Consider the following 56,344-nt stretch of genomic DNA (forward strand, 5'->3'; position numbering starts at 1 on the left):
CCTGCGCCGAGAGCCCGCTGGCCGGGCTGGACCCGACACCCACCGGAAAGGGCGCGACACATGCCTAGAAACCCCTGGTTCGAAACAGTCGCCGAGGCCAGGCGGCGGGCGAAACGGCGGCTGCCCGGCTCCGTCTACGGCGCGCTCGTCGCGGGCTCGGAGCGTGGCCGCACGATCGACGCCAACACGGAGGCCTTCGCCGAACTGGGCTTCGCGCCGCGCGTGGTGGGCCACCACGCGGAGCGCGACCTGTCCACGACGGTCCTCGGCGTGCCGACCGCACTGCCCGTGCTCATCTCGCCGACCGGGGTGCAGGCCGTCGACCCGGACGGGGAGGTGGCCGTGGCCCGGGCCGCCGCGAACCGGGGCGTGATCATGGGGCTCAGCTCGTTCGCGAGCAAGCCCGTGGAGGAAGTGGCCGCCGCCCAGCCCGACTTCTTCTTCCAGCTGTACTGGAGCGGCACCCGCGACACCATGGTCCAGCGCATGGACCGCGCCCGCGCGGCCGGCGCCAAGGCGCTCATCGTCACCCTCGACTGGTCCTTCTCCCACGGCCGGGACTGGGGCAGCCCCGCCATCCCGGACAGGCTCGACCTCAGGACCATGCTGCGGTTCGCCCCCGACGTCCTGCCCCGGCCCGGCTGGCTGTGGCGGTACGCCAGGTCGGGCCGCGTCCCCGACCTCACCGTCCCCAACCTGACCGCTCCCGGCGGCGAGGCCCCCACCTTCTTCGGAGCCTACGGGGAGTGGATGGGCACCCCGCCGCCCACCTGGGAGGACGTGGCGTGGCTGCGTCAGGAGTGGGGCGGCCCCTTCCTCCTCAAGGGCGTCTCCCGGGTGGACGACGCCAGGCGGGCGGTCGACGCCGGCGTCTCGGCGCTGTCCGTGTCCAACCACGGCGGCAACAACCTCGACACCACCCCGGCCACCATCCGGCTGCTCCCCGCCGTCGCGGACGCCGTCGGCGACCAGATCGAGGTCCTGCTCGACGGCGGCGTCCGCCGCGGCGGCGACGTGGCCAAGGCACTCGCCCTCGGCGCCCGCGCCGTCCTGATCGGCCGCGCCTACCTGTGGGGCCTCGCCGCCAACGGGCAGGCCGGCGTCGAGAACGTCCTGGACATCATGCGCGGCGGCCTGGACTCGGCCGTCCTCGGCCTCGGTCACGCTTCCGTGCACGAACTGACCCCCGACGACCTGGCGATACCGCCCGGCTTCCGGCTGGCGCTGGGCGACACCGCGCACCCGACGTCGGCCCGCGCGACAGCCGACGCCGGGTCCACGGCCGCCTGACCATGTCCGAGGACCCGGTGCCGCCCGCGCTGGCCGACGCCGTCTGGCCGGCCGTGCCCTCCGGGGCGCTCGTCCTGGTCCCGGTCGGGTCCACCGAGCAGCACGGTCCGCACCTGCCGCTGGACACCGACACCGTCGTCGCGCGTGCCGTCGCCCGGCGGACGGCCGATGCCCTCGCGACCGGACCCTACGGCCCGCCGCTGGTGGCACCGGCCGTGGCCTACGGCGCGAGCGGCGAGCACGCAGGCTTCCCCGGGACCGTCTCGATCGGGCACGAGGCGCTGCGCGCGGTCCTCGTGGAACTGACCCGCTCGCTCGCCCTGTGGGCGGGCCGCATCGTGTTCGTCAACGGTCACGGCGGCAACACGGCCACCCTCGACGGAGCCCTCGCCCAGCTGCGTTCCGAGGGCCACGACGCGGCCTGGACCGCCTGCGAGGTGCCCGGCGGCGACGCGCACGCCGGCCGCACGGAGACCTCCCTGCTGCTGCACCTGGAACCCGGACGCGTCCGCCTCGACGCCGCCGTCGCGGGCGACACCCGCCCGCTGCCCGTCCTCCTCCCGGAACTGGTGGCGCGAGGCGTCCGCGCGGTCTCCGCCTCCGGCGTCCTCGGCGATCCGGCCGGCGCCACGGCGGAGGAGGGCGGCCGGGCCATGGCCGCGCTGGTCTCCAGGACGGTCCGCCGCATCACCGCCTGGACCCCCGACGACCGGGGCCGTCTCACCGACCGTTGAGGTCGCCCACCGCTGCGAAAGGTGCCCGCCGATGACCCTTCCCCTCGGCTTCGTCGTCGAGTTCGACCGGCACACAAGGGTGGTCGACGGCGGCCGGGCGCTGCTCGGCGGATTCCCGACCCGGCTGCTCAAGCTGACCCCGAAGGCGCGGCGGCTGTTCACCGGGCGCGTGCTGGTCGTGCGGGACGCGGCGGGGGCGCTGCTCGCGGACCGGTTGCTGGAGACCGGCATGGCGCATCCCGTCGTCCGCTCGCTGCCCGCGCCGGCGGACCCCCGGTACACGGTGGTCGTGCCGGTCCGCGACCGCCCGCGCCAGCTGGACCGCCTGCTGCGGAGCATCGGCCCGGGCCGCCCGGTGATCATGGTCGACGACGCCTCCCGGCAGCCCTCCGACGTGGCCGCCGTGGCGGCCCGGCACGGCGCCCGGCTGGTCGCCCTGCCCGTCAACGCCGGCCCCGCCGGGGCACGCAACGCCGGACTGCGCCTGGTCACCACCCCGTACGTGGTCTTCGCCGACTCCGACATCGTGCTCGACCCCGGCACGGTCCCGACCCTGCTCCGGCACTTCACCGACCCCCGGGTCGCGATGGCCGTACCCCGCATCACCGGACTGACCGCCCCGGCCACGAGCTGGATCGAACGGTACGAGAACTCGCGGTCCTCGCTCGACCTCGGCGCGCACCCGGCCCCGGTACGGCCCGGCACGCCCGTCTCCTGGGCCTCCTCCGCCTGCGTGCTGGCCCGCGTCGACGCGCTGGGCGAGGGCTTCGACGCCGGCATGCGGGTCGGTGAGGACGTCGACCTGTGCTGGCGGCTGGTGGCCGAGGGCCGCCGGGTGCGGTACGAACCCGCCGTCCGGGCCGCCCACGAACACCGGGCGCGGCTGGGGGACTGGCTGCGGCGCAAGGCCTTCTACGGCACCGGGGCGCAGCCCCTCGCCGAACGGCACCCCGAGTCCGTCGCCCCCGTCGTGTTCGCCCCGTGGAGCACGGCGTTCGCCGCCGCGCTGCTCGCCGGGCGGCGCTGGTCGGCACCGGCCGCCGCGGCCGTCCTCGGGATCGTCACCGTGCGCATCGCCCGCAAGCTCGACGGCACCGAGCACCCCTACCGGCTGGCCGTACGGCTCACCGGCAACGGGACCCTCGCCACCCTCGCGCAGACCGGTGCGCTGCTGACCCGCCACTGGTGGCCGGTGACGGCCGTCGGCTGCGTGCTCTCCGGCCGGGTGCGCCGGGCCACCGCCGTCGCCGCGTTGGCCGACATCGCCCTCGAATACCGTCCGGATCAAGCCACTCTCGACCCGCTCCGCTACGGCGTCGCCCGCCGCCTCGACGACCTCGCCTACGGAGCCGGCGTCTGGTTCGCCGCCCTCCGGGCCCGCTCCACCGCCGCGCTGCGGCCCCGCGTGACCCGCTGAGACGGCCCAGTCCCGGTCAGCGGAAAGCGCCCGGCCGCCGCCCGCCCCCTGCCCCGACACTGAGACATCCCGCCGCCGGCGCCACGCCGCGCGGGCGATGGACCAGTCACCAGGAGGTGGGCGGAGTGACGCACGAAGTGGTCGGCCGTGTCGAGGAGTCGGGTCCGGAACTGGCCGCACTCGCCGACGAGAACGAGTCACTCGGCAAGCTGAGCGACCGTACCGTCGAACTGCTGCGTTCCGCCGGGGTCATACGGCTGTTGCAGCCCAAGGAGTACGGCGGTTTCGGCGCGCATCCGCGGGACTTCGCGGAGGCGGTGATGGCGGTCGCGCGGCACGACGGAGCCGCCGGCTGGGTGTGCGGTGTCGTCGGGGTCCACCCGTGGGAGCTGGCCCAGATGGACCCGCGCCTCGCCCACGAGGTGTGGGACGCCGACCCGGACACCTGGATCGCCTCCCCGTACATGCCCAACGGCATCGCCGAACCGGTCGAGGGCGGCTATGTCCTCAGTGGCCGTTGGCCGTTCTCCTCCGGCAGCGACCACTGCCGCTGGGACTTCCTCGGGGCGCTCCTCGGGGACGGCAAGGGCAGGCCCGCGGGGCCGATCACCGTGATGCACGTGGTGCTGCCCCGCTCGGACTACGAGATCATCGACGGCACCTGGGACGTCGTCGGCCTCTCCGGCACCGGCAGCAAGGACGTCGTCGTCGACAAGGCGTTCATCCCCGAATACCGCACCGTGCGGCAGGAAGCCGTGCAGGACGGGGCGGCAGCGGAGGCGATCGGGCTCACCGACACGCTCTACCGGCTGCCGTTCGCCTCGATGTTCCCGCTCGGGATCACCGCGGCCGTCATCGGCATCTGCGAGGGCGCGCTCGCCCTCCACCTCGGCCAGCAGAAGGACCGGGTCGCGGTGACCGGCGTCCAGGTCCGCGACGACCCGTACGTGCTCTACGCGGCCGGGGAGGCCGCCGCCGAGATCGCCGCTTCCCGGGTCCAACTCATCGACGGCATCAGCCGGTTGTACGACAAGGCCGAGGCGGGCCGGCCGATCACCATCGAGGACCGGGCGAACGTGCGGCGCAACCAGGTGCGTTGCGCCTGGCGGGCCGTCTCCGCCCTGGACGAGATCTTCGCGCGGTCCGGCGGCAATGCCATCCGCAAGAGCAACCCGATCCAGCGGTACTGGCGGGACGCGCACGTCGGACTCCAGCACATGATCCACGTGCCCGGCACGGCGTACCACGCCAACGCCCTGGCCCAGATGGGGCTCGAACTGCCCGAGGCGATGCGGGTCCTGATATGAGGGACGGCGCGGTCCGTGCCCGGGAGGTGGACGTGATCGAGGGCCGCCGGTTCCGTGACGTGCTCGGCAACTTCCCGACCAGCGTGGTCGCGATCACCACCACGGACGCCGCGGAACGCCCGCACGGGATGATCGTCGGCACCTTCACCTCGGTCTCCCTGGACCCGCCCCTGGTGTCCTTCCTGGCCGACCGCTCCTCCACCACCCTGGGGACGATCAGGGCCGCGGGCCGCTTCTGCGCCAACGCGCTCGCGGGCGACCAGGAGCGGCTCTCCCGGCGGATGGCGGCCGGCCCGGCGGGCGAGCGGTTCACCGACATGGCCTGGGGGCCCTCGCCGCTGGGCAGTCCCGTCCTGGACGGGGTCGTCGCCTGGGTGGACTGCGCGGTGGAACAGGTCGTCGAGATCGGCGACCACCTGCTGGTCGTGGGCCGGGTCCACGACCTGTGCGTCGAGTCGTTGAAGACCCCGCTGCTGTTCTTCCGCGGCGGATACGGCGACTACCTCTCCAGCGCGGCGCTGCTGCTGGACAGGCTCGTCGGCTGGGACGAGATCGGTCGGTAGGCACCGGTCGGAGCAGCCGGCCGGCGGACGCCGGCCGGCCCACAAGGGAGCCGCAGTTGAGAAGAGACCTCTATCTGAGACTGGAACGCATCTCGGCCTGGTGCGGAGTCGTCCTGCTGGTCGGCTTCATCGCCGCCTTCGGCGCGGGCCACCTCCTCACCCCGGTGGACCCGCAGATGAGCCCCGCGGACCTCGTCACGTTCCTGCACGACCACCGCACCGGGATCCTGTGGTGCACCGTGATCATGGTGCTGGCCGTGCCCTTCGAGTACCCGTACGTCGTCGTGACGAGCCTTCAGATGAAGCGCGTCGAAGGCGGCTGGGGCCTGCTGTCCATGATCCAGCTGACCACCGGTGTGGTCGCCCCGCTGGGCTTCTTCTTCCCCCTCGCCATCCTCTCCGCCGCCGCGTACCGGCCGGAGATCCACTCGCCCGACGTGCTGGCCGCGCTGACCGACACCTTCAACCTCATGCTGGTGGGCAACGCGTGCATCTTCGTCCTCCAGGTCTGGTCGATCGGCTACACGGCGTTCATCGACCACCGGGACAAGCAGGTCTTCCCCAAGTGGTACGGCTGGCTGAGCGTCGCGCTGGGCGTGCTCCTCATCCCCGGAGCCTTCGTCTTCGTGGTCCACAGCGGGCCGTTCGCGTGGAACGGCGTCCTCGCGAACACGATCCCCTCGCTGACGTACTTCGTCTGGAAGATCGCCACTCCTTATGTCCTGCTCAAGGCGATCAAGTCGGAGGAGCAGGAACTGGCCGGCCAGGCGGAGGCCCAGCCGGTGGCCGTCTGAGCGCATGGCTGTGGCCGTGGCCCTCACCGGGGTCACGGCCACAGCCATGCGCTCAGACGGAGAGCGCGAACCCGCCGGTCACCCGCAGGGTCTCACCGGTCACGAAGGACGCCTTCGAGGAGACCAGGTGGAGCAGCGCCTCCACGATGTCCTCCTCCCGGCCCTCCTGCGGCAGGATCTGCTCCCCGAGGACGCGTTCCGCCTCGGCGGGGGAGAGCTGGGCCCGCACCGCGTCGGTGAAGATCAGGCCCGGCGCGATGGCGTTGACCCGGATGCCGTCGGCGGCGAACTCCCGCGCGAAGGCCACCGTCAGGCCGCGCACGGCGAGCTTGGACACGCCGTAGATGCTGCGGTTCGCATAGGCCGCCGACGAGGAGATGTTGACGACGCAGGCGCCGGTACGGCCCTTCATGGCGTCGTGGGCGGCCATGGTGCAGATGACGGTGCCCATGATGTTGACGTCGACCACCCGCCGGACCTTGGCCAGGCCCAGTTCGGTGAAGGGTTTGTTGTAGGCGGCGTGGAGACCGGCGTTGTTGACGAGGATGTCGAGTCCGCCGTGGCGTGCGGCGATGGCGTCCACCACGGCGCCGACGCCGTCCTCGTCGGCGACGTCACAGGCGACCCCGGTCGCGCCCCGGCCGCGGGCGGTCAGCTCCCGGGCCGCCTCGGCCGCGGCGTCGCCGTCGATGTCGGCGAGCACGACGTGCGCCCCGAGCGCCGACAGCGCCTCGCCGAACGCCTTGCCGAAGCCCCGGCCGCCGCCGGTGATCAGGGCGACCCTGCCCTGGTGCGGTGTGTCGTCCGGCATCAGAACCTCACTTCGATCACTTCGGCCGTGCCGAACACGTCGGTCACGTCGGTTACTTCGATCACGTCGATCACGTCGATCACGTCGATCACGTCGATCACTTTGGTCACTTCGGTCCGAACCGCTGGCCGGCGTCGAGACGCAGGCACTGGCCGTTCAGCATCGGGTTGTCCACGACCGCCAGCGCGAGCTTCGCGTACTCCTCGGGCCGGCCGAGGCGCCGGGGAAACGCGGCGTCCTTCACCAGGGCGGCCCGTGTCTCGGCGGGGATCTTCTCGGTGGCACCGGTCTCGAACAGGCTCGGCGCGATGGCGACGACACGGATGCCGAGGGAGCCGAGATCCCGGGCCATGGTCAGGCTCATGCCGGCGATGGCCGCCTTGGCCGCGGAGTACGCCACCTGCCCGACCTGCCCCTCGAAGGCGGCGATCGAGGAGGTGTTGACGATGACTCCGCGTTCGCCGTCGGGTTCCTCGGGCTCGTTGCGGCTCATGTGCGCGGCGGCCAGCCGGCTGATGTTGAAGGTCGCGACGGCGTTCAGGTCGAGCACCCGGCGGAAGGTCTCCAGGTCGTGCGGACCGTCCTTGCCGAGGGTGCGCCGCACACTGCCGCCGCCCGCCGTCGTGACCGACACGTGCAGCCCGCCCAGCGCCTGTACGGCCGCCTCCAGCGCGCTCTCGGCCGCCGCGAAGTCGGTCACGTCGACGGGGTGGAAGCTGCCGCCGAGCGCGGCGGCGACCTCACCGCCGGCCGACGCCGGACGGTCCAGTACGGCGACGTCGGCGCCGCGGGCCGCGAGGAGTTCGGCGGTGGCCCGGCCCATGCCGGAGGCGCCGCCGAACACCACGGCCTTCTTTCCCTTGATCTCCATGGGGAACCTTTCGGATCGTCCGCTCACACGGATGCGGGAGAGGCACGCAGCAGGGTGCACAGCCGGTCGCGGTGGACGGCCGCGTCGCCGTGCAGCAGGCTGTCGGCCCTCGCCCGGCGCAGGTGGAGGTGGAGCTCGTGCTCCCAGGTGAAGCCGATGCCGCCGTGCAGCTGGAGGGCCCGGCCCGCGACCTCGCCCGCCGCGGTCGCGACGTACGCGGCGGCGGCGCAGGCGGCCCGGCCGGCGTCCGCGGCGCCCGCGTCGGCGGCCATCGCCGCGTAGGCGGTGGCGGCCCGGGCGCCGTGCACCCGCAACGCCATGTCGGCGCAGGCGTGCTTGACGGCCTGGAAGGTGCCGATGGGCCGGCCGAACTGGACGCGGGACGTGGTGTGTCCGACGGTGAGCTCCAGCATGCGCTCCATCACCCCGAGCGCGTCGGCGCAGCGCAGCACCGACGCCTCGTCCAGCAGCCGCTGGATCTCGCCGGGCCCGGCACCGAGCCGGCGGTCCGGCGGCACGCGCACGCCCTCGAACCGGACCTCGTGGAACGAGCGGGTCAGGTCCAGGACCCGCTGCCGCCGGACGGTCACACCGGGGGCCGTACGGTCGACGAGGAAGGACGCCGGGACTCCGTCCTGGCGTGCGGTGACGAGCAACCAGCGGGCGCCGCCCGCGTCCTGCACCGCCGTCTTCACCCCGTCCAGGACGACCGCGTCCCCGGCGGAGCGGGCCGTCGCCTGTATGCCGTCCAGGGACCACGGGGCATGCGGTTCGGCGAAGGCCCAGGTGGCCCAGTCCGAGCCCGCGGCGAGCTCGGGCAGCACCTCGGCGCGCAGCGCGGCCGACCCCGTGGCGGCCAGCGCCCGGCCGACGACCGCGGTGGGCGTGACCGGGCCCCGGCCGAGCGCACGCCCCATCTCCTCGGCGACGAGGGCGAGTTCGACCAGACCCTGGCCGGCGCCGCCGTACTCCTCGGGCAGGCCGAGACCGGGCCAGCCGAGGCCGGCCGTCAGTCGCCACACCTCGGGATCGACGTCCTCCGCGCGGTCTGCCCAGGCCCGCACGTGCTCGATCGGGGCCCGCTCCGACAGCAGCTCACGCGACGCCGCACGGAGGAGATCCTGCTCTTCGCTGAGCTCGAAGTTCACCCGAACAAGGTATCCTCTTTCTGTTGCGTGGTCGAGATTCTCGGCCGGAATCGGCCGCGACCTGTCGATCGATCATCGAGTTGAGTACTCTTTATTCCATGGTTGATGCCGTTCTTCTCTCCGCGTGCCGCACCGCCATCGGAACCGCCCGCCGGGGGAGCCTGCGGGACACCGACGCCTTCGAACTCGCCGCCCTCGTCGTCCGCGAGGCCGCTCTGCGCGGCGGACTGCCACCCGAGGCGATCGACGACGTCGTCCTCGGCGAGTCCCTGGCCGGCGGTGGCGACATCGCCCGGCACGCGGCTCTCCGGGCAGGCCTGCCCCATGTCCCCGGCCTGGCCCACAACCGGCACTGCGCCTCCGGACTGGCCAGCGTGGCCACCGCCGCGGCCGGTGTACGGGCCGGCATGGACCGGGCCGTGATCGCGGGCGGCACGCACTCCTCGTCGACGGCCCCGCTGGCCCGGCGGCGGATCCCGGGCACCGACGACTGGCAGGACCCCTGGATGGCACCGACCCATGTGCCGACGCCCGAGGCACCCAACGACGACATGGGGGTCCTCGTCGGTTGGAACACCGCCCGGCTGGCCGGGCTCACCCGTGAGGAGATGGACGCCTGGGCGCTGCGCTCCCACGCGCGAGCGGTACGCGCCATCGACGAGGGCCGGTTCACCGACGAGATCGTGCCCGTGCCGGTCACCGGCCGGGACGGGACCGCCTCGGTCTTCGACACCGACGAGCACCCGCGCCGCGACACCAGCGCCGAGAAGCTCGCCGCGCTGAAGGTGCTGCACCCCGAGATCGAGGGGTTCTCCATCACGGCCGGCAACTCCAGCGGGGTCAACGACGGCGCCGCCGCGGTCCTCGTCGCCGGCTCGGACCTGGCCGCCGCACACGGACTCACCCCGATCGCGACCGTACGGTCCTGGGCCAGCGTGGGAGTGGACCCCGTGGAGACGGGGCTCGCGCCGGTCGCCGCCATCCGCAAGGCCCTGGACCGGGCCGGGCTCGGCATCGGCGACGTCGACCTGTTCGAGGTCAACGAGGCCTTCGCGGCCGTGGCCGTGGCGACCACCCGCGAGCTGGGCCTCGACCCGGAGCGGGTCAACCCGTTCGGCAGCGGCTGCAGCCTCGGCCACCCGATCGCCACCACCGGCACCCGCATGGTCGTGACCCTCGCGCACGAACTGCGCCGCCGGGGCGGCGGGACCGCGGTCGCCGCCATGTGCGCGGGCGGCGGCATGGGCGCGGCGCTGGTCCTGACGGTCTGACCGCCGGCGATCCAGGCCGGGGCCGAGGTGTTCTGCCGCAACTGGACGGACGATGCGCGGTGGCTGACGCTCGACCGGCCGCAGCCGACACGGAGACGCGGCTGCCCCGCCGAGGTGGTCCGGGTGTCCCGCCCCCGGTGCTCGGAGCGACGTCGCCGAGGCGGCACGCCGGTTCGGCAGCGCCCCGAGGGGGCGCTGGGGGTACCCCCGGCCGAAGGCTGGGGGAGGAACCGCGCGACCGGCCACGACGATGCCCGCGGACGACCGGCCGCGCAGCCGCATCGGCGCAGCCGGCGGCACGTTCAGGCCGCCGTGGCCTCTCCCAGGTACCGCCGCAACAGCTCCGGCCCCGCCAGCCCCGCGTCGCCCGCCCACGCGACCCGCCCCCGCCGCAGGACGACGCACCGGTCGGCGAAGTCCAGCGCCCGGCTCGCGAACTGCTCGATCATGACGACGGCCACCCCGGCGGCCCTGGCCCGCCGCAGGCTCTCGAAGACCACGTCGACCATCTTCGGCGCGAGCCCCAGCGACAGCTCGTCGGCGATCACCAGCCGCGGGTCGGCCGTCAGGGCCCGGGCCAGGGACAGCATCTGCTGCTCGCCGCCCGACAGCGTGCCCGCCGCCTGCCGCCGCCGCTCCCGCAGCACCGGAAAGATCTCGAAGGCCCGTTCCAGGGCCGCCGGCCTGCCGCGCCGGTCGCGGACGGTGGCCATCCGGAGGTTCTCCAGCACCGTCAGGGCGGGGAACACCCCGCGTCCCTCGGGGAGATGGACGAGTCCGGCGCGGCGGATCGCGTCGGGCGGCTGCCCGGTGAGGTCCCTGCCGTCGAGCGCGAAGCTTCCCGCGGCGGCCGGGACGAGCCCCGACAGGGCCCTGGCCAGCGTGCTCTTGCCGGACCCGTTCGGCCCCAGCACCGCGAGCGCGGTGTTCGGCCGCACCTGGAACGACACGTCCCGCAGCGCCTGGGAGGCCCCGTAACGGACGGTCAGGTCCCGGACGGCGAGCAGTGGGGAGCCGGTGACATTCATGCGGAAGTCCTTTCCTCACCTTGGCCGGCGCCCTGGCCCGCGCCCTCACCCTGACCTGCACCCGCGCCCTTACCCGTACCCTCACCCTTGCCCGCGCCCAGGTACGCGGCGCGCACCGCGGGGTCCCGGCGCACCTCGGCCGGGGAGCCCGCGGAGATCTCGACGCCGAAGTCGAGGACGTGGACCACGTCGCTCATCCCGAGCACGAGCTCGACGTCGTGCTCGACCAGCAGCAGCGACACCCCGTGGTCGGCCACGACCCGGGTGAGCGTCGCCGCCAGCTCGTCGGTCTCGCGCGCGTCGAGCCCGGACGACGGCTCGTCGAGGAGCAGCACGCCGGGGTCGACGGCGAGCGCCCGGGCGATCTCCAGCAGCCGGCCGGTGCCCAGCGGCAGCCCGCCGACCGGCCGGTGCGCCAGCCCGGTCAGTCCCAGCGCCGAGAGCAGCACATCGGTCCTGCGGTCCTCGTCGGCCGGGGCCCGCCGGAAGCCGCCCCCGGTGACCAGGTCGGTCCAGATCCGGTGCCGGGTGTGCCGCAGCCGGTACGCCAGCACCACGTGTTCCCGGACGGTCAGCCCCGGGAACAGCTCCGGATGCTGGAAGGTACGCGCCAGCCCCCGCCGGGCCCGCGCCTGCGCACTGACCCGGGTGACGTCCCGGCCGTCCATCAGGACCGCGCCCTCGCTCGGCGCGAGCAGCCCGGACAGCACGGCGAACAGCGTGCTCTTGCCCGCGCCGTTGGGGCCCACCAGACCGACCACCGAGGCGGGCGGCACCGCCAGGTCGACCTTGCTCAGGGCGAGGAGCCCGCCGAAACGGACGGTGACCCCGCGCGCCTCGATGCGCGGTGGTGCCGTACCCGGTGCCTGGCTCATACGAGTTCTCCCTCGGGTTCCGCCTCGGGCGCCGAAGGCTCCCCGGTGCGGGCTCGCCGTGCCTGCCGCCACCGGCCCAGCTCGCGCAGCTGCCGGGCGTGCATCGCGATGATCCCCTCGGGGTTGCGGGCGAGCATGACCGCGCCGAACCCGAACAGGATGACCGGGACCTCGGCCCAGCGCGTCGGCAGATACGTCTGGAACACGCTGGGCAGCACGGCGAACGCCACGCCGGCGACGAGCGCCCCCACGACGGGCCGCGCCCCCACGGTGACCAGGACGGCCAGCCAGACCAGGCCGGTGAACGGGTTGAACGAGTCGGGCAGCGCCGACTGGTAGGCGAGCGCCAGGAGACCGCCGCCGATCGCCGCGACGAAAGTGGCCACCGCGGAGACGAGCACCTTGACCGGCACCACGCCGAGTCCGAGCGTGCGGGAGCCGGCCTCGCTCCAGCGGACCGCCGTCACGGCGAGCCCCGCGGTCGAGCGCCGCAGGTTGACGACGAACAGGCCCAGTACGGCGAACACCGCCAGGGCGACCAGCGCGAAGGTCCGGTTGTCCAGTGCCCAGGCGGGGCGGGGCATGAAGATGCCCTGGCCGGACCGGTAGAAGCGGTCGCGCAGGAAGACCAGGTTCTGGGCGAGCAGCCCGAAGGTCAGGGTCACCAGCGCGACGTACAGGTTGCCCAGCCGGATCGTCAGCAGGCCCAGCACCACACCCACCGGGACCACGCACACCGCGCTCACCAGCACCGCCGCCGCAGGCGGCCACCCGGAGTTCGTGGTCAGGTCGGCGGCGAACAGGGCGCCGAACCCCGCGAAGGTGATCTGGCACAGCCAGATCATGCCGCCCTGACCGGTGACGAGCGTGCCGGACAGCAGCGCCGTGGCCAGCGCGATGCCGGTGGCCGTCAGCCCGGTCCAGAAGCCGTCGAGGACCAGCGGCAGACACCCGACGACGGCGAGCGTCGCCAGCGGGGCCAGGAATCCCGAGGGTGTCGTGACCGCGGGCGCGCCCGTCCCCTCGGCGCGGACGGCGCGGTCCAGCACACCGCCCGCGGGCGCGTCGCCCGCCCGGCCGCGCACCGCGTGGGCGAGCAGGAAGACAAGCATGAAGAGGAAGGGGACGCTCGGCACGATCTGCGCCGACAGCGCGCTCTGCGGATCGAGGTAGCGCTGGATCACGCTGGTGACCACGCCCATGGCCAGGGCGACCGCGACCGCCGTCGGCAGACTGCGCAGCCGGGCCGCCACCACGGCCGCGAAGGCAGCCGCCATCAGGAACGTCATCCCGTCCACCGACAGTCCGGCGGTCGGCGCGACGAGGACCCCGGCCAGCCCCGCCAGCAGCGAACTGACCGCCCACACCCCGAGCGGCACCCGCGTCGGACTGACCCCCGACAGGGCGGTGAGCGCCTCGGAGTCGACCAGGGCGCGGACCTTCAGACCGAGGTCGGTGCAGCGCAGCAGCACGGTACCGGCGATCAGGACCACGGCGAGACCCGCGTAGGTGATCAGCTGGTTCATGTCGACCACCGCGCCGAACGGCCGGTAGACCGCGACGGGTTGGGGCGCCAGACCCGGCGCGGTGGCATTCACCAGCCGCCCGAGCACGAGGTCGACCAGCGGCGGCAGCGCCACCGACAGACCGATCGTGGCGACGATCTTCACCAGCGGCGAGCGCAGCCGCAGGTGACGGAAGAGGACCAGGTACAGGAGCACTCCCAGCAGGGGGCCGAACACGCCGATCGCGACGGCGGCGGCGAGCGGCAGCGGCCAGCCCTGCCCGACGTACAGGAAGTAGTAGAAGCGCGCCACGGCGAACGCCATGGCCCCGAAGGCGAAGTTGAACACGCCCGACGAGACATGGGTGACGACCAGTGAGGCCGCGGCGATGGCGTAGACGGCCCCCAGGGCGAGGCCGGCGACAACGTAGGAGAGCAACGACGGCCTCCTGGAGTTCGTGCTCGGATGAGCAACGGGACCCGATTAAAGTGCTCTCATAAGGAGTTCGCGTCAACCCTACGGGGGCATATCGCCGCACAAGCCGGTGACAAAGGATACTTAATATGCTCCACTGTGCCTCGCGTACCACCTGTCGGAACCGTCGTTCGACGGGCCGGGGACGGAGGAGAGCACATGAGGAGAACCGGTGCCATCGCAACCTGGACCAGCGCCGCGCTACTGCTGCTCACGGCCTGCGGCGGCGGCGCCCCGGGCGACGCGGACAGCACCAGCGGGCCGGTGAAGGTCGGCGTACTGACCTCGCTGAGCGGCACGGCCGCCGCGCACTACGCCGACACGGAGAGCGGGGTGAAGGCCCGCTTCGCGGCCTACAAGGCGGCCGGCGGCACGTGCGCCGCGCGCGGCTTCGACGTGGTCATGGCCGACGACCAGTCCACCCCGCAGGGAGCGCTCACCGGGGCCCAGCGCCTGGTGCAGCAGGAGAACGTGTACGCCGTACTGCCGGTGAGCACCTACTTCTACGGCGCCGGACAGTACGCCGGCACCCAGGCCGGCTCCACCCCCTTCCTCGGCGGCGCCTTCGACGGCGGCGAGCAGTGGTTCGACCCGAAGTACGGCAACCTCTTCCCCGCGATGTCCGGCACCGACTACGACCGTGCCGCGACCACCCTCGGCGCCTACTGGAAGAAGCTCGGCGGGACCAAGGTCGCCGTGGTCGCCTACAACACGCCGAGCTCCGCCAAGGCCGCCGAGGGGGCGGCGCTCTCGGCCGAACACGCCGGACTGGGCCGCGGTTACGTCAACGAGCGGGTCCCGTTCGGCAGCGCCGACGTCGGGCCGATCGTCCTCGGCATCAAGAAGTCCGGCGCCGACGCGCTCTACGCCCCGGTGATCCCCGAGACCGGGTTCGCGCTCGCCACCGGCCTGCGCCGGGCCGGGGTGAAGATGAAGTCGATCCTGCTGGCCACCGGGTACGGGGCGGACCTGCTGAAGTCGCCGCCCACGCTGAAGGTGGCGCAGGGCGTGGGCTTCATGACCTCCTACGCGCCGGTGGAGACGGACACGAAGGCGACCACCGCCTGGTCGGCGGCGCTCAAGGAGTACGCCAAGTCGGCCTCCGGCATTCCGTCCTTCTCCCAGGCGGTCGGCTGGATCAGCGCGGACCTGCTGCTGCACGGACTGGAGAAGGCCGGCTGCACCGCGAACCGCAAGCAGCTGATGGCCGCACTGCGCACCGACCGGAGCTGGACCGCCGGCGGACTGTTCCCGGAGCCCGCCGACTTCGCGCACAAGGGCACCTACTCGGTCGGCGGCCCGGGCGACTGCACCTTCGTCTCCGTGCTCAGGGGCGCGAAGTTCGTACCGGATCCGGCGGCGTCACCGGCCTGCGGCGAGCAGATTCCCGGTGTGAAGGTCAACGTCGGGTAGGCGGCGTCGGGTAGGCGGCGTCGGGCGGCCCGTGACCCGGTCTGCCGCCCGGCCGACCGCTCTCAGCGTGCCGTCCAGCTGACCGTCTTGGTCTGCAGGTACTCGTCGAGGCCGAACTCGCCCCATTCGCGGCCGAGTCCGCTCTGCTTGTACCCGCCGAACGCGGCCCGGGGGATCACTCCGGCGCTGCTCGCGTTGATGGCGACCGCGCCGGTCCGGACACGGGACGCCATCTCGTACGCGGCCACGGTGTCGGCGCTCCACACGGCGCCGGCCAGACCGTAGGGACTGTCGTTGGCGATCCGCACCGCCTCCTCGTCGTCGGCGAAGGGGATGACGACGCCGACCGGACCGAAGAACTCGGTGCGTGCGATGGTCATGGAGTTGTCGACGTCGGCGAAGAGCGTGGGCTCGACGAAGTAGCCGCGGTGGAGACCGGGGGGCCGGCCGCCGCCGCAGACCAGACGGGCTCCCTCCTCCTCGCCGACGCGGATCAGCTTCTCGACCTTGCCCCGCTGGGCCTCGCTGATCAGCGGGCCCATGGTGGTGGCCGGGTCGGCCGGATCACCGACCTTCACCTGCCCGAGGGCCGCGGTCAGCCGGGCCACCAGTTCGTCGTGGACGGACTCGTGGACCAGCGTGCGGGTCAGCAGCGAACAGCCCTGTCCGGCATGGGCGGTGATGCCCGTGAGCGCGGCACGGACCGCCCCGTCGAGATCGCCGTCGGCGCGGACGATGTTGGCCGACTTGCCGCCGAGTTCGAGGACGACCTTCTTCAGCGAGGCCGCGGCCTGGGCGTAGACCGTGCGGCCGACCGTGTCGGACCCCGTGAAGCTCACCAGGTCCACCATGGGGTGGGTGGTCAGCGCCCGGCCCTCCGCCACGTCACCGGTCACGATGTTCAGCACGCCCGGCGGCAGCCCGGCCGCGTCCGCGAAGTCGCCGATCAGCAGGGACTCCAGGGGTGTGGCGGGCGCCGGTTTCAGCACGGCGGTGCAGCCGGCCGCGAGGGCCGGGATCACCTTCATCATGCTGAGGAAGAACGGGAAGTTGTAGGCGGAGACCAGCGCGCACACCCCGAACGCCTCGCGGCGCAGCACCCCCTGGGAGATGCCGGCGCCCGGCGTGATCGTGGGGTCCGTCGGGCGCTCCCAGGCGAACCGGGGCATCACCCGCTCGGCCATGTCGCGCAGATGCGCCACCGGGACACTGGTCTGGAGGGTCTCGGCCAGGGCCCGGACCGAACCCGCCTCCGCCATGTTGACGGCGACCAGCTCGGGCAGCCGGCGCTCCATCGCGTCCGCCATCCGCAGCAGGACACGGGCGCGTTCCGCCGGCCGCATCCGCGGCCACGGTCCCTCGTCGAAGGCGCGCCGGGCCGCCCGCACGGCCTCGTCGACGTCGTCCGGCGAGGAGCCGGGGACCTCGGCGATCGTCTCCTCCGTCGCGGGATTGCGGACGGTCGTCGGCGTGTCCGACCGTCCGTCGGTGCGCCGTCCGTCGATGTAGAGCTGCGTGGAGAACGCGTACGCGGTCGTCATGTCGGTCTCCTGGTCGCCTGCGGTGATACCCAGACCTGCGCAGTTGAGTGTACTTAATTCCCGCATCACGGGAAGGGGGTCGCCGCGCTCCCTTTGTCAGCAAGGCGTCAGGATTCCGAGCGGAAATCACCTGCTCAATCCGTATGCTGAATCATTGACTGGACCGATCGGTACAGCTAACTTCGGCAGCACCAGCGGGTTGGATTTCTGCGACGAACGACGAGGTTCGAAAGAGGTACCGCCTGTGTTCAAGGAATTTGTCGTCTCCGGCGACTCGCACATCATCGAGCCGGTCGATCTCTTCAAGACCCGGCTGCCCAAGCAGCTGCGCGACCGCGCCCTGTGGGAAGAGGAGTTCACCCTCGACGAGCCGATCGTCGACGGCGGACACACCGAGTTCAAGAAGCTGCACACCATCGGCTTCGACGGCTGGACCATCTCCAAGTACCGGCAGACCGGCGGGGAGACCCCCGACGGCGACCCGGAGCACATCATCCGGGACATGAACTTCGACGGCGTCGACGCCTCGGTGATGTTCCCGAACCTCTCGCTGTTCGTCCTTTTCACGGACGACCACGAACTCTCCATGGCCCACGCCCGGGTGTGGAACGACTACCTGGTCGAGCGGTACCTGCCGTACAAGGACCGGCTGCGGCCGACCGCCGCGATCCCGCTGACGAACGTCCCCGAGGCGGTCGCGGAGATCGAGCGGGTGGCGCGGCTGGGGATCGGCGCGCTCCTCCTCCCGGAGATCCCGCCGCTGCCGTACTACTCGCGCGAGTTCGACCCGGTCTGGGCGGCGGCGCAGGCGCACGGGCTGCCGGTCTTCATCCACGTCGCCACCGGCGGGGTGAAGGTCAAGGAGCAGGTGTCCGAGACCGCGCTCACCGTCCGCGGCCTGATGACGGCCATGAACATGGGCAAGGGCAACCTGACCGACGACATGGTGGCCGGCCGCACCATGGGCAGCGCGGTCGGCTCGGCCGTGGCGGGTCCGCAGGGCATCATCGCCAGCCTGGTGGGCGGCGGGGTCTGCGAGCGCTTCCCCGACCTGCACTTCAACCTGATCGAGTACACGGCCGGCTGGCTGGTCTCCTTCATGGGCTACATGGACAAGGCGTGGAAGACCGGCACCGGTCAGGACCCCGACTGGTGGCTCGGCTTCTGGGACGACAGCCGCGGGCCGAAGGAGCAGCCCTCGATGGGCCGCCTGTTCGCCGTCAACGACAAGTGGCCCTACCCGCTCAAGCCCACCGAGTACGTCCGGCGCCAGATCCACGTCCAGTTCGCCGACGACCCGACGGCCGTCAAGGCCCGCCACATCACCGGCCTGTCCACGGTGATGTGGGGCAACGACTACCCGCACGCGGAGGGCACCTTCCGCAGCAGCGAGGAGTGCATAGCCGAGAACTTCGAGGGCGTGGGTGCCGAGGACCGCGCCGCGATCCTCGGCGGCACCCTCGCGAAGGTCGTCGGCTTCGACACCAGCCGCAAGCTGGCGCCGGTGCCCGAGGGCGCCTGACGGCTCGGACCGGACGACCCGCCGGACCGGCTCCGCGTCCGCCCCGGAGCGCACGCCGCCTCGGGGCGGTCGTGCCGCCGACCGGCATGCGGGCCGGACCCGGCGGGCCGCGACCGTCCGGCCGTCCCGTCCTCCCTGCTCAGACCGAATCCGGCAGGGCCCCGATCAGTGCCAGGGCGGCCCGTGCGTACGCGGCGCGCCGGCCGCGGCTCACCATGAAGCTCGGCGGGGCGAAGTAGCCGACGTCGCGGGGGAGCGAGCCGGCGCGGCGGGCCAGGGCGTCCTTCGCGTCGGCGGTCGTACCGCAGACCGCGATCGCGGTGACCATCTCGTCGGTGACCGCCCGGGCCATGGCGTCGGTGTCACCGGCCCGGAAGGCGTGCCGCAGCCGGGCGACCGGTTCCTCCCAGCCGTGGTGGGCGACGAAGGGGTCGTACGTCCGGACCGTGAGGTAGAAGGCGATCATGCGGCGGGCGTCGGCGATCGCGCGTTCGGGCGCCTGGTCGTCGACCGCCGTGATGATCCAGCCGTGTTCGAGCGGGCGCGGCTCCGCCGGGCCGCGGTCGCCCGCCCCCCGGGCCACCGCGGGCCGGACGACGTCGTTCCACCAGGAAGCGGTGAACAGCCCGTGCCCGATCACGCCGTCGGCGGCCCGGCCCGCGGTGACCGCCATACGGGCGTTGAACGCGGCGAGCAGGACGGGGATGTCCAGCCGGCCGAGCACGGGGGCCCGGACGTCGGCGTCGAGGTCGTAGAACTCGCCTGCGTAGCGGACCCGTTCGCCGTTCTCCGCGTGCAGCCAGGCCCGTACGGCACCCACCGTCTCGGCGATCCGGGCCACCGGCCGCTCCGCCGGCACCCCCAGCCAGTCCCGGTTGATCCGGAAGGCCGCGCTGCCCAGCCCGAGGAACAGCCGGCCCGGCGCCAGGGCGTGCAGCTGGCGCAGGGCGGTGGCGTGGGCGTAGGGGGTGCGGGCGAAGGCGTAGGCGATGGCGGGGCCCGCCATCGCCCGCTCCGTGTGCGCCACGATGTCGGCCACCGTGAGGTAGGAGTCGTGGTCGGCGAACTCGCCCGCGCAGAAGGCCTCGGCGCCGGCCTGCTCGGCCTCCCGCCCGACGTCCCGGCCGGGCCAGGGCATACCGAACCGCATGACAGCCTCCCGTTGAGCACCTCGACGTGGCATCTGGCATCGATCAAAAAAGTACACTTATTTAGGTGTCGGCGGGAAGCCGTCAGCGCAGAGTCCACCTCCCCCTGGGCACCGCCGCCCGGTCGATCCCGGCCTTCCCGACGGGGTTCCCGAGCTGGGTGTACGACAGTCCGGTGCGCAGCGCCTGGGTGCGGGTCGAGTCGAGGGACTCCCAGATCGCGCGGACCGTGCCCTGGATCGCGGCCGGCGGTTTCGCCGCGATGAGACGGGCGATGCCGTCGGCGCGGTCCCACAGTTCCTCGCGCGGCACCACCTCACTGACCAGGCCGATCTGCAGCGCGCGGGCCGCCGACACGCGCTCGTCCAGGCCGAGCAGGGCGATGCGCAGCGCCTCGCCGAGGGGGACGCGCCGGGCCAGCCCGATGGGTTCGAGGGCCGCCGTGAGGCCGTAGCTGACATGCGGGTCGAAGAACGTGGCCTCCTCCGAACAGATCAGGATGTCCGCCTCGTTGAGCCAGTAGAAGGCGCCCCCCGCCGCCATCCCGTGCACCGCGCAGACCAGGGGTTTCCACACCTGGTTCTGCTTCGGCGAGAGGAACTCGCCGGGATCCGTCTGCGACCAGACGTTGGGGTGGCGGTCGATCCCCTCCTTCACGTCCATCCCCGTGCAGAACGCCCGGTCACCCGCCCCGCGCAGCACGACGACCCGCACGTCGTCGTCGTTCCTGACGGTGTCCCAGAGGGCGGCGAACTCCGTCAGCATCCGCTGGTTGAAGCCGTTCATCACCTCGGGCCGGTTGAGGGTGACGGTGGCGACGTGGTCGGTCACCTCGAACAGGACGGTCTCGAGTTCCATCCGGCAGCTCCGTTCTCGACGCGATCGATGAAAGTAGTATACTTTTCTCTGGTTACTCGGCGCTGCGGGTTCGGCGCCACGAGAGCCGCGGAGGACACTGCGATGAGGCCACGCGTGGGGCAGATGCTCGCCAGTACGGTCGACACGACGGCGGTGATCGTCGTGCGGTGCCCGGATCAGGAACTGGAGATCGGCTGCGGCGGAGCCGCCATGGTCGAGGGCGGCGGGCACGGGAACGCGGCGGGAGCCGCCGCCGGTACGACCGGCCCCGGACCGACGGCCGGTTCACTGCTCGGGAAGCGGTACGCCGACGACGACCTCGGCGTGGAACTCCTGTGCACCAAGGCGGGACCCGGGACGCTGACGGTCAACGGCGTCCCGCTGCCGATGAAGTCCGCCAAGCCGCTGCCGGCCTCGGACTGAGGGGCGGTCCGGCCCGTGAACATATCGATGCTCCTGGACATGGCAGCCGAGGGTTTCGGCGACCGGGTCCTCGTCGGCCGCGCGGACGACGGCCTGACCGCCGCACGGCTGCGGGAACTGGCCTCCGGCGGCGCGGAGTCGATCCGCGCGGCCGGCGCCGACGCGATCGTGTACCTCGCGGTGAACGGACCGGCCCTCCCCGTCGCGCTCTTCGCGGCGGCCCGCGCCGGAGTACCCCTGGTGCCGGTCAACTACCGCCTGGGCGACGCCCAGCTCGACGCGCTGCTGGCCAACCACCCCCGCGCGCTGGGCATCGCCGACCCGGCCCACGGCGCGGCACTGCACCGCGCGGGCCTGCCGGTCCACAGCCCCGCCGAATGGCTCGCCCGGGCCGCCGGGCACGCCGACTCCGGTGCAGGCCCGGCCGACGGCCATCCGGCTCCCGGCACCCCGGCCGTGCTCATCTACACGAGCGGCACGACCGCCGCCCCGAAGGGCGTGCTGCTGCGCCACCACAACCTGGTCTCCTACGTCCTCGGCACCGTGGAGTTCGCCGGAGCCGGCCCCGACGAGGCCGCGCTGGTCAGCGTCCCGCCGTACCACATCGCCGCCGTGTCCAACGTGCTGACGAACCTGTACGCCGGGCGCCGCGCCCTCACCCTGGAGCAGTTCTCCCCGGACGGCTGGCTCGGCCTGGTCCGGGAGCAGCGGATCACCAACGCGATGGTCGTCCCGACGATGCTCGCCCGCATCATGGACACCGACGGCCTCGACCGGTCGGTGCCCTCGCTGCGCACGCTCGCCTACGGCGGGGCCCGGATGCCGGTCCGGGTCGTCGAGACCGCCCTGCGGACCTGGCCGCACGTGGACTTCGTGAACGCCTACGGGCTCACCGAGACGTCCTCCACCATCACCGTCCTCGGCCCGCAGGAGCACCGCACGGCCGCCGCGAGCGACGATCCCGCGGTCCGGGCCAGGCTCGGCTCGGCGGGACTGCCGGTGCCCGGCGTCGAACTGGAGGTCCGCGACCCGGCCGGCGCGTCGGCGGCCCCCGGCGAGACCGGGCAGATCTGGGTACGCGGCGAACAGGTCTCGGGGGAGTACGCGGGCGGGGGCTCCGCCGTCGACGAGCGGGGCTTCTTCCACACCCGCGACCGGGGCCGCCTCGACCGCGACGGCTACCTCCACATCGAGGGCCGGGCCGACGACACGATCATCCGCGGCGCCGAGAACATCGCGCCCGCCGAGATCGAGGACGTCCTGCTCGGTCACCCGGACGTGCTCGACGCGGTCGTCGTCGGCCTGCCCGACGAGGAGTGGGGGCAGCGCATCGAGGCGGTGGTCGTGCTGCGCGACGGGGTGAGCGTCGACCCGGAGGCCCTGCGGTCCGAGGTGCGCGCCACGCTGCGCGGCTCCAAGACACCCGAGCGCATCACCCGCTGGCCGGAGCTGCCCCGCACCCCGACCGGCAAGCTGATCCGCCGCGACATCGTCGAGGCGCTCGCCGCCGAGACCGGGGACCGGACGGGGGCCGGCGCATGAGTGTCGTCGCCGACAGCGCGGACCTCACCGCGGAACTGACGCGGCGGACGGCCGCCGCCCTGCGCGACTGGGCACCCGAGGCCACGGTGGAGTCGGTCGAACCGCTCGCCGGCGGCACGTCGAGTCTCACGTACGTGGCCACGCTGGCGGGTGCCCCCGCCGGTCACGAGCGCGTCGTCCTCAAGGTGGCCCCGCCCGGCCTGGAACCGGTCCGCAACCGGGACGTCCTGCGCCAGGCCCGGCTCATGCAGGTGCTGGCCGGGGTGCCCGGCGTCCGCGTGCCGAAGGTGCTGTTCTCCGACAAGGGCGCCCCGACGGCCCAGCAGCCGTTCGTGGCCATGGAGCTGGTGCCCGGACAGTGCGTGGAGCCGGTGCTCGTGCCCCGTGGGACCGTACCCGCCGGACAGGTGCGGGCCCGCGCGCTCGACGCCGCCCGGATGCTCGCCCGTCTGCACCGCGCGGATCCCAAGCGAACGGCCCTGGCGGTGGAGCCCGTTGTCACCCTGGGCGCCGAGATCGACCGCTGGGCACGTGCGTTCACGACCGTGCCCGCGGACCTGCGCGTCGGCTGCGAGGCCGTCGAGGAACGGCTGCGGGCGACGGTGCCCGCCGCGATGATGCCGGTGTTCACCCATGGCGACTACCGGCTCGGCAACACCCTGTGCGACGCCGACGCGGTCAACGCGGTCATCGACTGGGAGATCTGGGCACTCGGCGACCCCCGCGTCGACATCACCTGGCTGACCTTCTTCACGGACGAGGCGCGTCACCCGGCGTCCGTGTCGGCGGAGCCGACCGGGATGCCGGGCAAGGCGGAGCTGATCGACGCGTACCAGGAGGCGCGCGGGGAGCCGCTGCGCGACATGCCCTGGTTCGAGGCGCTGACGAAGTACAAGGAGGCGGCGGCGACGGCCCTGCTGATCAAACGGGGGCGGAAGGCGGGGCGGCTGACCGACATGCACCGGCGGATGGGGCCGGCGTTGCCCGTGCTGCTGGCGGAGGCGACGGAGCTGCTTCGGTAGTCGGTCGGCTGCGGGTGGGTGGGGGTTGCTCGCGCAGTTCCCCGCGCCCCCAGAAGAAAGGGCACTGCGGTGCGCCCCTTTAGGGGCGCGGGGAACTGCGCGACCAGCCCCCACTGCCCCGCACTGTTCAGTACAACCCGCCGTCCACCCGGATCAGCGACCCCGTCGTGTAGCTCGACGCGTCGCTCGCCAGGTACAGCGCCGTGCTGATGATCTCCTCCGGCCGCCCCGGCCGGCCCACCGCGCTGCGCGTGCTCTGCCTCTTCTCCTCCGTCCAGGACTTCGAGATGTCCGTCAGGAACGGCCCCGCCGAGATCGTGTTGACCCGCACCCTCGGGCCGTACTCCAGGGCGAAGACGGTCGTCAGCGCGTTGAGCGCGGCCTTCGCACCGGCGTACGGGCCGAACCGCGGCTGGGGGAACAACGCACCGGACGACGACACGTTGATGATCGAGCCGCCGTCGCCCTCGGCCATCCGCTGCCCGATCAGCGAGGCGAGCCGGAACGGGCCCTTGAAGTTGACGCCGATCACCTTGTCGAAGAGCTCCTCGCTGGTCTCCGCCGAGGAGGGGGCCAGCGGGGACATCCCGGCGTTGTTGACGAGGACGTCGACGTGACCGAACTCCTCGTAGGCGAGGTCCGCGAGCCGGCCGAGGTCGTCCCAGCGGCCCACGTGCGCGGCGACCGGCAGCGCGCGCCGGCCCAGGTCGCGGACCTCCGCCGCGACCGTCTCGCACGCGTCGAGCTTGCGGCTCGCCACCACCACGTCCGCGCCCGCGGTGGCGAAGGCCCGCACCATCTCCCGGCCCAGCCCCCGGCTGCCGCCGGTGACCAGCGCGACCCTGCCGGACAGGTCGAACAGGTCGGCCGGGGCGAGGGACTTGGCGTCGAGGCCGGTCAAGTCCCGCTCGCCGCTCATGCGTTCACCCGGCCGCCGAGGCCGTCGTCCGCGATGATGTGGGCGTACCGCTTGCGGGCCGCCTCCAGCTTCGGCGGGATGTGCTCGCTCGGGAACAGGCCCTCGGCCGCGGTGTAGTTCCTGAGCAGCTGCTTGGCGATGGTGGTGCGGTGCACCTCGGTCGGGCCGTCGGCGAGGGCCAGGTTCGGGGCGGCCATCCACCACTTGGCGAGCGGGAGTTCACCGGTGGTGCCGAGTGACCCGTGCAGATGCACCGCCCGCTGGACGATGTCGTGCAGCACCTTCGCCGTCTGCACCTTGCACATCGCGATCTGGGTGCGGGCGGCGCCGTGCGGCTGGGTGTCGATGATCCAGGCGGTGTGCAGCACGAGCAGCCGGAACTGCTGCAGCTCCACCCAGGAGTCCGCGATGAACTGCTGCACCGCCTGCTTGTCGGCGAGCAGGGTGCCCTGGGTACGGCGGGACAGCGCGCGCTCGCACATCATGTCGAAGGCGCGCGTGCACTTGCCCACCGTGCGCATGGCGTGATGGACGCGACCGCCGCCGAGGCGGGCCTGGGCGACCGCGAAGCCCTCGCCGGGGCCGCCGAGCATGGCGTCGAGCGGGACGCGGACCCGGTGGTAGCGGATGTAGGCGTGGATGCCCTCGTCGAGGTTCTCCCGCTCGTCCATGGTGCCGACGTTGCGTTTGATCTCGATGCCGGGCGTCCCGGACGGCACGATGAGCATCGACATGCGCCGGTGCGGGGGCGCGTCCGGGTCGGTGACGGCCATGACGATGAGGAAGGCCGCGTACCGGGCGTTGGAGGAGAACCACTTCTCCCCGTCGATCACCCACTCGTCGCCGTCCCGCCAGGCCCGGCACGTGAACTCCTTGGGGTCGGCGCCCGCCTGCGGCTCGGTCATCGAGAAGGTGGAGACGATCTCCCCGTCGAGCAGTGGCCGCAGATAGGCGGCCTTCTGCTCCTCGGTGCCGAACATCGCCAGGATCTCGGCGTTCCCGGTGTCCGGGGCGGCGGTGCCGAAGACCGTGGGCGCCCAGTAGGAGCGGCCGAGCACCTCGTTGAGCAGGGCGAGCCGCACCTGTCCGTAGCCGGGTCCGCCCAGTTCGGGGCCCAGGTGGCAGGCCCACAGGCCCTGCTCCCGGACCCGTTCCTGCAGCGGCCCGAGGATCGCGCGGGCCTTCTCGTTGCCCGTGTCGTACGGGTCGCCGCCGTGCGGGAAGAGGAGGTCGAGCGGCTCGACCTCCTCGCGTACGAAGGCGGCGGCCCAGTCCAGCTTGGCCTGGAAGTCAGGTTCGATCGCGAAATCCAGCATGGCAAAACAGTATACTTTTTCGGCGACTCGGGTCCATACTCGAAGCGCAAGAGGCTAATTGGGTATGCGCAATGGCGCGGATCGGGAGGTCTGGTCGGATGCAGAGGCCGATGGAGGGCGTGCGGGTGCTCGAAGTCGCGCAGTTCACCTTCGTCCCGGCGGCGGGTGCCGTGCTGGCCGACTGGGGTGCCGACGTGATCAAGATCGAGCACGCCGAACGCGGCGACGCCCAGCGGGGGCTGGTGCGGGTGCTCGGCTACGAGGCGGCCAGCGCGGGCTCCTCGTTCTTCCCGATCATGGAGGGACCCAACCGCGGGAAGCGCAGCGTCGGCCTGGCTCTGGAGAAGCCCTCGGCGCGGCCCGTGCTGGAGGAACTGATCCGCTCCAGCGACGTGTTCCTCACCAACTTCCTGCCCGAGGCGCGGGCCAGGCTCCGCATCGACCTCGACGACGTCCGGGCGGTCAACCCCGACATCATCTACGTCCGGGGCAGCGGCTTCGGCATCCGCGGGGAGGAGGCCGGCAAGGGCGGCTACGACAGCACGGCCTTCTGGGCGCGCGGCGGCAGTGCCGCCGGTGTCACCCCGCCCGGCGCCGACCGCCTGACCCGGATGCCGGCCGGTGCCTACGGCGACTCGATGGGCGGCATGACCATCGCGGGCGGCATCGCCGCCGCCCTCTACTCCCGTGCCACCACCGGCGAACCGTCCGTCGTGGACGTGTCCCTGATCGGCGTCGGCGCCTGGGCGACCCAGTTCACCGTCAACCTGGCGCTGCTGACCGGCGGCCCGCTCCCGGTGAAGACCCAGCCCCGGTACGGCTCGGCCACCAACCCGCTCGTCGGCGCCTACCGCACCGCCGACGGCCGCTGGATCGAACTGTCGATGCTCCAGCCGGGCCGCTACTGGGGCGAGTTCTGCAAGCTCGCCGGCCGAGAGGAACTGGGCGGCGACGAACGGTTCGACAGCACCGAGAAGCTGATGGCGAACGCGGCCGAGGCCGCCGGGATCGTCGCCGGTCTCATCGCCTCCCGTCCGTACGCGGAGTGGGTGGAGATCCTCTCCCGGGGCGAGGGGCAGTGGTCGGCCGTGCAGAACGCCTGGGAGGTGGGCCAGGATCCCGCCCTGCGGGCCAACGGCCTCATCGCCCCCGTCGTGGACGCCGACGGCGTCGACCGCGAACTGGTCGCCAGCCCGGTCCAGTTCGACGAGACGCCGGCCGCCCTCACCCGGGCACCCCAGTTCGCGGAACACACCGACGAGGTCCTGCGCTCGCTCGGTCTCGGCGACGACGAGCTGATCGCGCTCAAGATCGACGGCGCGGCGACGTGACGGACGTACGACGAGACCCGACCGACGTACGACGAGACGTACGACGAAAGGAGCCGTGATGGGAACGACACTCGACGAGTCCGAGGGGACGTACGAGGGCACGCCCGCCTACCACTTCGACAACCGGCTCGGCGGGCCGGTCCTCAGCCACCAGGAGCGCTGGGACGAGATGGCCGGCACCCACGCCGGGTTCCGCAGCACCGTCGCGCGCGGCTTCTGGGTCGTCACCGACGGCCCGGCGGTGCAGGAGGCGCTCCAGGACTGGCGGACCTTCTCCAACAGGTCCGTGACGGCGCTGGAACCGGACCCGAAGTTCCTGTGGATCCCCGAGATGCTGGACCCGCCCACCCACAGCGTGTGGCGGCGCCTCCTCGGCCGCTACTTCTCCCCGGGCGCGGTGGCCGCCCGTGAACCGGAGGTCCGCCGGACCGCGGCGGAGCTGATCGACGCGCTCCGCGAGCGGGACGGCGCCGACGTGCTCGACGAGTTCGCGCGCCGCTTCCCGACCCTGATCTTCATGCGTCTGATGGGCCTGCCGGAGCAGGACCTGCCCACCTTCCTCGCCTGGACCCGCGAACTGCTGCACCTCTCGCACGCCGAGGACCCGGAAGGCGCCCGCCAACTGGCCGCCATGCGGGAGGTGTCCGCCTACTTCGAGGAACAGATCGCGCAGCGCCGCAGGACGCCCCTGGACGACCTGCTCTCGCACGCCATGGCCTGGACCATCGACGGCGAACCGATCGACGACCGGGACATGCACGCCTTCTGCATCCTGATGTTCCAGGCCGGCTTCGACACCGTGCCCATCTCGATCGGCTGGGCGCTGTACCACTTCGCCACGCACCCGGAGCAGCGCGCCGAGATCCTCGCCGACCCGTCGCTGATCCCGACCGGGGTCGAGGAGATCCTGCGCGTCTACTCGTTCGTCGTGCCGGCCCGCAAGGCGACCCGGGACGTCGAGATCGGCGGCTGCCCGGTGAAGGCGGGCGAGATGGTGATGCTCCCGCTCGCGGTCACCAACCGCGACCCCGAGCGGTACGGGAACCCGTTGGAGGTGGACCTGCACCGCAGGGCCACCAACCACATCGCGTTCGGCTCCGGCCCGCACCGCTGCCTCGGCTCGCACCTCGCCCGCCTCGAACTCAACGTGGCGGTCGAGGAATGGCACCGGCGCATCCCCGACTACCGGGTCGCCCCCGGCCAGGAGCTGTGGCAGCACGGCAACATGTACGGCATCAAGTCGCTCCGGCTGGAGTGGTGAGGCGCCGGTGCCGACACACCCCCTGCGAGCGGCTGACCTCTACCACACCGGGATCGTGGTCGACGACGTGGACGCCTGGAAGGCCCGGATGACCGAGGTCGCCGGGTACCGGTGGACCGAGACCATGTCCGCGGAACTGCCGGTGCGGCTGGCGGACGGCGCCGACCGGGTGCTGAACCTCCGCTACGCCTACTCCCTGGACACCCCGCACATCGAACTCGTCCAGGCGATCCCCGGCACCCCCTGGATGGCGTCCGCGCACCTCACCACCCACCACCTCGGCTACTTCTGCGACGACCTGGCGACGACGTCGAAACGGCTGGCCGAGGCGGGCTTCGCCCTGGAGGCCTGCGCGGTGATCGACGGCGAACCGTCCGTCTTCGCCTACCATCTGGCCCCCTCCGGCCTCCGCATCGAGATCGTGGACCGCACCCGCATCCCCGACCTCGCCGCCTATCTGCGGTCGAAGACGCCCCGGTGACGGCCGGGGACGGGACGGCCGTGGCACCGACGTTCACCGAGGAGCACGAGGAACTCCGCGCGACACTGCGCCGTTTCCTCGCGGACAAGGCGCCGAGCGAGGCCGTGCGCCGCTCGATGGAGTCCGCGGACGGATACGACCCGGCGCTCTGGCGGCGGATGGCGGACGAACTCGGCCTGCTCGGCCTTGCGTTGCCCGAGGAGTACGGCGGTCTCGGCGGCGGACCCGTCGAGTCGGGCCTTGTCCTGGAGGAACTGGGCCGGGCTCTGCTGCCCTCCCCGTACTTCGCGACCGTCGCCCTGGCCGGCCAGGCCCTCGCGGTCTCCGGCGACGAGACGGCCAAGGCACGCTGGCTGCCGGCCATCGCCGACGGCTCGCTGACCGGCACGCTGGCGCTGGCCGAGGAGAGCGGGTCGTGTCACGTCGAGGACGTGCGGACCGAGGCCGTACCCGAACCGGGCGACGTCCGCCGGGGCTGGCGGGTGACGGGCACGAAGATGTTCGTCGTCGACGGCCACGGCGCCGACCTCGTCCTGGTCGTGGCCCGTGAGGCGACCGGCCCCCGGCTGTTCGCCGTCGAGGGCACGGCACCCGGGGTGAACCGTACCCGGCTGGAGACGCTCGACCCGACCCGGCGCCTGGCCCGGATCGACCTCGACGGCGCCCCGGCGCTGCCGGTCGGCCCACCGGCCGGGAACGCCGCCACCGCCTACCTCCGCCGGGTGACGGACCTCGCGCTGGTCGCCCTGGCCGCCGAACAGACCGGCGGAGCCCGGGCCTGCCTGGACGCGGCCGTGGAGTACGCCAAGGTCCGCGTCCAGTTCGGCCGGCCGATCGGCTCCTTCCAGGCGGTCAAGCACAAGTGCGCCGACACCCTCCTGAAGGTCGAGGCGGCCCGCTCGGCGGTCTACCACGCGCTGTCCGTGGCGGCGGCGAACCCGCAGGAGCGGCAGGAGCGGGCGGCGGCCGTCGCGGTCGCCGCCGTCTGCTGTGCGGACGCCTACACCCACGCGGCCAAGGAGAACATCCAGATCCACGGCGGCATCGGCTACACGTGGGAGCACGACGCCCACCTCCATCTGAAACGCGCGAAGTCCTCCGAGCAGCTCCTCGGCAGCCCGGCGGCACACCGCCGGCGACTGGCCGGGCTGGTCGGCATCTGCGCGCCCGAGGCGACGAAAGGCCACGCACGTGGGAATCCGTGACCGCCTGTCCCGGCTGCTCGGCGAAGCCGCCGCCGAGGCCGAGGCGATCGAGTACGACGGCGAGTGGTGGACCTGGGGACAGGTCCGCAGCACCGCGAACGGTGTCATGGCGCTCCTCGACGAGGCGGGCCTGCCGCCCGGCGGCCGGGTCGGCGTCGTCCTGGAGAACCGCCCCGAGCACGTCGCCGTGGTCGCCGCGGTGATCGCCTCCGGGCGCTGCCTGGTGATGCTGAGCCCGCTCCAGCCCGCCGAGCGGCTCGCGGCCGACATCGACCGCTGCGCGCTGCCCGTCGTCGTCGCCGGTGCCGAACCACTGGCCCGCGCCGGCGTGCCGGAGGCGGTGACCGCCCATGGCGCGGCGCTTCGGCTCGGCCCGGACGGCACGCTGAAGGAGGCCGGCGGCACCGCCCCCGCCGACGCCCCGGCCAACCCCGGCGTCGCCGTGGAGATGCTCACCTCCGGCACCACCGGCCCCCCGAAACGCGTCAACCTGCGCATCGGCCAGCTCGACCAGGCGCTCGTCTCCGGCGGCCAGACCCCGAAGGCGGAGCGCCTGCTGTCGCCGTCGGCCTCCCTCGTGTCCAGCCCGCTGGTGCACATCGGCGGCCTGTGGCGGGCGCTCGCCTGTCTCGCGACCGGCCGCCGCATGCTGCTGATGCCCAGGTTCGCCGTCGAAGCCTGGGCCGACGCGGTCGAGCGGCACGGGCTGCGGGCGGCGAGCCTGGTCCCGGCCGCGATCCGCGCCGTGCTCGACGCGAGGGTGCCGAAGGAGCGGCTGGCGAGCCTCCAGGTCGTCACCTCCGGCACCGCGCCCTGCCCGGCCGAACTCGCCGACGCGTTCTTCCGCGCGTACGGCGTGCCCGTCCTGATGACCTACGGGGCGACCGAGTTCGCCGGAGCCGTGGCCGGCTGGACGCTGCCGCTGCACGCGCGGTGGTGGCAGCGCAAGGCGGGCAGCGCCGGACGCGCCTTCGACGGCGTCGAACTGCGGGTGACCGGCGAGGACGGCGCCGAGCTGCCGGTCGGCCGGACCGGCCGTCTTGAGGTCAGGACCGAGCAGAGCACGCACGGCGGCCGGGTGTGGGTGCGCACCAGCGACCTCGCCCGGATCGACGCCGACCGGTTCGTCTGGATCGAGGGACGCGCGGACGACGCGATCATCCGCGGCGGCTTCAAGGTGCAGCCGGAGGCGGTCCGCCGCGTCCTGGAGTCGCACCCGGCCGTACGGGAGGCGGCCGTGGCCGGACTGCCGGACGCGCGGCTCGGCGAGGTGCCGGTCGCGGCGGTCGAGCCCGAGCCGGACCGGCCCGCACCGGACCCCGCCGAACTCGTCGCCCTCTGCCGCGGCCGGCTCACCCCCTACGAGGTGCCCGCACACGTCGTCGTCCTCGGCGCACTGCCCCGGACCCCCTCGGGCAAGGTCAGCCGGGTGGAGCTGCTGGGCCTGGTCCGGGACCGCCTGGGACAGAAGGAGGAACAGCGATGACGGACACCGAGGAGCGGTTCGGCGTCCTGACCGACGAAGCCGTCGAACGCTCCAGGCTCCGCCTCGGCGTCCCCCGCCCCCAGCGCAACCCCCCGCACAACTACGAGGTGACCTGGGACGCCGCCCGCCACTTCGCCTACGGCTACGGCGACGACAACCCCCTGTACTGCGACCCCGACTACGCGGCCGGCACCCGCTGGGGGACCCTGCTCGCGCCGCCCACCTTCCTCTACACGATGGGCGAGGACGCCGCCCCGGCACCCGACCCCGGGACGAAGGCGCTCCTCAGAGGCGACCCCTTCGCCGGACTCGGCTCCTACCAGGCGGTGATGGAGTTCGAGTGGTGGCGCCCGCTGCAACGCGGCGACCGCTGCCGGGTGTTGCAGACCCAGGTGGGCGTGGACCTCAAACCCAGCCGCTTCGGCGGACGCACCGCCCACGTCGTCAACGACTACCTCTACGCCAACGGGCGCGGCGAGATGCACGCCCTGCGGCGGGGCACCTGGATCAACGCGGAGCGGCACACCTCGAAGCAGCGGGCCAAGGAACAGCTCGTCCAACAGCCCTACAACGAAGCCGAGTTGAAGGAGATCGACGCCGCCTACGCGGCCGAGACCCGGCGCGGCGCCGCGCCGCGGTACTGGGAGGACGTCGAGATCGGCGAGGAGCTCCAGCCCCGCGTGAAGGGGCCCCTGACCACCACCGACGTGGTCGTCTGGCACCTGGGCTGGGGCATGCAGCTCACCCCGCCCGGCGCGTTCGGGATCGCGGCGAGGGTCCGGCGCAAGGCGCCCGGCCTCTACCCGCCCAACCCGCTGAACATCCCCGACACCGTGCAACGGCTGCACTGGGAGCCGGAACGGGCCAGGGAACTGGGCCTGCCCGCTCCCTACGACTACGGCGGCATGCGCGAGACCTGGCTGTGCCATCTGCTCACCGACTGGATCGGCGACGACGGCTGGCTGTGGCGACTGCGCTGCGAGCACCGCAGGTTCAACTACCGGGGCGACACCACCTGGGTGCGCGGCACGGTCGTCGGCAAACGCCTGGCGGACGGGCGCGCCGAGGTCGACATCGAAGTGCGCTGCGAGAACCAGCGGGGCGAGGTCACCACGCCGGGCACGGCCGTCGTCCTGCTGCCCACCCGCGACCACGCCGTCGAACTCCCCGCGCCGCCCGCGGCGGACCTCGACGGCATGGTCGCCCATGAACTGACCCGATTCGCCGTGACCGGCGACCGTTCGAGGAGGTAGACGTGTCCGACGAGGTACTGGTGGAGCGCCGTGGCGCGGTGCAGCTCATCACGATCAACCGCCCGGCGGTGAAGAACGCCCTGGACGCCGCGGTGGCCGAGGGCGTGGCGGCTGCGGTCGACGAACTGGACGAGTCGGACGAGCTGCGGGTCGGTGTGCTCACCGGTGCCGGCGGCACGTTCTCCGCGGGCATGGACCTCAAGGCGTGGCTGCGCGGCGAGACCCCCGCGATCGAGGGCCGCGGCCTGTGCGGGATCAGCATGACCCCGCCGCGCAAACCGCTGGTCGCCGCCGTGGAGGGCTGGGCCCTGGCGGGCGGCTTCGAACTCCTGCTGGCCTGCGACCTCGTCGTCGCCGCCCGCACCGCCCGGCTCGGCGTGCCCGAGGTGACCCGCTCGCTGGTCGCCCGCGCGGGTGCCGCACTCCATCTGCCGCGCCGCATCCCGTACGCCATCGCCCTCGAACTGCTGCTGACCGGCCAGCCGATCGGTGCCGCGCGGGCGGCCACGTACGGCCTGGTCAACCGGCTCACCGAGGAGGGCGGCGCGCTGGAGGGCGCCCTCGAACTCGCGGCCACCATCGCGGCGAACGGCCCGCTGGCGGTCGCGGCGACGAAGCAGATCGCCCGCTCCACGGCCGACTGGACCCTGGACGAGGCGTGGGGCAGGCAGTTCGACATCGCCGAGCCGGTGTTCCAGTCCGAGGACGCCCGCGAAGGGGCGGCGGCGTTCGCGGAGAAGCGGGCGCCGGCCTGGAAGGGCCGCTGACGATGACGTCCGGAGCCGGGGCCACCGGCCGGGCCGGGACCTCGGCGGACGCGGCCGGGCCGCTCGCCGGATGCCGGGTCCTCGAACTCGGGGGGATCGGACCGGGACCGTTCGCCGGCATGCTCCTCGCCGACCTGGGTGCGGAGGTCGTCCGGGTCGACCGGCCCGGGCGGGAGGCCGAGTCGGACGCGGGCGGACCGGCGGCCGTGCTCGACCGGGGCAAGCGGTCGGTCGTACTGGACCTGAAGCGGCCCGCCGAGGCCGAGGCACTGCTGCAACTCGTAGCGCGCGCGGACGTGTTGATCGAGGGGTTCCGGCCCGGGGTCACCGAACGGCTCGGCATCGGACCGCACGACTGCCTGGCCCGCAACCCCCGCCTGGTCTACGGCCGGATGACCGGCTGGGGCCAGGACGGACCGCTCGCCGCCGCGGCCGGACACGACCTCACCTACATCGCGGTGACCGGCGCGCTCGGCGCCATCGGCGAGGCGGGCGGCCCGCCGCGGATCCCGCTGAACCTCGTCGGCGACTTCGGGGGCGGCGGCTGCTACCTCGTGATCGGGGTACTGGCCGCGCTGCACGCCGTAGGGCGCACCGGCGCGGGCCAGGTCGTCGACGCGGCGATCGTCGACGGCACCGCCCACCTGCTCGCCAGCACCTTCGCCAAGCTGGCCCGCGACGAGTGGCGCGACGAGCGGGGCGTCAACCGGTTCGACGGCGGCTGGCCCTTCTACGCCGTGTACGAGACGAAGGACGGCCGCCATGTGGCCGTCGGCGCACTGGAGCGCAGGTTCTACCGCAGCCTGGTGGAGCTGCTCGGCCTCGACGTGGACCCGGACCGGCAGCACGACCGCTCGGCCTGGCCGCGGCTGCGGGAGCTGCTGGCGGAGCGCTTCGCCGAGCGTACCCGCGACGAGTGGGCGGCGCTGTTCGAGGGCACCGACGCCTGCGTGGCACCCGTCCTGAGCCTCACCGAGGCGGCCTCCCACCCCCATCTGGCCGCCCGCGCCAGCCTGTTCACCCGCGACGGCGTGCTCCAGCCCGCCGCGGCCCCCCGCTTCTCGGCGACCCCGGCCCGCCCCGGCCCCGCGGCACCGCCCGTCGGCGCCGACACCCGTGCCGTGTTCCACGACTGGGACGTGCCGTTCCCGGGTGAACCACGCCCGGGTGAACCCATGCCCGAGTGAACCCACGCCCGGGTGAACACATACCCCGATGACCCGACCTAGGAGTTGACATGCGAGACGCCGTCATCGTCGACGCCGTACGCACCCCGATCGGCAAGCGCAACGGCTCGCTGGCGTCGGTGCACGCGGCGGACCTGTCGGCCGAGGTGCTCAGGGCGCTGGTGCGGCGCACCGGCATCGACCCCGGCACCGTGGACGACGTGGTCTGGGGCTGTGTCACCCAGATCGGCGACCAGTCCAGCAACGTCGGCCGGTTCGCGGTGCTCGCCGCGGGCTGGCCCGAACACGTCCCGGCCGTCACGGTCAACCGGGCCTGCGGCTCCAGCCAGCAGGCCGTCGACCAGGCCGCGCACGCCGTCATGGCCGGCCAGTACGACGTGGTGGTCGCGGGCGGAGTCGAGACCATGAGCAGGGTGCCGCTGGGCTCGCACCGCACGACCGGGCAGCCGTACGGTCCCGCCGCCATCGCCCGTTACGGGGGCGCCGAGTTCAGCCAGGGACTCGGCGCCGAGATGATCGCCGAACGGTACGGGTTCAGCCGGGCCCGCCTCGACGAGTTCGCCTCCGAGTCGCACGCGAAGGCCGCGGCGGCGATCGACGCGGGCGTCTTCGACGACCACCTCGTGCCGATCGACGTCGAGGGAACCAAGTTCGGTACGGACGAGGGGCTGCGGCGGGGCACCTCGCCCGGGACACTGGCCCGGCTCAAGCCGTCGTTCAAGGAGGACGGTGTGATCCACGCCGGCAACTCCTCCCAGATCTCCGACGGGGCCGCCGCCCTCCTCGTCACCACCCCCGAGCGGGCCCGCGACCTCGGCCTCACCCCCATCGCCCGCTACCACAGCGGAGCCGTCAGCGGCGCCGACCCGATCACCATGCTCCTCGGCCCGGTCCCCGCCACCGAGAAGGTGCTGCGCCGCTCCGGGCTCTCCCTCGACGACATCGGCGCCTACGAGGTCAACGAGGCTTTCGCACCGGTGCCGTTGGCGTGGCTCGCCGAGACCGGCGCCGACCCGGAGCGGCTCAACCCGCTCGGCGGGGCGATCGCCGTCGGCCACCCGCTGGGCGGCTCCGGTGCCATCCTGATGACCCGGTTGCTGGCCCGGATGCGCCGTGAGAACCTCCGCTACGGCCTCCAGACCATGTGCGAGGGCGGCGGCACGGCCAACGCGACCATCGTCGAGCTCCTGTGACGACCCGCCCGCTGCCCCAACCCACCCTCGCCAGCGCCGAATTCTGGGCCTCCGGCGCCGACGGCGTGCTCCGGATCCCGCACTGCGCCGACTGCGACCGGTACTTCCACCCACCGCTGCCCGTGTGCCCGTCCTGCCGCGGCCGTTCCGTGGCCCTCGCCCCGGTCTCGGGCAGGGCGGTCGTGGTCGGCTTCAGCGTCAACCACCAGACCTGGCTGCCCGACTTCCCACCGCCGTACGTCGTCGCGGTGGTCGCCCTCGCCGAGGACGACCGGGCCCGCCTGACCACCAACATCGTGGGCTGCGCGCCGGACGAGGTGACGGTCGGCATGCGCGTCCGCGTCCGCTTCGAGCACCACGGTGACGTGCATCTCCCGCTGTTCGAACCGGACTTGGAGACCGACGGCCCCGGCCCGCTGCCTCGACCGCGCGAGGTGCGCGCCCGCCCCATGGCCTCCCCGGACAAGTACGAGGACAGGGTCGCCCTGACCGGTGTCGGCCAGTCGCGCGTCGGACGCCGCCTGATGGTCGACCCGCTCTCCCTGACCGTCGACGCCTGCCTGGCCGCGGTCGCGGACGCGGGCCTCGACCTCGACGAGATCGACGGGCTCTCCACCTACCCGGGGCCCGGCCCCGACGGCATGAGCGAAGGCGGCGTCACCGCCCTTACCGAAGCCCTCCAGCTGCGCCCCACCTGGGTCAACGGCGCCCGTGAAGTGCCCGGCCAGATCGGCTCGATCACCGCCGGCATGCTCGCGGTCGCGGCCGGCCTGTGCCGGCACGTGCTCTGTTTCCGCACGGTGTGGGAGTCCTCCCACAGCGCCCTGGTGCGCGCCGGGCGCTGGCAGTCCGGCGGCGGCCCGGCCACCGGCATGTTCGAGTTCCGGGCCCCCTTCGGAGCGATGTCGGCCGCGCAGTGGATCGGCTGCCACGCCTCCCACTACCTGCACCGCTACGGCGTCGGCCGCGAGGCCCTCGGCGCGATCGCGGTCACCGCGCGGACGAACGCCGGACGCAACCCGGAGGCCCTGCACCGCGACCCGATGACCCTCGACGACTACTTCGACGCCCGCATGATCACCACCCCGTTCGGGCTCTACGACTGCGACGTGCCCTGCGACGGAGCGGTGGCCGTCGTCGTCTCCGCGATCGAGACGGCGTACGACCGCCCCCGGCCGCCGGTGCTGGTCGAATCCGTCGGCACGGCGGTCCTGGAACGGCTCAGCTGGGACCAGGACACCCTCACCCACCTGCCGCAGTCCCGCGGCCCCGCCGCGCACCTGTGGACCCGCACCGATCTCACCCCGGCGGACGTCGACGTGGCCCTGCTCTACGACGGGTTCACCTTCAACGCCCTGTCCTGGCTGGAGGGCCTCGGCTTCTGCGGGCCGGGCGAGGCGACCGACTTCATCGGCGACGGCAAGACCATCTCCCTGGACGGACGGCTCCCGCTGAACCCGCACGGCGGCCAGCTCTCCGCCGGCCGCCTGCACGGCTACGGCTTCGTCCGCGAGGCGATGCTGCAACTGCGCGGGGACGCCCCGGGCCGCCAGGTCGAGGGCGCCCGCGTCGCGGTGGTCACGGCGGGCGGGGGAGTGCCGTCCGGGGCGATGCTGCTGCGGACGGCGAGGTAGGACTACGCCGTCCGCAGCAGCACCCGCTCACGCCTCGTCGTCGTAGGTGACGACGACCTTCTCCGCGGCGCCCGGAGTCAGCGCCAGCTCGAAGGCCCGGTCCACCTCGGCGAACGGCACCCGGTGACTGATCAGCCGGGCGAACCGCTCCTGGTGCTCGGCGAGTTCCGCCGTCACCTCGAAGATCTCGGTCGGGTACCCCTGCGAGGCGATGAGGGTGAGTTCGCTGCGCAGCATCCCGCCGAGGTCGATCGCGTCGGAGGGCTTCTGCACGGCGACCATCACCAGCTTGGCGCCCCACTTGGCCGCGTCGACGGTGGTGTTGAAGACGGCGGCGACACCGGCGGCGTCGATGTAGATGTCGGTGCCGGCGCGCGGCTGGCCCAGCGCGTTGGCCGCCTCGCCGTGCAGTGCGGTCAGCCGTGCGGTGACGTCCTCGGTGCCGGAGTGGATCACCGCGTCGGCGCCGACGGCCAGCGCGGTCTCCAGCCGCTCGGGGATGACGTCGGCGACGACCACGTGCTCGACCCCGCGCAGCTTCAGCCAGATGGTGACGCCCAGCCCGATGGGCCCGGCACCGAAGACCACGACCTTGTCGTCGGGGCGGGCCCCGGACCGGTTGACGCAGTGCCGGGCGACCGCCATCGGCTCGTTGAGCGAGGCGACGGCGAAGGGCACGGTGTCCGGGAAGACGGCGAGGGTCCGGCCGATCTCCGCGTCCTCCAGCAGCAGGTACTCGCTCATCCCGCCGTGCGCGCCGCCGCAGCCGATGATCCCCGAGGGCACGCCCTGCGGGTTCACCACCACCCGGTCGCCGACCTTCAGCCCGGTGACCTCGGCGCCCAGCTCCGCGATCTCGCCGGCCGGTTCGTGCCCGAGCAGCAGCGGCTCCACCGAGCCGTCGGCGTTGTACGGGGTGCCGCCCGCGTGGACGAAGAAGGTGTCGGTGCCGCAGATCCCGCAGGCGCGGATCCTGACCACCACGTCCTTGGGGCCCGGCACCGGACGCTCGGACTCCACGACCTCGACCGTGTCCTTCTCCGTGCCGGTCCGGACGGATTTCATCGTCGCCATGTGGATGTCTCCTTTCCCGGGGCGCCGGTCACCAGGTGACGGGGAGCTCGTAGATGCCGTACGCCTGGGAGTCCTCCTTGAACTTCAGCTCCGGGACGTCGACCGCGAGCCGCAGGGCCGGGATGCGGCGGAACAGGGTGCTGAAGACGACGTGCAGTTCGATGCGGGCCAGCTGCTGGCCGACGCACTGGTGCGGACCCCAGCCGAACGCGTGGTGGTGCGCCGCGGTTCGGGTCAGGTCGAGCCGGCCGGGCTCCGGGAACGCCTCGGGGTCCCAGTTGGCCGCGGGCAGCGAGGCGATGACACCCTCGCCGGCCCGGATGGTCTCCCCGTCGATCTCGATGTCGTCCAGCACCGCGCGCCGCGCCAGCAGGTGCGGGATGGTCAGGTAGCGCAGGAGTTCCTCGACGGCCTTGGTCACGTACTTCGGGTCGTCCTGGTTCTCCCGCAGCGCCGCGAGCTGGTCGGGGTGCTGGAGCAGCAGCGCGGTGCCCAGGGTGATCATGTTGGCGCTGGTGTCGTGGCCGGCGACGAGCAGGATGTGCCCGAGCGGGGCAGCCTCCTCCATGGAGAGCACCCCCTCCTTGATCCGCGCGCCGAGGTCGGAGAGGACGTCCTCACCGGGGTTGTCCATCTTGGCCTCGATGAGCCCGGCGATGTAGCGGCGCACCTCCACGATCGACTGGGCCGCCTCCTCGGGGGTCTTGAAACGGGCGTTGGTGACCCCGGCGTGCTCCTGGAAGAAGTCGTGGTCCTCGTACGGCACGCCGAGGAGCGCGCAGATCATGAGCGAGGGCAGCGGCAGGGACAGCGCCTCGTTGAGGTCGACCGGGTTGGGCCCCGCCAGCATCTTGTCGATGAGGTCGTCGGTGATCTGCTGGATCTCCGGGCGGAGCTTCTCCATCCGGTGCCGGGTGAAGGAATTGGTCAGCATCCGGCGCCAGCGGGTGTGTTCGGCACCGTCGGTGTTGTTGATCGACGGCTGGATCTCGGCGGCGTGCGCCTTCATGGCCTCGGTGGTGTGCGGATAGCCGGGGGCGCCGATGTTCGCGCTGAGCCGCGGGTCGGTCATCAGCTCGCGCTGCGCGGCGTGCGAGGTGACGAGCCACGGGGTGGTGCCGTCCCAGGTCCGGACGCGTACGACGGCCTTGTCTGTCTCGTGCAGCGCCAGCAGGGCCGGAGGGGGTGCGAACGGGCACTGGCTCGATCGGGGCGTCGGAAACTCCGGCAGCTCCGTGGCGGCATCGGTCCCGGCGATGCTCTCGCTCATGGTTCCCTCGTTCTCTCGGCAGCACAATTGAGGGCACCATACGTGGACCGGTCGGTACAATCAATATTGCGCACACGTTCCGGCGGCATATCGACCGTGCGGTCCATTTGATGGGATCCAGGCCGGGAGGCCGTGTGTCCGGCCAGGTCAGCGGGGTTCCCGGGGCATGCCCAGGCCCCGCTCGGCGATCTGCGTCCGCAGCACCTCGTTCGCCCCGCCCGCGATCGTGTACGCCCGTGAGTACAGGTGGGCGTCCTGCCACCAGCCCGCCGCGAGCGCCGCCGGGTCGTCCTCGGTGAGCAGGCCGTCGGTACCCTGCAGGCGCAGGCCGAAGTCGGCCAGGTCGTGGTTGAGTTCGCTGAAGAAGACCTTGCCCAGCAGGGCGTCCGCGGGCCCCTCGGTGCCGTGCAGCATCCGCGACTGCGCGAGGGCGATCAGCGCGGCGTTCACCTGCACCCGTGCGGCGAGTTCGCCGATCTCCTGGCGGGTGGCGGCGTCGTCGAGCGCGGGCCGGCCGCCGGCCGGCACCTCCTCCGCGAGCCGTACCAGGTCCTCCAGCGCGGCGACCAGTTCGACGCCGCGCGCGGCCACCCCGGACCGCTCCCGGGCGAGGCTGCTCATCGCCACCCGCCAGCCGTCGTCCACCCGGCCGATCACGTTCGCCGCCGGGATCCGGACGCCGTCCAGGAAGACCTCGTTGAAGTCGGTGGTCCCGGTGAGCTCGCGCAGCGGCCGTACCTCGACGCCCGGGCTGCGCATGTCCAGCGCGAAGGCCGTGATGCCCCTGTGCTTCGGCGCTTCGGTGTCGGTACGCGCCAGCAGGTAACCCATGTCCGCGTGCTGGCCGTTGGTCGTCCACACCTTCTGGCCGTCGACGACGAACACCGCGTCGCCGCCCTCGCCCTCGCGACGGGCCCGGGTGCGCAGGGACGCCAGGTCGCTGCCCGCCTCGGGCTCGCTGAACAGCTGGCACCAGACGTCGTCGCAGGAGCGGATGCGGGGCAGGAACCGCGTCCGCTGGGCGTCGGTGCCGAACTCGATGAGCGCAGCCGAGGCCAGCGAGGCGGCGCCGACCGGGGCCCAGGTGCGGGCGCGGGCGATCTCCTCGGCGACGACCGACGGTTCCAGCGGGTGCGCGTCGGGCCGCCCGCCGTACTCGGCGGGCCAGTCGATGCCGAGCAGCCCCGCCTCGTACAGCCGCGCGGTCCAGGCCCGGATCGCCGGCATCAGCTCCGGTTCGGGGGCACGTACCCCGGCGTGCGCCTTGACGCCCGGCGCGTGCTCGGCCACGAAGGCGCGCACCTTGCCCCGGAAGGCCTCCAGTTCGGGTGTGGGTTCCAGTCGCATCGCCGCCGGCTCCTCGGTCCTCACGCAAGCGATCTCGAAATGAGGGTACTCTAACCATGCCTTGGGGCTGGTTGCCAAGGGCCGGTACCGAAATCAGTGGCCCGATCTCGGCGTCGGGCGGCCGGTCCGGGGGTTCCTGTCCCGGTGCTGAATAGACTGGGGATCCGCAATGTTTCCGCAGAGGAGTTGGCCCATGGCGACTGCCGTCGACCGCGAGCCCGCCGACGGCGAGACCGACGCCCCGGTCGGCAAGCTGGCCGCGCAGACCGCGCAGCGCATCGAGGCGACCGTGATCCGCCGGGGCTGGCCCGTCGGTGAGTCGCTGGGCTCCGAGGTGGACCTGCGGGAGCAGCTCGGGGTGAGCCGGGCGGTGCTGCGCGAGGCGGTGCGCCTGGTCGAGCACCACCAGGTCGCGCGGATGCGGCGCGGCCCCGGCGGCGGCCTGCTCGTCTGCGCCCCCGACGCGGGCCCGGCGACCCGGGCCATGGTGATCTACCTCGAATACGTCGGTACCAGCGTCACCGACCTGCTCCAGGCCCGCCTGCTGCTCGAACCGATCGCCGCGGGCCTCGCCGCCGACCGCATCACCGAGGAGGGCATCGCCACCCTCCGCGCCACCCTCGACTCCGAACACGACCACTGGGACGACCCGTCGGTCCACTCGCAGGACCCCCTGCACCCGGTGCTCGGCCAGTTGTCGGGCAACCCGGTGCTGCACCTGTTCATCGACGTCCTCACCCGCCTCACCGCCCGCTACGCCCACACCTCGCGCCGGATCTCCAAGGCGGAGATGCACGCGGCGAAGGAGACCTCGCACCGCGAGCACCGCGCCGTCGTCGACGCCGTCGTCGCCGACGACGGGGCCCGCGCGCAGACCGAGCTGACGGCGCACCTGGAGTCGGTGGCCGGCTGGATCGAGAAGCACCGGGTGCGCCGCGGCGGACGGATCTCGGGGAACGTGGTCGAGCCCGAACTGGTCGAGGGCCCGCGCGCCAAGCTCGCCGAGGTGGTGGCCTCCCGGATCCACGACGACATCGCCGCGCGCGGCTGGCAGATCGGCATGGTCCTCGGTTCGGAGTCGGACCTGCTGGCCCGCTACGAGATCAGCCGGGCCGTCCTGCGCGAGGCCGTACGGCTCCTGGAGTACCACTCGGTCGCCCGGATGCGGCGCGGCCCCGGCGGCGGCCTGGTCGTCACCGAGCCCGAGCCGCAGGCCAGCATCGACACGATGGCCCTCTTCCTCGAATACCAGGGCGTCACCGCCGACGACCTGCGGATCGTCCGCAACGCGGTCGAACTCGGCATCGTCGCCCGGGTGACCGCCCGGCACGCCGGGGGCGACCCGGAGGTCGCCGACCGCCTGGGCAAGGCCGTCCGCTGGACCGTGGAGGGCCCGGCCGACGCCCCCCGCAAGGCCGACCTGTTCCACTCCGAACTGGCGGCCCTGGCCGACAATCCGGTGCTGTCGCTGTTCCTCGCCATCATCACCGAACTGTTCCGCCGCCACGCCTCCGGGCACGACCGGCAGCTGCCCGGCGACACGGCGGCCGACGAGGTCCAGCACGTCCACCAGCGCATCCTCGACGCGATCGTGCAGGGCGACGCCGGCGTGGCCCGCCACCGGATGCGCCGCCACCTGGACGCCCTCATCCCCTGGTGGCACTGATTTAGTGACACTGATTCCCGATGCCCCGTACGGATTCCTGCCGTACGGGGCTTTCCGCTGTGCCAGCGATGGGTAATTACGTATACTCAATAGATGGGTGGCCGGCATCTGCGGCGGAAGACCCTCGTCAGCACGTCCCTGGGCCTGTAGAGGAGACCCGAGTGAACATCGACGGATCCACGGCACTGGTCACCGGCGGCGCCTCCGGGCTGGGCCTCGCCACGGCACGCCGGGTCATCGACCGCGGCGGCCGGGTCGTCCTGGCCGACATCTCCGAGGAGCAGGGCGCCAAGGCGGTCGCCGAACTCGGCGAGGCCGCCCGCTTCGTCCGCGCCGACGTCACCGACGAGACCGCGGTGAACGCCGCCCTCGACACCGCGGAGCAACTCGGCCCGCTGCGCTTCGTCGTGCACTGCGCCGGGCGCGGCGGCGACCGCACCCGGATCATCGACCGCGCGCGCACCCCCGGCGAACTCGCCACCTTCGCCGAGGTGATCCGGGTCAACCTGGTCGGCACCTACAACGTGCTGCGCCTGGCCGCCGCCCGCCTCTCCGGCAACGAGGTGGCGGACGGCGACCGCGGGGCCGTCGTCCTGACCGCCTCCGTCGCCGCGTTCGACGGCCAGATCGGCCAGACCTCCTACACCGCCGCCAAGGCCGGGGTGCACGGCATGACCCTCGTCGCTGCCCGTGACCTGGCCAGCTGGCAGATCCGGGTGAACACCATCGCCCCCGGCATCATGGACACCCCCATGCTCGGCCGCCTCCGCGAGGACATCCGCGACGGCCTCGCCGCCTCCGTGCCGCACCCCAAACGCCTCGGTGAACCCGACGACTTCGCCCGCCTCGCCGTCGAGATGCTGGAGAACCCCTATCTCAACGGCCAGACCGTCCGCCTCGACGGCGCGATCCGCATGGCCCCGCGATGACCGGGGCGACGGCCGCGACCGAGACCGCGACCGAGACCGACGAGCAGTTCCGCGCCCGCCTGCGCGCCTTCCTGGCCGAACACCACCCCGGGCGCCGCCCCCAGGACCCCGCCGAACGCCTCGCGTGGCAGAAGCGGTGGCTGGCCACCCTGTACGACGGCGGCTACGCGGGCCCGGGCTGGCCGCGCGCGTACGGCGGCATGGACCTGCCCTTCGCCCGTCAGGTCCTCTACCAGGAGGAGTACGCGCGGGCCCGGGTCCCCGGCCCCCTCGGCACCGGACTCGGCATCGCCGCCCCCACCCTGATCCGGTACGCCACGCCCGAGCAGAAGGACCGCTACCTGCGCCCCATGCTGCGCGGCGACACGGTCTGGGCACAGGGGTACTCCGAACCCGACGCGGGCTCGGACCTCCCCGCGCTGCGCACCACGGCCCGCCGCGAGGGCGGCGGCCCCGACGACCCCCGGGCCGAGTACGTCGTCAACGGCCAGAAGGTGTGGAACAGTTCGGCCGACATCGCCGACGTCCTCTTCACCCTGGTCCGCACCGGACCCCCCGACTCCCGCCAGGACGGCATCAGTTACCTCCTGATCGACGCCCACGCCCCCGGCGTGACCGTCCGCCCGCTGCGGGACCTCACCGGCGACGCGCACTTCTGCGAGATCTTCTTCGACGACGTCCGGGTCCCGGCCGCCGACCGGATCGGCGCGGAGAACGGCGGCTGGCCCCTGGTCCGCACCAGCCTCGGCCACGAACGCGCCGCCGGGGCGATGAACCAGGCGGCCCTGTACCGGCGGGTCCTCGACGAGCTGATCGAGCTGGCCCGCGAACGCGGGGCGACCGACGACCCGTCGGTGTGCGACCGGCTCGCCGACTTCGAGATCCGGGTGACCGTCATGCGGCTCACCGGGATGCGGACCATCGCGGACATCATGGCGAAGGGCGAGCCCGGCCCCGCCTCCTCGACCGCACGGCTCTTCATCGTGACCTTCGAGCAGGAACTGCACGAGTTCGCCCTGGAGTTGCTGGGACCGTACGGGATCCTGGGCCGCCGCGACCCGCACGCCGTCCAGCGCGGGCGCTGGGTGTGGGGTTTCCTGCGCACCCGGGCCTCCACGATCGGTGCGGGCACCGCCGAGATCCAGCGCAACACCATCGCCGAACAGGTCCTGGGACTGCCCCGGGACCCGGCGATGCCGGCCACCGGGAGCACACGATGAGAGCCGCACGCTGTACCGACTACGGGCCCCCGGACGGCCTGGCCGTCGTCGAACTGGACGACCCCGTGCCCGGCCCGGGAGAGGTCCTGGTCCGGGTGCACGCCGCCGCGGTCAACTACCCGGACGTGCTGCTGGTGGCGAACCGCTACCAGGTGCCCGCGCCGCTGCCGTTCACCCCGGGCAGCGAGTTCGCCGGTGTGGTCGCCGCGCTGGGGCCCGGCGTGACCGGCCCCCCGGTGGGCTCGGCGGTGGCCGGAGCGGTGCTCACCGGCGCCTTCGCCGAACAGGTCGTGGTGCCGGTGACCGGCCTGCGCCCCGTACCCGAGGGCCTCGACCTGGTCCACGCCGCCGCGTTCCACGTCACCTACGCGACCGCCTACCACGCCCTGACCACCGTGGGGCAGGGCACGGCGGGGGAGTGGGCGACCGTGCTCGGCGCCGCCGGCGGCGTCGGCTCCGCCACCGTCGACGTCGCCACCCGGCTCGGCATGCGCGTCGTGGCGGCGGCGTCCGGCCCCGAGCGGCTCGCGGTGGCCCGGAAACTGGGCGCCGAGGGCGGCGTCGACTACGTCCGCGAGGACCTGAAGACGCGCGTCCGCGAACTGACCGGCGGCGAGGGCGCCCACCTGGTCGTCGACCCCGTGGGCGGCGACCACGCGGAGGCCGCCCTGCGCGCGCTGCGCCGGGGCGGCCGGTTCGTCACCGTGGGGTACGCCGACGGCAGGATCCCGCGGATCCCGCTCAACCTCGTGCTGCTCAAGGACGCGGTCGTCCGGGGCTTCGAGATCCGCATGCTGCGCCGGTACGCCCCGGACGCGGTGGCCGCGGGCGACCGGGCGCTGGCCCGGATGGTCCGGGACGGGATGTGCCCGCTCGTCTCCCGCGTCCACCCCCTCGCCGACGTGGCGACCGCACTGACCGACGTGGCCGGGCGGCGCACCACCGGCAAGGTCGTCATCGAGATGACGGCCTGACCGTCAGAACGCCGGCAGCTGCGGGCGCCGTTTGACGTAGCCGCCGGCGTCGACGCGCATCTGCATGCCGGTGACGTACTGCGACTCGTCCGACACCAGGAAGAGCACCATGTCGGCGATGTTCTCCGGCTCGACGAAGGGGACCCCGAACCCGGTCGTCGCGGGGAAGCCGGGCAGCGCGTCCTCGCGGGTCGGGCTCTCCAGGTCGGGCCGGAACGACCGGTACATGACGTCGCTGTTCAGCATGTCGGTGTTGACGTTCGTGGGGTGCACCGCGTTGACCCGGATCCGGCGGGACAGCAGGACCGTCGCCAGGTCGTGCACGAACGCGGCCACCTGGCGCTTGGCGAAGGAGTAGCCCAGCCCGCCGGGCCCGTTGGCCGGGTTGTCGACGGTCGCCGGTATCAGCCCCGCGATGGACCCGGTGGCCACGATCGAGGCACCGTCGGGCAGATGGGGCAGGGCCGCGTCGACCGCGTGCACCACCCCGTTGAAGTCGACGGTGACGGCGTCCAGGAAGGCCTGCGCGGTCTGCTCCGGCCCCAGCGGGCAGATCCCGGCCTGGGCGACCACGGCGTCGAGCCGCCCCAGCTCGGCCACCCCCTCGGCGACCGCCGCCTTCAGCGCGGCCGGATCCCGTACGTCGGCCCGGCGGGCCACGATGCGCCGGCCCAGCTTCTCGACCTGCCGGACCGTCTCCTCCAGGTCCGCCTCGGTGGCCAGCGGGTACCCGTTGGTGGCGATGTCCGCGCACAGGTCCACGGCGACGATGTCGGCGCCCTCCGCGGCGAGCCGGACCGCCTGCGCGCGGCCCTGGCCGCGCGCGGCTCCGGTGATGAAGACGGCCTTGTCCTGCACTCTCCCCATGGGGTCTCCTTCCGTAGAAGAAAAGAGTAGCCTGAATAGTGGTGGCGGAAGCTGATCGTTACCGGATGATCTCCGATCCATGCGGGAGTTGGTCGATCTTTCCCGCCCAGTGGGACTGGTTCAGTGCACACAATGTGCCCGGTGCTAGAGAGTCCCCGAGACCGAGGGAGCACACGATGCCGTTGCAGCCATGGATGAAGTTGCTGTCGACCGACGACCACCTGATCGAGCCCCCACACCTGTGGTCCGACCGGCTGCCGGCGAGGTACCGGGAGGCCGGGCCGCGCATCGTGGAGCAGCCGCGCGGTGCGGGACAGGCCCCCGCCGAGGTCTGGGTCTACGAGGACCGGATCTACCCCTACATCGGCCTCAACGCCGTCGCCGGCAAGCGGCCCGAGGAGTTCGGCCTCGAACCCACCCGCTACGACGAGATGATCCCGGGCTGCTACGACCCGAAGGCCCGGATCCGCGACATGGACCTGGACGGCGTCTGGGGCGCCCTGTGCTTCCCCTCCTTCCCCGGCTTCTCCGGCCATGTCTTCCTGGACGGCCAGGACCGCGAACTGGCCCTGCTCTGCGTGCAGGCGTGGAACGACTTCGTCCTCGACGAGTGGTGCGCCACCGCACCCGGCCGGCTCATCCCGCTGGTCATCATGCCGATGTGGGACGTCGACGCCTGCGTCGCCGAGATCCACCGCACCGCGGCCAAGGGCGCGAAGGCGATCTCCTTCCCGGAGAACCCCGCCCCGCGCGGCCTGCCCTCCTTCCACACCGACTACTGGGACCCCATGTTCTCGGCGGCGGAGGAGACCGACCTGCCCGTCTGCCTGCACTTCGGCACCTCGGGCAAGCCCCCGAAGACCGCCGAGGAGGCCCCCTTCGCGGTCACCATCACCCTGTTCGGCTGCAACGCCATGTTCGCCGCCGCCGACCTGCTCTTCTCCCCGGTGCTGCACAAGCACCCCAAGCTCAAGATCGGCCTCTCCGAGGGCGGCATCGGCTGGATCCCCTACCTTCTGGAACGCGCCGACGGCACCTGGGAGCGGCACCGCTTCTACCAGAACGTCAACCAGAGCGTGCGGCCCTCGGAGCTGTTCCACAAGCACTTCCACGGCTGCTTCATCGACGACCGGTTCGGCGTCGAGGTACGCCACCACGTCGGCGTCGACAAGATCACCTGGGAGTGCGACTACCCGCACTCCGACTCCTACTGGCCCAGGTCCCGCGCCTACGCGGCCGAGGTCCTGGCCGACGTACCCGACGACGAGGTGCACAGGATCGTGGAGCTGAACACCCGCCGCCTGTACAACCTCCCCGCATGAGCCGGCGACCGGAGTCCGAGCGGTCCGACTGGACCGACCTGGACCTGCTCACCCGCGAGGAGGCCCACGGCCGGCTCCTCGCGGAGATCGCCGAGACGGAGGCACGCCTCGCCGAACCCGGCACGTCCGACGGGGCCGAGGGCGAACTCCTCCAGTCCCGGCTGCGTGCCCTGCGCGAGGCCGCCGAGGACCTGCTCGACCAGCCGAAGGGGAAGTGAGGCGGCCATGGGCCGGATGGAGGGCAAGGTCGCGCTCATCACCGGAGGGGCGCGCGGCCAGGGCCGTTCGCACGCCGTGCGGCTGGCCGAGGAGGGCGCGGACATCGTCGTCACCGACGTCTGCCACGACATCAGCGCGGAACTGCCGTACCCGCTGGCGACGAAGGACGAGCTGGAGGAGACCGCCAAGCTGGTCAGGGAGACCGGGCGGCGGTGCGTCCCGGTCGAGGCCGACGTCCGCTCGGTCGACGAGATGCGGGCCGCGGTCGAGGCGACGCGCAAGGAGTTCGGGCGGCTCGACACCGTCGTCGCCAACGCCGGAGTGATGAGCATCGGGGCCGCCTGGGAGCTGTCCGAGGAGGCCTGGGACGTCACCGTGGACGTCAACCTCAAGGGCCCCTGGAACACGGTGCGCGCCGCGGTCCCCTGGATGATCGAGCAGGGGGAGGGCGGCTCGATCGTCCTCACCAGCTCCGCCGCCGGCATCCGCGGCCATGTGCCGTACGCCCACTACGTGGCCAGCAAGCACGGCGTCGTGGGCCTGATGAAGGCCCTGTCCAACGAACTCGCCCCGCACCGCATCCGGGTGAACACCGTCCACCCCACCGGGGTCAGCGACACGGGCATCACGGTGGGCGTGCCGATCGAGGAACTCGCCGCGCGCGAGCCGTTGTTCGCACTCGCCGCGATGAACCCCCTGGCCCCGTACGTCGAGCCCCGGGACGTGTCGAACGCCGTCCTCTTCCTCGCCTCGGACGAGGCGCGGTACGTCACCGGGCTGCAGTTCACCGTCGACGCGGGGTCGACCAACAAGCCGTAGAACGGAGTGGGTTGAATGAAGATCACCATCGAAACGGCGGCGTGCTCCGGGCACGCGCGGTGCGCGGCGGCGTCCCCGCAGCTCTTCCGCCTCGACGACGACGGCTATGCGCTGCCGTTCGACGGTGAGGTCCCGGCGGGCCTCGAACAGGCCGCCAGGGACGGTGCGGCGGCCTGCCCCGAGCGGGCCATCACCGTCCACTGACGGCGCCCTCCGCCGACAAGGACCTTCGCCGACAAGGACCTTCGGTGACAACGACATTCGGTGACAACGACCGAGCCCCACGGTCCGAGGACCGTGGGGCTCCCCCCCCCGTACCCGTCCGCTCAGCCGGCCGGCTGCGGCGGCGGGGTGAAGTGGTGGCCCCAGAACGCGCCGTCCGTGATCTCGTACACGGGGACCGGCTCGGGCACCTTCAGGCCGTTCCAGCCGAACTCGACGGCGTAGTTCTCCGGCGACCAGACGTAGAACGAGACCATGTGGTCGTTGGTGTGCTTGCCCAGCGAGTGCATCATCGGCACCTCGTACTTGCCGGCCCGGTCCAGGGCCCGCCCCACGTCGTCCAGGGTCGCCGCCTCGACCATGAAGTGCAGCAGCCGCCCCGGCCCCGGCATCGGCGTGACGCCCAGCGTGTGGTGGCGCGGGTTGCAGCCCATGAACCAGGTGGTGCCGCCCGGCGAGCGCATCGTGTTCCGCTCGATGAACCCGAGCACGTTGACGTAGAAGTCGAACGTCCCGCGCGCGTCCTCGGCGGAGACGATGGCGTGCCCGAAGCCCATGTCGTCCGTGACGAACTTCGAGACCAGCGGGGTCTGCACGGGCACGTGGTCGAGGGTCCGGCCGTAGAACAGCTCGACCGGGTTGCCGCCCGGGTCGCTGAACCTGACGAAGCCCGTCACCTTCCGCTCCGCCGCCTCGGCCTCGGTGCCGGCGGTCACCTTGATCCCGGCCTTCTCGACGTCCGCGGCCAGCCGCGCCAGCTCCCGCTCGTCGAGGACCTCGAAGCCCAGCGCCGTCATCGCGGGCTGGGCACCCGGCGCGACCACGATCCGGGACGGATGGTCGTCCATCCGGAAGGCGAGCGACCCGGAGTCGCCCTCGACGGGCATCAGGCCGAGGAAATCGGTCCCGAACGCCTTCCACCGGTCGAGGTCGTTGGACTCCAGACGCAGGTACCCGAGTGAGCGCACACCCATCAGGCCCTCCCCTCACATTGGTCAGGTCCCAGGCGGCCCGTCGGACCCCCGGTATCGGTACGTCCGCGACGGTAGAAGGCCGGGCCGCACCGCCGCCGGGACCGTCCCACTGATCGGGAGCCGTACGGCGACGGCCGCCGTACGGGTGCCACGGTGACCGTCATGACACTGAGCACACCCAGCACACTCGACTACGCGGACACCCTGCGCGAACTGCCCACCGACGACGGTGTCCTGCGCTACCACGAGGCCGGCGAAGGGCCGCCCCTGCTGATGCTGCACGGCTCGGGTCCCGGGGTGACCGGCTGGCGCAACTACCGGGGCAACCTGCCCGTGTTCGCCCGGCACTTCCGCTGCCTGGCGCTGGAGTTCCCCGGCTTCGGGGTGAGCGACCCGACCGCCGAGAACCCGATGGCCGCCGCACCCAAGGCCGTCCTGCGCTTCCTGGAAGGGCTCGGCCTGGACCGCGTCGACGTCATCGGCAACTCGATGGGCGGGTTCGTCGCCGTGGGGCTCGCGGTGGCCCACAAGGACCTGTTCCGCAGGGTCGTGACCATCGGCGGGGTCGGCCGCAACCTCCTCTCCCCGGGCCCCAGCGAAGGGCTCAACCTGCTGGTGGAGTTCGCCGAGAACCCCACCCGCGACAACCTCGTCCAATGGCTGCGCTCGATGGTCCACGACCCCGCGCTGCTCACCGAGGAACTGATCGAGGAACGCTGGGCGACCGCCACCGAACCGGCGACCCTGGAGGCGTCCCGCCGGATCTACGGCCGGCAGGCGATGGCCGCGATGCAGGCCGCGCAGTCCCAGTCGGACCAGCCGATCTGGGCCATGCTCCACAAGGTCGCCGCGCCCACGCTGCTGACCTGGGGCCGCGACGACCGGGTCACCCCGCTGGAGAGCGCGCTGCTGCCGATGCGGACCATCCCCAAGGCCGAGCTGCACGTGCTGCCCGACTGCGGGCACTGGGCGATGATCGAGCAGAAGGCGGCCTGGGAGAGCGCGGTCCTGGCCTTCCTGACCCGCCCGGAGGCCGGCTGAGTGCCGAGCGTGGGGGCGTCCGGCGACCCGGCGACCGACGACCTGACGATGGGCGACCCGGCGGTGGGTGATCCCGTGACGGACGACCGGGTGGGCCGGGCCGGGCCCCGCCGACCCGCCGCGCCGACGTCGAGCCGGCAGACCGACCGCCGCATCCGCATCCTGCGCGCCGCCGCGGACCTCGGCACGCGCGAGGGGCTGGCCTCCGTGCAGATGCACGACGTGGCCAGGGAGGCCGGGGTCGCGATCGCCACGCTGTACCGCTACTTCCCGTCCAAGCCGTATCTGTTCCTGTCGGTTCTGGAGTGGCACATCGAGCAGTTCCTGGGCAGTCGCGACGGCGGCCCGGTCCCCGACCGGGCGGCGGATCCCGTGACCGAGGTCGCCGACACGCTCGTCGCGCTGAGCGGCAAGCTGCTGGACAGCCGGCTGCTCGCCTCGGCGGTGGCGCTGTCGTCGTTCACCGAATACGCGAGCGCCGCCCGCAGCCGCATCGACATCGTGGAGAGCGCGCTGGGACAACGGCTGCTGCGGCTGCTCGGGGACCGGGCGGACGCGCGGACCGGGCACAGCCGGGTGCGGCTGCTCGTCTACGACTGGTGGGGGGTGTTCGTGGCCATGCTGACCCAGGAGATCTCCACCGCGCAGGGCGAGGCGGACCTGCGGCTGGCCGCGCGGCTGATCGCCGGGTCCTGAACCACGCGAAGGTGCCCGGGACACCCCGTGCCCCGGGCACCTGTCCGCTTCCCGCCGTCAGTCCGTCGCCCCGGCCATGTCCAGGACCGCCAGGTACCCGAACGCGAGACTCGAACCGATCGGGGTGCCGGCACCGGGGTAGACCCGGCCCGACATCGCCGCCGCCGTGTTGCCCGTCGCGTACAGGCCCTCGATCGGGGAGCCGTCCGGCCGCAGCACGCGCGCGTGCGGGTCGATCCGCAGCCCGCCCTTGGTGCCGATGTCCGACGGCACGATGGTCGCCACGTAGAACGGCGCCTGGTCGATGGGCAGCAGCAGGGGGTTCGGCCACTCCGGCGACGGCTTGGCGGGGAAGTTCTGCCGGGGGTCGGCCGGGAAGGGCACGATGTGCCGGAACATCTGGTCCCAGGGCGTCTCGCCCCGGTGGAACCTCTCGTCGACGCCGGTGGCCGCGTACCCGTTGAACTCCTTGACCGTGCGGTCCAGGGCGTCGAAGGGGACGTCGATCAGCCGCGCCAGCTCCTCCAGGGTGTCGGCCCTGCGCAGCGCGCCCGACGCCAGCCACTCCTCGACGGGCGGTGCGGCGGGCGGCCAGCCGATGCCGTCCCGGTCCAGCTGGCGCTGGTCGAACACCCAGTGGCAGGGGATGTGCCGTACGCCGCCGGCCCGGTGCCGGCGGAAGATCTCGTGCCCGGCCTGGTCGTAGGGGGACGTCTCGTTGACGAAGCGTTCGCCCGCGCCGTTGACCCAGATGCCGCCCCGGGTCCCGGTGTGGAAGACCGGCAGGCCGTCCGGGTGGACCAGCCCCGGCACGAACCAGGCCTCGTCGAGCAGGTCGGTGTCCGCGCCGACGGCGATGCCCGCCCGCAGCGCGTCACCGGTGTTCGCCGGGGCGCCGTCGGACCACTCCCCGGTGAGCGGGGACTGGTGCGCCTCGCGCAGCTCGCGGTCGCGCTCGAAGCCGCCGGCGGCCAGCAGCACGCCCCGGGCGGCCCGGATCCTGACCCGCTCGCCCTCGTGCACGGCCTCGATGCCGACGACCCTGCCGTCCTCGACGACCAGGCTCTCCAGCGCGGTGTTCAGCCGCAGTTCGCCGTTGCCCGTCTCAAGGAACGCCGACAGGGCGCGGCCGATCAGCGCCCGCCCGCCGCTGAGCACCGGGCCCTCGTCGAAGCCGAACCGCTCCGTCGGCAGCGAGTCACGCACCAGTGCCCGGCGCTCGCCGAGCTCCGCGACCTCGACCGGCGGCGGGAAGACGGTGTGCCCCGTGGGCGAGGACCCCGGGCTCGCCGCGTAGTAGTCCGGCACCGGCCCGTGCACGAAGGACTGGAACCAGGTGTTCTGCTCCAGCTCGTCGATCAGCCGGCGCCCGGCCGCCAGGTACGCGTCCTGCAGCCCCTCCCGGGACGGGTCGTCGACGACCGCGCGCAGATACGACCGCGCCTCCTCGACATCGGCGCCGAGGCCGGCCCGGCTCAGCGGCGCCGAGCCCGGGAACCACAGGCCCGCGCCGGAGTACGCGACCGTGCCGCCGACCCGGTCGGTCTTCTCGACGACGAGCGTGCGCAGGCCGCGCGCCGCCGCCACGTACGCCCCGACCAGACCGCCGCCCGACCCCACGACGATGACGTCGTAGGCATCTTCGTTGATGCTCATCCGAACCTCCTGATGGGTGCCGAACTCGTTGGTGGGGGGAACCGCGCCGACGGGTGGGGACCGTGCTCGTGGCGGGGGACCGTGGGGCGGGGCCGGAACGAGGGCGCCCTCGTACGGCCATGGAGGCGCGACGGGCCCGCGGCGCCCGGCCGCCCGGACGCTCCACGGCCCTGCGGACGACGGTAATGAGACAGCGTGAGGTCACTCCCGCGCCATCTCGCTCACCGAGACCCCGCCCGCCGTCCGCCTGCCGTTCGCCCGTCGGCTCCCGCGCGGTGCGTGCCGGCTCCCGCCCTCCGTCCCGGAGTCCCGGTGAGCGGAAATCGCCCGGCGCTCCCGTGGCGCGGCGGCCCAGGCTGGAGGCCGGAACGAGTCGAGGACGGCGATGACAGACGTGTGGGAACCGACGGCGGTCGCGGACCGTGAGACAGCCGTGGCCGAGGCGGCCGAGCGCCTCGCCCGGGCGGCGCGCGACCGCAGACCCTGTGCACCGGTCCGGGATCTGCTCGGTCCGGACGACATCGGCCTCGCGTACGCCGTCCAGCGGCGCGTCGTCGGCGCCCGGATCGCGGCCGGGGCCCGGGTCGTCGGCCGCAAGATCGGGCTGACCTCCCCGTCGGTGCAGCGCCAGGTGGGCGTCGACCGGCCCGACTTCGGCGTCCTGCTGGACGACATGGACGTCACCGCGCTGCCGGCCGTCCCCAGCGGCCGGCTGCTCCAGCCGAGGGCCGAGGCGGAGATCGCGTTCGTGCTCGCCGCCGACCTGGACACCGACGACCTGGACCTGGCGGTGGTCCGCTCGGCGGTCGGGTACGCCGTGGCCGCGCTGGAGATCGTGGACAGCCGGGTGGCGGGCTGGGACATCGCGATCACGGACACGGTCGCCGACAACGCCTCCAGCGGACTCTTCGTGCTCGGGCAACGGGCCGTCGGCCTGGACGAGTTCGAGCCGCGGGACGTGACCATGCGGCTGCACGCCGACGGGAAGCTCGCCTCCGAGGGCGACGGCACCGCCTGCCTGGGCGATCCGCTCGCCGCGCTGCTGTGGCTGGCGCGCACCGCCCGGGAGTTCGGCGATCCGCTGCGCGCCGGGCAGGTCGTGCTCTCCGGTGCCCTCGGCCCGCTCGTCCCCACCCCGCCGGGCACGACCGTACGGGCCGAGATGTCCGGCCTGGGCTCGGTGACCGCGGCCTTCACGCCCCAGGAGCCCTCCGAGACCCCGGAAGCCTCCGCAGCCGCCGACGCCCCGGAAGTCCGCGAAGCCCCTGAAGCCCTCGAAGCCCCCGAAGCCAAGGAACACGGATGACGAAGACCAAGGTGGCCGTAATCGGCTCCGGCAACATCGGGACCGATCTGATGATCAAGGTGCTGCGCCTCTCCGACACCCTGGAGATGGCCGCGCTGGTGGGCATCGACCCGGAGTCGGACGGCCTGGCGCGCGCCGCCCGGCTGAAGGTGCCCGTCACGCACGAGGGAGTGGACGGCCTGATCCGCATGGCCGGGTTCGACGACATCGGCATCGTCTTCGACGCCACCTCCGCCAGGGCCCACGTCGAGAACGCCAAGAAGCTGGCCCCGTACGGCAAACGCCTGATCGACCTCACCCCGGCCGCCCTCGGCCCGTACGTCGTCCCGCCGGTCAACCTGGACGAGCACCTCGCCAACGAGGTCGAGAACCTCAACCTCGTCACCTGCGGCGGCCAGGCGACCATCCCGATCGTCCACGCGGTCAGCCGCGTCACCCCCGTGCCCTACGCCGAGATCGTCGCCTCGATCGCCTCCAGGTCGGCCGGGCCCGGCACCCGGGCCAACATCGACGAGTTCACCGAGACCACGGCCGGCGCCATCGAGAAGGTGGGCGGTGCCCGCCGGGGCAAGGCGATCATCGTCCTCAACCCGGCCGATCCGCCGCTGATCATGCGGGACACCGTGTACTGCCTGACCGGCGACGCCGACCACGACGCGATCCGCGCCTCCGTCGAGGAGATGGTCGCGGCGGTGGCCGAGTACGTGCCCGGCTACCGCCTCAAGCAGGAGGTCCAGTTCACGCCGGTCACGGCCGACGACCCGGTGCACACCCTCCTGCCCGAGGGCACCGACGGGCGGCCGACCACCAAGGTCACCGTCTTCCTGGAGGTCGAGGGCGCCGCGCACTACCTGCCCGCCTACGCCGGCAACCTCGACATCATGACCTCGGCCGCCCTGCGCGTCGCCGAACGCATCGCCCGCCGCACGACTTCCGAGGTGACCGAGTGACCCGCAGGCTCTACGTCCAGGACGTCACCCTCCGGGACGGCATGCACGCCGTCCGGCACCGCATCACCCCCGAGTTCGTGTCGAAGATCTCCGCCGCCCTCGACCGGGCCGGCGTGGACGCCATCGAGGTCGCCCACGGCGACGGACTGGCCGGCGGCAGCCTCAACTACGGTCCCGGCAGCAACACGGACTGGGAGTGGAT

General features: G+C 72.8%; 52 protein-coding genes (1 of these 52 cut by a window edge). 35 read left to right on the forward strand and 17 right to left on the reverse strand.

The features are described from left to right. The first annotated feature begins 60 nt into the window (after positions 1-60). From mftD to AB0D74_RS36055, 6 genes are all read left to right on the forward strand, one after another. Positions 61-1,290 (forward strand): pre-mycofactocin synthase MftD, encoded by a 1,230-nt coding sequence (mftD, locus tag AB0D74_RS36030; protein WP_362596307.1) that lies wholly within the window; start codon positions 61-63, stop codon positions 1,288-1,290. A gap of 2 nt (positions 1,291-1,292) precedes the next feature. Continuing rightward, positions 1,293-2,024 (forward strand): mycofactocin biosynthesis peptidyl-dipeptidase MftE, encoded by a 732-nt coding sequence (mftE, locus tag AB0D74_RS36035; RefSeq protein ID WP_362596309.1) that lies wholly within the window; start codon positions 1,293-1,295, stop codon positions 2,022-2,024. Between the two features lie 31 nt (positions 2,025-2,055). Continuing rightward, positions 2,056-3,441: a mycofactocin biosynthesis glycosyltransferase MftF gene (gene mftF / locus AB0D74_RS36040; protein ID WP_362596311.1), complete on the forward strand. Its 1,386-nt coding sequence runs from the start codon at positions 2,056-2,058 to the stop codon at positions 3,439-3,441. Between the two features lie 125 nt (positions 3,442-3,566). Then, on the forward strand, positions 3,567-4,748 hold the full coding sequence (locus AB0D74_RS36045; protein ID WP_362596313.1) for a hydroxylase: 1,182 nt from the start codon (positions 3,567-3,569) through the stop codon (positions 4,746-4,748). After that, a complete protein-coding gene (locus tag AB0D74_RS36050) occupies positions 4,745-5,311 on the forward strand; it encodes a flavin reductase family protein (RefSeq protein ID WP_362596315.1) in 567 nt (188 codons plus the stop codon). Before AB0D74_RS36045 ends, AB0D74_RS36050 begins: the two co-directional genes overlap by 4 nt. Before the next feature lie 56 nt (positions 5,312-5,367). Then, on the forward strand, positions 5,368-6,105 hold the full coding sequence (locus tag AB0D74_RS36055; RefSeq protein ID WP_362596317.1) for a hypothetical protein: 738 nt from the start codon (positions 5,368-5,370) through the stop codon (positions 6,103-6,105). A 52-nt stretch (positions 6,106-6,157) separates the two neighbouring features. On the opposite strand, the gene AB0D74_RS36060 is transcribed toward AB0D74_RS36055, so the two are convergent. The 3 genes from AB0D74_RS36060 to AB0D74_RS36070 form a co-directional block, all read right to left on the reverse strand. Then, entirely contained in the window at positions 6,158-6,916 is a 759-nt protein-coding gene (locus AB0D74_RS36060; protein ID WP_362596319.1) for an SDR family oxidoreductase, read from the reverse strand. Positions 6,917-7,022: 106 nt separating this feature from the next. Beyond that, positions 7,023-7,787, reverse strand: coding sequence for an SDR family NAD(P)-dependent oxidoreductase (locus AB0D74_RS36065; RefSeq protein ID WP_362596321.1), 765 nt, complete (start codon positions 7,785-7,787; stop codon positions 7,023-7,025). 23 nt (positions 7,788-7,810) lie between these two features. Then, positions 7,811-8,935, reverse strand: coding sequence for an acyl-CoA dehydrogenase family protein (locus AB0D74_RS36070; RefSeq protein ID WP_362596323.1), 1,125 nt, complete (start codon positions 8,933-8,935; stop codon positions 7,811-7,813). Positions 8,936-9,033: 98 nt separating this feature from the next. On the opposite strand from AB0D74_RS36070, the gene AB0D74_RS36075 reads away from it, so the two are divergent. Further along, complete coding sequence (locus tag AB0D74_RS36075) at positions 9,034-10,206, forward strand: thiolase family protein (RefSeq protein ID WP_362596325.1); 1,173 nt, start codon at positions 9,034-9,036, stop codon at positions 10,204-10,206. A 302-nt stretch (positions 10,207-10,508) separates the two neighbouring features. On the opposite strand, the gene AB0D74_RS36080 is transcribed toward AB0D74_RS36075, so the two are convergent. The 3 genes from AB0D74_RS36080 to AB0D74_RS36090 are packed head-to-tail and all read right to left on the reverse strand — an operon-like array spanning position 10,509 to position 14,052. Beyond that, a complete protein-coding gene (locus AB0D74_RS36080) occupies positions 10,509-11,234 on the reverse strand; it encodes an ABC transporter ATP-binding protein (protein ID WP_362596327.1) in 726 nt (241 codons plus the stop codon). Then, the gene (locus AB0D74_RS36085; RefSeq protein WP_362596329.1) at positions 11,231-12,109 is read right to left on the reverse strand and encodes an ABC transporter ATP-binding protein; all 879 of its coding nucleotides are present in this window, start codon (positions 12,107-12,109) and stop codon (positions 11,231-11,233) included. Before AB0D74_RS36085 ends, AB0D74_RS36080 begins: the two co-directional genes overlap by 4 nt. Further along, a complete protein-coding gene (locus AB0D74_RS36090) occupies positions 12,106-14,052 on the reverse strand; it encodes an ABC transporter permease (RefSeq protein ID WP_362596331.1) in 1,947 nt (648 codons plus the stop codon). The genes AB0D74_RS36085 and AB0D74_RS36090 overlap by 4 nt, the downstream gene beginning before the upstream one ends. Before the next feature lie 195 nt (positions 14,053-14,247). On the opposite strand from AB0D74_RS36090, the gene AB0D74_RS36095 reads away from it, so the two are divergent. Continuing rightward, positions 14,248-15,501 carry an ABC transporter substrate-binding protein gene (locus AB0D74_RS36095; protein ID WP_362596333.1) on the forward strand — a complete coding sequence of 418 codons (1,254 nt, stop codon included), beginning with the start codon at positions 14,248-14,250 and terminating at the stop codon, positions 15,499-15,501. 62 nt (positions 15,502-15,563) lie between these two features. Here the strand turns inward: AB0D74_RS36095 and AB0D74_RS36100 are convergent, their stop codons facing one another. Then, positions 15,564-17,042 carry an aldehyde dehydrogenase family protein gene (locus AB0D74_RS36100; RefSeq protein WP_362596335.1) on the reverse strand — a complete coding sequence of 493 codons (1,479 nt, stop codon included), beginning with the start codon at positions 17,040-17,042 and terminating at the stop codon, positions 15,564-15,566. A 244-nt stretch (positions 17,043-17,286) separates the two neighbouring features. Here AB0D74_RS36100 and AB0D74_RS36105 point away from each other — a divergent pair, with 244 nt between their 5' ends. Beyond that, positions 17,287-18,564 (forward strand): amidohydrolase family protein, encoded by a 1,278-nt coding sequence (locus tag AB0D74_RS36105; RefSeq protein WP_362596337.1) that lies wholly within the window; start codon positions 17,287-17,289, stop codon positions 18,562-18,564. 139 nt (positions 18,565-18,703) lie between these two features. Here AB0D74_RS36105 and AB0D74_RS36110 read toward each other — a convergent pair whose 3' ends face one another. Together AB0D74_RS36110 and AB0D74_RS36115 are read right to left on the reverse strand one after the other, a co-directional pair. Beyond that, positions 18,704-19,714: an LLM class flavin-dependent oxidoreductase gene (locus AB0D74_RS36110; RefSeq protein ID WP_362596339.1), complete on the reverse strand. Its 1,011-nt coding sequence runs from the start codon at positions 19,712-19,714 to the stop codon at positions 18,704-18,706. Positions 19,715-19,796: 82 nt separating this feature from the next. Next, complete coding sequence (locus AB0D74_RS36115; RefSeq protein ID WP_362596341.1) at positions 19,797-20,570, reverse strand: enoyl-CoA hydratase/isomerase family protein; 774 nt, start codon at positions 20,568-20,570, stop codon at positions 19,797-19,799. Positions 20,571-20,672: 102 nt separating this feature from the next. Here AB0D74_RS36115 and AB0D74_RS36120 point away from each other — a divergent pair, with 102 nt between their 5' ends. The 3 genes from AB0D74_RS36120 to AB0D74_RS36130 are packed head-to-tail and all read left to right on the forward strand — an operon-like array spanning position 20,673 to position 23,557. Then, complete coding sequence (locus AB0D74_RS36120) at positions 20,673-20,993, forward strand: hypothetical protein (protein WP_362596343.1); 321 nt, start codon at positions 20,673-20,675, stop codon at positions 20,991-20,993. A gap of 15 nt (positions 20,994-21,008) precedes the next feature. Next, positions 21,009-22,535 (forward strand): long-chain fatty acid--CoA ligase, encoded by a 1,527-nt coding sequence (locus AB0D74_RS36125; protein WP_362596345.1) that lies wholly within the window; start codon positions 21,009-21,011, stop codon positions 22,533-22,535. Further along, on the forward strand, positions 22,532-23,557 hold the full coding sequence (locus AB0D74_RS36130) for a phosphotransferase family protein (RefSeq protein WP_362596347.1): 1,026 nt from the start codon (positions 22,532-22,534) through the stop codon (positions 23,555-23,557). Before AB0D74_RS36125 ends, AB0D74_RS36130 begins: the two co-directional genes overlap by 4 nt. A gap of 127 nt (positions 23,558-23,684) precedes the next feature. On the opposite strand, the gene AB0D74_RS36135 is transcribed toward AB0D74_RS36130, so the two are convergent. Together AB0D74_RS36135 and AB0D74_RS36140 are read right to left on the reverse strand one after the other, a co-directional pair. Further along, entirely contained in the window at positions 23,685-24,476 is a 792-nt protein-coding gene (locus AB0D74_RS36135; RefSeq protein WP_362596349.1) for an SDR family oxidoreductase, read from the reverse strand. Then, entirely contained in the window at positions 24,473-25,792 is a 1,320-nt protein-coding gene (locus AB0D74_RS36140; protein WP_362596351.1) for an acyl-CoA dehydrogenase family protein, read from the reverse strand. Before AB0D74_RS36140 ends, AB0D74_RS36135 begins: the two co-directional genes overlap by 4 nt. Positions 25,793-25,890: 98 nt before the next feature. On the opposite strand from AB0D74_RS36140, the gene AB0D74_RS36145 reads away from it, so the two are divergent. Genes AB0D74_RS36145 through AB0D74_RS36190 form a run of 10 tightly spaced genes read left to right on the forward strand, consistent with a single transcriptional unit; the run spans position 25,891 to position 37,590 of the window. Next, complete coding sequence (locus tag AB0D74_RS36145; protein WP_362596353.1) at positions 25,891-27,123, forward strand: CoA transferase; 1,233 nt, start codon at positions 25,891-25,893, stop codon at positions 27,121-27,123. Between the two features lie 58 nt (positions 27,124-27,181). After that, positions 27,182-28,384: a cytochrome P450 gene (locus AB0D74_RS36150; protein ID WP_362596355.1), complete on the forward strand. Its 1,203-nt coding sequence runs from the start codon at positions 27,182-27,184 to the stop codon at positions 28,382-28,384. Between the two features lie 7 nt (positions 28,385-28,391). Further along, a complete protein-coding gene (locus AB0D74_RS36155; RefSeq protein WP_362596357.1) occupies positions 28,392-28,865 on the forward strand; it encodes a VOC family protein in 474 nt (157 codons plus the stop codon). A gap of 20 nt (positions 28,866-28,885) precedes the next feature. Beyond that, positions 28,886-30,070 carry an acyl-CoA dehydrogenase family protein gene (locus AB0D74_RS36160; protein ID WP_362596359.1) on the forward strand — a complete coding sequence of 395 codons (1,185 nt, stop codon included), beginning with the start codon at positions 28,886-28,888 and terminating at the stop codon, positions 30,068-30,070. Then, complete coding sequence (locus AB0D74_RS36165) at positions 30,057-31,556, forward strand: fatty acid--CoA ligase family protein (RefSeq protein WP_362596361.1); 1,500 nt, start codon at positions 30,057-30,059, stop codon at positions 31,554-31,556. Before AB0D74_RS36160 ends, AB0D74_RS36165 begins: the two co-directional genes overlap by 14 nt. After that, entirely contained in the window at positions 31,553-32,809 is a 1,257-nt protein-coding gene (locus AB0D74_RS36170) for a MaoC family dehydratase N-terminal domain-containing protein (protein WP_362596363.1), read from the forward strand. The genes AB0D74_RS36165 and AB0D74_RS36170 overlap by 4 nt, the downstream gene beginning before the upstream one ends. A gap of 2 nt (positions 32,810-32,811) precedes the next feature. Further along, the gene (locus AB0D74_RS36175; protein WP_362596365.1) at positions 32,812-33,576 is read left to right on the forward strand and encodes a crotonase/enoyl-CoA hydratase family protein; all 765 of its coding nucleotides are present in this window, start codon (positions 32,812-32,814) and stop codon (positions 33,574-33,576) included. 2 nt (positions 33,577-33,578) lie between these two features. Beyond that, the gene (locus tag AB0D74_RS36180; protein ID WP_362596367.1) at positions 33,579-34,763 is read left to right on the forward strand and encodes a CaiB/BaiF CoA-transferase family protein; all 1,185 of its coding nucleotides are present in this window, start codon (positions 33,579-33,581) and stop codon (positions 34,761-34,763) included. 50 nt (positions 34,764-34,813) lie between these two features. Continuing rightward, positions 34,814-35,956 (forward strand): thiolase family protein, encoded by a 1,143-nt coding sequence (locus AB0D74_RS36185; RefSeq protein ID WP_362596369.1) that lies wholly within the window; start codon positions 34,814-34,816, stop codon positions 35,954-35,956. Next, positions 35,953-37,590: an OB-fold domain-containing protein gene (locus AB0D74_RS36190; RefSeq protein WP_362596371.1), complete on the forward strand. Its 1,638-nt coding sequence runs from the start codon at positions 35,953-35,955 to the stop codon at positions 37,588-37,590. Before AB0D74_RS36185 ends, AB0D74_RS36190 begins: the two co-directional genes overlap by 4 nt. 27 nt (positions 37,591-37,617) lie before the next feature. Here AB0D74_RS36190 and AB0D74_RS36195 read toward each other — a convergent pair whose 3' ends face one another. The 3 genes from AB0D74_RS36195 to AB0D74_RS36205 form a co-directional block, all read right to left on the reverse strand. Next, positions 37,618-38,664, reverse strand: coding sequence for an alcohol dehydrogenase catalytic domain-containing protein (locus tag AB0D74_RS36195; protein ID WP_362596373.1), 1,047 nt, complete (start codon positions 38,662-38,664; stop codon positions 37,618-37,620). Between the two features lie 28 nt (positions 38,665-38,692). Next, positions 38,693-39,934, reverse strand: coding sequence for a cytochrome P450 (locus AB0D74_RS36200; protein ID WP_362596375.1), 1,242 nt, complete (start codon positions 39,932-39,934; stop codon positions 38,693-38,695). Positions 39,935-40,081: 147 nt separating this feature from the next. Further along, a complete protein-coding gene (locus tag AB0D74_RS36205) occupies positions 40,082-41,281 on the reverse strand; it encodes an acyl-CoA dehydrogenase family protein (protein ID WP_362596377.1) in 1,200 nt (399 codons plus the stop codon). Between the two features lie 193 nt (positions 41,282-41,474). Here AB0D74_RS36205 and AB0D74_RS36210 point away from each other — a divergent pair, with 193 nt between their 5' ends. The 4 genes from AB0D74_RS36210 to AB0D74_RS36225 all read left to right on the forward strand — a co-directional run bounded on the left by AB0D74_RS36210 (position 41,475) and on the right by AB0D74_RS36225 (position 46,070). After that, the gene (locus tag AB0D74_RS36210; RefSeq protein WP_362596379.1) at positions 41,475-42,947 is read left to right on the forward strand and encodes an FCD domain-containing protein; all 1,473 of its coding nucleotides are present in this window, start codon (positions 41,475-41,477) and stop codon (positions 42,945-42,947) included. Positions 42,948-43,108: 161 nt separating this feature from the next. Further along, entirely contained in the window at positions 43,109-43,876 is a 768-nt protein-coding gene (locus tag AB0D74_RS36215; protein WP_362596381.1) for an SDR family NAD(P)-dependent oxidoreductase, read from the forward strand. Then, entirely contained in the window at positions 43,873-45,096 is a 1,224-nt protein-coding gene (locus AB0D74_RS36220; RefSeq protein ID WP_362596383.1) for an acyl-CoA dehydrogenase family protein, read from the forward strand. The genes AB0D74_RS36215 and AB0D74_RS36220 overlap by 4 nt, the downstream gene beginning before the upstream one ends. Beyond that, entirely contained in the window at positions 45,093-46,070 is a 978-nt protein-coding gene (locus AB0D74_RS36225) for an NADPH:quinone oxidoreductase family protein (RefSeq protein WP_362596385.1), read from the forward strand. The genes AB0D74_RS36220 and AB0D74_RS36225 overlap by 4 nt, the downstream gene beginning before the upstream one ends. Before the next feature lie 3 nt (positions 46,071-46,073). On the opposite strand, the gene AB0D74_RS36230 is transcribed toward AB0D74_RS36225, so the two are convergent. Further along, complete coding sequence (locus AB0D74_RS36230; protein WP_362596387.1) at positions 46,074-46,937, reverse strand: mycofactocin-coupled SDR family oxidoreductase; 864 nt, start codon at positions 46,935-46,937, stop codon at positions 46,074-46,076. A gap of 176 nt (positions 46,938-47,113) precedes the next feature. Here AB0D74_RS36230 and AB0D74_RS36235 point away from each other — a divergent pair, with 176 nt between their 5' ends. From AB0D74_RS36235 to AB0D74_RS36250, 4 genes are read left to right on the forward strand one after another with little or no spacing between them, the layout of a single operon-like run. Further along, the gene (locus tag AB0D74_RS36235) at positions 47,114-48,259 is read left to right on the forward strand and encodes an amidohydrolase family protein (protein WP_362596389.1); all 1,146 of its coding nucleotides are present in this window, start codon (positions 47,114-47,116) and stop codon (positions 48,257-48,259) included. Then, entirely contained in the window at positions 48,256-48,477 is a 222-nt protein-coding gene (locus AB0D74_RS36240; protein ID WP_362596391.1) for a hypothetical protein, read from the forward strand. The genes AB0D74_RS36235 and AB0D74_RS36240 overlap by 4 nt, the downstream gene beginning before the upstream one ends. Before the next feature lie 7 nt (positions 48,478-48,484). Beyond that, positions 48,485-49,297, forward strand: coding sequence for a mycofactocin-coupled SDR family oxidoreductase (locus AB0D74_RS36245; RefSeq protein ID WP_362596393.1), 813 nt, complete (start codon positions 48,485-48,487; stop codon positions 49,295-49,297). Positions 49,298-49,312: 15 nt separating this feature from the next. Continuing rightward, positions 49,313-49,501 carry a ferredoxin gene (locus AB0D74_RS36250; protein ID WP_362596395.1) on the forward strand — a complete coding sequence of 63 codons (189 nt, stop codon included), beginning with the start codon at positions 49,313-49,315 and terminating at the stop codon, positions 49,499-49,501. Between the two features lie 122 nt (positions 49,502-49,623). Here AB0D74_RS36250 and AB0D74_RS36255 read toward each other — a convergent pair whose 3' ends face one another. Next, positions 49,624-50,493 carry a VOC family protein gene (locus AB0D74_RS36255; RefSeq protein WP_362596397.1) on the reverse strand — a complete coding sequence of 290 codons (870 nt, stop codon included), beginning with the start codon at positions 50,491-50,493 and terminating at the stop codon, positions 49,624-49,626. Positions 50,494-50,655: 162 nt separating this feature from the next. Between AB0D74_RS36255 and AB0D74_RS36260 the strand changes: the two genes are divergently transcribed. Continuing rightward, positions 50,656-51,534 (forward strand): alpha/beta fold hydrolase, encoded by an 879-nt coding sequence (locus tag AB0D74_RS36260; protein WP_362596399.1) that lies wholly within the window; start codon positions 50,656-50,658, stop codon positions 51,532-51,534. After that, the gene (locus AB0D74_RS36265) at positions 51,535-52,230 is read left to right on the forward strand and encodes a TetR/AcrR family transcriptional regulator (RefSeq protein WP_362596401.1); all 696 of its coding nucleotides are present in this window, start codon (positions 51,535-51,537) and stop codon (positions 52,228-52,230) included. Between the two features lie 57 nt (positions 52,231-52,287). On the opposite strand, the gene AB0D74_RS36270 is transcribed toward AB0D74_RS36265, so the two are convergent. Beyond that, on the reverse strand, positions 52,288-53,886 hold the full coding sequence (locus tag AB0D74_RS36270) for an FAD-binding protein (RefSeq protein WP_362596403.1): 1,599 nt from the start codon (positions 53,884-53,886) through the stop codon (positions 52,288-52,290). A gap of 385 nt (positions 53,887-54,271) precedes the next feature. Here AB0D74_RS36270 and AB0D74_RS36275 point away from each other — a divergent pair, with 385 nt between their 5' ends. The 3 genes in view from AB0D74_RS36275 to dmpG are tightly spaced (each overlapping or abutting the next) and all read left to right on the forward strand, a layout consistent with a single transcriptional unit that may run on beyond the window. After that, the gene (locus AB0D74_RS36275; RefSeq protein ID WP_362596405.1) at positions 54,272-55,192 is read left to right on the forward strand and encodes a fumarylacetoacetate hydrolase family protein; all 921 of its coding nucleotides are present in this window, start codon (positions 54,272-54,274) and stop codon (positions 55,190-55,192) included. After that, the gene (locus AB0D74_RS36280) at positions 55,189-56,142 is read left to right on the forward strand and encodes an acetaldehyde dehydrogenase (acetylating) (protein ID WP_362596407.1); all 954 of its coding nucleotides are present in this window, start codon (positions 55,189-55,191) and stop codon (positions 56,140-56,142) included. Before AB0D74_RS36275 ends, AB0D74_RS36280 begins: the two co-directional genes overlap by 4 nt. Continuing rightward, positions 56,139-56,344, forward strand: partial view of a 4-hydroxy-2-oxovalerate aldolase gene (gene dmpG / locus AB0D74_RS36285; protein WP_362596409.1) — the beginning only. 805 nt of this gene lie beyond the right edge of the window; 206 of the gene's 1,011 nt are visible here — the first part of the coding sequence; the start codon lies at positions 56,139-56,141; its stop codon lies beyond the right edge, outside the window. Before AB0D74_RS36280 ends, dmpG begins: the two co-directional genes overlap by 4 nt.

This window comes from Streptomyces sp. NPDC048278, from assembly GCF_040652195.1.
Lineage (GTDB): Bacteria > Actinomycetota > Actinomycetes > Streptomycetales > Streptomycetaceae > Streptomyces.

Bases quoted from the DNA above. Each gene is read 5' to 3' on its own strand.
- mftD (WP_362596307.1), top strand. From the start codon at position 61: ATGCCTAGAAACCCCTGGTTCGAAACAGTCGCCGAGGCCAGGCGGCGG.
- mftE (WP_362596309.1), top strand. From the start codon at position 1,293: ATGTCCGAGGACCCGGTGCCGCCCGCGCTGGCCGACGCCGTCTGGCCG.
- mftF (WP_362596311.1), top strand. From the start codon at position 2,056: ATGACCCTTCCCCTCGGCTTCGTCGTCGAGTTCGACCGGCACACAAGG.
- AB0D74_RS36050 (WP_362596315.1), top strand. From the start codon at position 4,745: ATGAGGGACGGCGCGGTCCGTGCCCGGGAGGTGGACGTGATCGAGGGC.
- AB0D74_RS36060 (WP_362596319.1), bottom strand. From the start codon at position 6,916: ATGCCGGACGACACACCGCACCAGGGCAGGGTCGCCCTGATCACCGGC.
- AB0D74_RS36065 (WP_362596321.1), bottom strand. From the start codon at position 7,787: ATGGAGATCAAGGGAAAGAAGGCCGTGGTGTTCGGCGGCGCCTCCGGC.
- AB0D74_RS36075 (WP_362596325.1), top strand. From the start codon at position 9,034: ATGGTTGATGCCGTTCTTCTCTCCGCGTGCCGCACCGCCATCGGAACC.
- AB0D74_RS36080 (WP_362596327.1), bottom strand. From the start codon at position 11,234: ATGAATGTCACCGGCTCCCCACTGCTCGCCGTCCGGGACCTGACCGTC.
- AB0D74_RS36085 (WP_362596329.1), bottom strand. From the start codon at position 12,109: ATGAGCCAGGCACCGGGTACGGCACCACCGCGCATCGAGGCGCGCGGG.
- AB0D74_RS36095 (WP_362596333.1), top strand. From the start codon at position 14,248: ATGAGGAGAACCGGTGCCATCGCAACCTGGACCAGCGCCGCGCTACTG.
- AB0D74_RS36100 (WP_362596335.1), bottom strand. From the start codon at position 17,042: ATGACGACCGCGTACGCGTTCTCCACGCAGCTCTACATCGACGGACGG.
- AB0D74_RS36110 (WP_362596339.1), bottom strand. From the start codon at position 19,714: ATGCGGTTCGGTATGCCCTGGCCCGGCCGGGACGTCGGGCGGGAGGCC.
- AB0D74_RS36115 (WP_362596341.1), bottom strand. From the start codon at position 20,570: ATGGAACTCGAGACCGTCCTGTTCGAGGTGACCGACCACGTCGCCACC.
- AB0D74_RS36120 (WP_362596343.1), top strand. From the start codon at position 20,673: ATGAGGCCACGCGTGGGGCAGATGCTCGCCAGTACGGTCGACACGACG.
- AB0D74_RS36130 (WP_362596347.1), top strand. From the start codon at position 22,532: ATGAGTGTCGTCGCCGACAGCGCGGACCTCACCGCGGAACTGACGCGG.
- AB0D74_RS36135 (WP_362596349.1), bottom strand. From the start codon at position 24,476: ATGAGCGGCGAGCGGGACTTGACCGGCCTCGACGCCAAGTCCCTCGCC.
- AB0D74_RS36140 (WP_362596351.1), bottom strand. From the start codon at position 25,792: ATGCTGGATTTCGCGATCGAACCTGACTTCCAGGCCAAGCTGGACTGG.
- AB0D74_RS36145 (WP_362596353.1), top strand. From the start codon at position 25,891: ATGCAGAGGCCGATGGAGGGCGTGCGGGTGCTCGAAGTCGCGCAGTTC.
- AB0D74_RS36150 (WP_362596355.1), top strand. From the start codon at position 27,182: ATGGGAACGACACTCGACGAGTCCGAGGGGACGTACGAGGGCACGCCC.
- AB0D74_RS36170 (WP_362596363.1), top strand. From the start codon at position 31,553: ATGACGGACACCGAGGAGCGGTTCGGCGTCCTGACCGACGAAGCCGTC.
- AB0D74_RS36180 (WP_362596367.1), top strand. From the start codon at position 33,579: ATGACGTCCGGAGCCGGGGCCACCGGCCGGGCCGGGACCTCGGCGGAC.
- AB0D74_RS36185 (WP_362596369.1), top strand. From the start codon at position 34,814: ATGCGAGACGCCGTCATCGTCGACGCCGTACGCACCCCGATCGGCAAG.
- AB0D74_RS36195 (WP_362596373.1), bottom strand. From the start codon at position 38,664: ATGGCGACGATGAAATCCGTCCGGACCGGCACGGAGAAGGACACGGTC.
- AB0D74_RS36200 (WP_362596375.1), bottom strand. From the start codon at position 39,934: ATGAGCGAGAGCATCGCCGGGACCGATGCCGCCACGGAGCTGCCGGAG.
- AB0D74_RS36205 (WP_362596377.1), bottom strand. From the start codon at position 41,281: ATGCGACTGGAACCCACACCCGAACTGGAGGCCTTCCGGGGCAAGGTG.
- AB0D74_RS36210 (WP_362596379.1), top strand. From the start codon at position 41,475: ATGGCGACTGCCGTCGACCGCGAGCCCGCCGACGGCGAGACCGACGCC.
- AB0D74_RS36220 (WP_362596383.1), top strand. From the start codon at position 43,873: ATGACCGGGGCGACGGCCGCGACCGAGACCGCGACCGAGACCGACGAG.
- AB0D74_RS36225 (WP_362596385.1), top strand. From the start codon at position 45,093: ATGAGAGCCGCACGCTGTACCGACTACGGGCCCCCGGACGGCCTGGCC.
- AB0D74_RS36230 (WP_362596387.1), bottom strand. From the start codon at position 46,937: ATGGGGAGAGTGCAGGACAAGGCCGTCTTCATCACCGGAGCCGCGCGC.
- AB0D74_RS36235 (WP_362596389.1), top strand. From the start codon at position 47,114: ATGCCGTTGCAGCCATGGATGAAGTTGCTGTCGACCGACGACCACCTG.
- AB0D74_RS36240 (WP_362596391.1), top strand. From the start codon at position 48,256: ATGAGCCGGCGACCGGAGTCCGAGCGGTCCGACTGGACCGACCTGGAC.
- AB0D74_RS36245 (WP_362596393.1), top strand. From the start codon at position 48,485: ATGGGCCGGATGGAGGGCAAGGTCGCGCTCATCACCGGAGGGGCGCGC.
- AB0D74_RS36250 (WP_362596395.1), top strand. From the start codon at position 49,313: ATGAAGATCACCATCGAAACGGCGGCGTGCTCCGGGCACGCGCGGTGC.
- AB0D74_RS36255 (WP_362596397.1), bottom strand. From the start codon at position 50,493: ATGGGTGTGCGCTCACTCGGGTACCTGCGTCTGGAGTCCAACGACCTC.
- AB0D74_RS36260 (WP_362596399.1), top strand. From the start codon at position 50,656: ATGACACTGAGCACACCCAGCACACTCGACTACGCGGACACCCTGCGC.
- AB0D74_RS36270 (WP_362596403.1), bottom strand. From the start codon at position 53,886: ATGAGCATCAACGAAGATGCCTACGACGTCATCGTCGTGGGGTCGGGC.
- AB0D74_RS36275 (WP_362596405.1), top strand. From the start codon at position 54,272: ATGACAGACGTGTGGGAACCGACGGCGGTCGCGGACCGTGAGACAGCC.
- AB0D74_RS36280 (WP_362596407.1), top strand. From the start codon at position 55,189: ATGACGAAGACCAAGGTGGCCGTAATCGGCTCCGGCAACATCGGGACC.